This window comes from Nonomuraea basaltis (assembly GCF_005893125.1).
Taxonomy (GTDB): domain Bacteria; phylum Actinomycetota; class Actinomycetes; order Streptosporangiales; family Streptosporangiaceae; genus Nonomuraea; species Nonomuraea basaltis.
This window is the reverse complement of the sequence record NZ_VCJS01000034.1, coordinates 1-54,782: the sequence shown is the minus strand read 5'-3', so window position 1 is coordinate 54,782 and position 54,782 is coordinate 1. Positions and strand designations below refer to the sequence as shown.

At 68.3% G+C, this 54,782-nt stretch carries 58 protein-coding genes and 1 pseudogene (1 of these 59 running past the window's edge); 15 read left to right on the top strand and 44 right to left on the bottom strand.

The genetic code is table 11. The annotated features are described in order from the left end of the window. Positions 1 to 348 carry the final stretch of a MerR family transcriptional regulator gene (locus tag EJK15_RS18445; protein WP_138711680.1) on the top strand. Its footprint begins 378 nt before the window's first position, so 348 of the gene's 726 nt are visible here — the last part of the coding sequence; the start codon falls outside the window, past its left edge; the stop codon is at positions 346 to 348. 213 nt (positions 349 to 561) lie between these two features. After that, entirely contained in the window at positions 562 to 1,539 is a 978-nt protein-coding gene (locus EJK15_RS18440) for an SGNH/GDSL hydrolase family protein (protein ID WP_138711679.1), read from the top strand. Between the two features lie 167 nt (positions 1,540 to 1,706). Here the strand turns inward: EJK15_RS18440 and EJK15_RS18435 are convergent, their stop codons facing one another. Next, entirely contained in the window at positions 1,707 to 2,126 is a 420-nt protein-coding gene (locus EJK15_RS18435; RefSeq protein ID WP_138711678.1) for a helix-turn-helix domain-containing protein, read from the bottom strand. A 167-nt stretch (positions 2,127 to 2,293) separates the two neighbouring features. Here EJK15_RS18435 and EJK15_RS18430 point away from each other — a divergent pair, with 167 nt between their 5' ends. Next, positions 2,294 to 2,896: a hypothetical protein gene (locus EJK15_RS18430; RefSeq protein ID WP_138711677.1), complete on the top strand. Its 603-nt coding sequence runs from the start codon at positions 2,294 to 2,296 to the stop codon at positions 2,894 to 2,896. Between the two features lie 27 nt (positions 2,897 to 2,923). On the opposite strand, the gene EJK15_RS70680 is transcribed toward EJK15_RS18430, so the two are convergent. The 6 genes from EJK15_RS70680 to EJK15_RS18405 all read right to left on the bottom strand — a co-directional run bounded on the left by EJK15_RS70680 (position 2,924) and on the right by EJK15_RS18405 (position 7,894). After that, complete coding sequence (locus EJK15_RS70680) at positions 2,924 to 3,094, bottom strand: hypothetical protein (protein ID WP_171074387.1); 171 nt, start codon at positions 3,092 to 3,094, stop codon at positions 2,924 to 2,926. Between the two features lie 66 nt (positions 3,095 to 3,160). Next, on the bottom strand, positions 3,161 to 4,510 hold the full coding sequence (locus EJK15_RS18425; protein WP_138711709.1) for an FAD-dependent oxidoreductase: 1,350 nt from the start codon (positions 4,508 to 4,510) through the stop codon (positions 3,161 to 3,163). Then, entirely contained in the window at positions 4,510 to 5,457 is a 948-nt protein-coding gene (locus EJK15_RS18420; protein ID WP_138711676.1) for a phosphotriesterase family protein, read from the bottom strand. The genes EJK15_RS18425 and EJK15_RS18420 overlap by 1 nt, the downstream gene beginning before the upstream one ends. A 21-nt stretch (positions 5,458 to 5,478) precedes the next feature. Then, a complete protein-coding gene (locus EJK15_RS18415) occupies positions 5,479 to 6,177 on the bottom strand; it encodes an SDR family NAD(P)-dependent oxidoreductase (RefSeq protein WP_138711675.1) in 699 nt (232 codons plus the stop codon). After that, positions 6,177 to 6,947: a sugar isomerase domain-containing protein gene (locus EJK15_RS18410; protein ID WP_206060939.1), complete on the bottom strand. Its 771-nt coding sequence runs from the start codon at positions 6,945 to 6,947 to the stop codon at positions 6,177 to 6,179. The genes EJK15_RS18415 and EJK15_RS18410 overlap by 1 nt, the downstream gene beginning before the upstream one ends. Then, positions 6,944 to 7,894 carry an ROK family protein gene (locus EJK15_RS18405; protein ID WP_171074394.1) on the bottom strand — a complete coding sequence of 317 codons (951 nt, stop codon included), beginning with the start codon at positions 7,892 to 7,894 and terminating at the stop codon, positions 6,944 to 6,946. Before EJK15_RS18405 ends, EJK15_RS18410 begins: the two co-directional genes overlap by 4 nt. Before the next feature lie 124 nt (positions 7,895 to 8,018). Here EJK15_RS18405 and EJK15_RS18400 point away from each other — a divergent pair, with 124 nt between their 5' ends. Further along, positions 8,019 to 8,702: a GntR family transcriptional regulator gene (locus EJK15_RS18400; RefSeq protein WP_206060938.1), complete on the top strand. Its 684-nt coding sequence runs from the start codon at positions 8,019 to 8,021 to the stop codon at positions 8,700 to 8,702. A 47-nt stretch (positions 8,703 to 8,749) separates the two neighbouring features. Here the strand turns inward: EJK15_RS18400 and EJK15_RS18395 are convergent, their stop codons facing one another. Together EJK15_RS18395 and EJK15_RS18390 are read right to left on the bottom strand one after the other, a co-directional pair. Beyond that, positions 8,750 to 9,823, bottom strand: coding sequence for a Gfo/Idh/MocA family protein (locus tag EJK15_RS18395; RefSeq protein ID WP_138711672.1), 1,074 nt, complete (start codon positions 9,821 to 9,823; stop codon positions 8,750 to 8,752). After that, positions 9,820 to 10,956 carry a Gfo/Idh/MocA family protein gene (locus EJK15_RS18390; protein ID WP_138711671.1) on the bottom strand — a complete coding sequence of 379 codons (1,137 nt, stop codon included), beginning with the start codon at positions 10,954 to 10,956 and terminating at the stop codon, positions 9,820 to 9,822. Before EJK15_RS18390 ends, EJK15_RS18395 begins: the two co-directional genes overlap by 4 nt. A gap of 306 nt (positions 10,957 to 11,262) precedes the next feature. Here EJK15_RS18390 and EJK15_RS18385 point away from each other — a divergent pair, with 306 nt between their 5' ends. Genes EJK15_RS18385 through EJK15_RS18375 form a run of 3 tightly spaced genes read left to right on the top strand, consistent with a single transcriptional unit; the run spans position 11,263 to position 14,482 of the window. Beyond that, complete coding sequence (locus EJK15_RS18385) at positions 11,263 to 12,654, top strand: extracellular solute-binding protein (protein WP_171074393.1); 1,392 nt, start codon at positions 11,263 to 11,265, stop codon at positions 12,652 to 12,654. Further along, entirely contained in the window at positions 12,651 to 13,568 is a 918-nt protein-coding gene (locus tag EJK15_RS18380) for a carbohydrate ABC transporter permease (protein WP_138711669.1), read from the top strand. The genes EJK15_RS18385 and EJK15_RS18380 overlap by 4 nt, the downstream gene beginning before the upstream one ends. Next, a complete protein-coding gene (locus EJK15_RS18375; protein ID WP_206060937.1) occupies positions 13,565 to 14,482 on the top strand; it encodes a carbohydrate ABC transporter permease in 918 nt (305 codons plus the stop codon). The genes EJK15_RS18380 and EJK15_RS18375 overlap by 4 nt, the downstream gene beginning before the upstream one ends. A 39-nt stretch (positions 14,483 to 14,521) precedes the next feature. Here EJK15_RS18375 and msrA read toward each other — a convergent pair whose 3' ends face one another. After that, on the bottom strand, positions 14,522 to 15,184 hold the full coding sequence (msrA, locus tag EJK15_RS18370) for a peptide-methionine (S)-S-oxide reductase MsrA (protein WP_138711668.1): 663 nt from the start codon (positions 15,182 to 15,184) through the stop codon (positions 14,522 to 14,524). Positions 15,185 to 15,306: 122 nt separating this feature from the next. Between msrA and rarD the strand changes: the two genes are divergently transcribed. Continuing rightward, positions 15,307 to 16,230: an EamA family transporter RarD gene (gene rarD, locus EJK15_RS18365; RefSeq protein ID WP_138711667.1), complete on the top strand. Its 924-nt coding sequence runs from the start codon at positions 15,307 to 15,309 to the stop codon at positions 16,228 to 16,230. Here the strand turns inward: rarD and EJK15_RS18360 are convergent. The 17 genes and pseudogenes from EJK15_RS18360 to EJK15_RS18280 all read right to left on the bottom strand — a co-directional run bounded on the left by EJK15_RS18360 (position 16,198) and on the right by EJK15_RS18280 (position 35,013). Continuing rightward, positions 16,198 to 17,187 (bottom strand): polyprenyl synthetase family protein, encoded by a 990-nt coding sequence (locus EJK15_RS18360; protein ID WP_138711666.1) that lies wholly within the window; start codon positions 17,185 to 17,187, stop codon positions 16,198 to 16,200. The two genes, rarD and EJK15_RS18360, sit on opposite strands and share 33 nt — an antisense overlap. Before the next feature lie 12 nt (positions 17,188 to 17,199). Then, complete coding sequence (gene nuoN, locus EJK15_RS18355; RefSeq protein WP_138711665.1) at positions 17,200 to 18,792, bottom strand: NADH-quinone oxidoreductase subunit NuoN; 1,593 nt, start codon at positions 18,790 to 18,792, stop codon at positions 17,200 to 17,202. Next, on the bottom strand, positions 18,789 to 20,348 hold the full coding sequence (locus tag EJK15_RS18350) for an NADH-quinone oxidoreductase subunit M (RefSeq protein WP_171074392.1): 1,560 nt from the start codon (positions 20,346 to 20,348) through the stop codon (positions 18,789 to 18,791). The genes nuoN and EJK15_RS18350 overlap by 4 nt, the downstream gene beginning before the upstream one ends. Further along, positions 20,348 to 22,195 carry an NADH-quinone oxidoreductase subunit L gene (nuoL, locus tag EJK15_RS18345; RefSeq protein ID WP_240777047.1) on the bottom strand — a complete coding sequence of 616 codons (1,848 nt, stop codon included), beginning with the start codon at positions 22,193 to 22,195 and terminating at the stop codon, positions 20,348 to 20,350. Before nuoL ends, EJK15_RS18350 begins: the two co-directional genes overlap by 1 nt. A gap of 73 nt (positions 22,196 to 22,268) precedes the next feature. Continuing rightward, positions 22,269 to 22,565 (bottom strand): NADH-quinone oxidoreductase subunit NuoK, encoded by a 297-nt coding sequence (gene nuoK, locus EJK15_RS18340; RefSeq protein ID WP_020542667.1) that lies wholly within the window; start codon positions 22,563 to 22,565, stop codon positions 22,269 to 22,271. After that, complete coding sequence (locus tag EJK15_RS18335; RefSeq protein ID WP_138711664.1) at positions 22,562 to 23,389, bottom strand: NADH-quinone oxidoreductase subunit J; 828 nt, start codon at positions 23,387 to 23,389, stop codon at positions 22,562 to 22,564. Before EJK15_RS18335 ends, nuoK begins: the two co-directional genes overlap by 4 nt. Further along, positions 23,382 to 23,897 carry an NADH-quinone oxidoreductase subunit NuoI gene (nuoI, locus tag EJK15_RS18330; RefSeq protein ID WP_138711663.1) on the bottom strand — a complete coding sequence of 172 codons (516 nt, stop codon included), beginning with the start codon at positions 23,895 to 23,897 and terminating at the stop codon, positions 23,382 to 23,384. Before nuoI ends, EJK15_RS18335 begins: the two co-directional genes overlap by 8 nt. After that, a complete protein-coding gene (gene nuoH, locus EJK15_RS18325; protein WP_138711662.1) occupies positions 23,884 to 25,182 on the bottom strand; it encodes an NADH-quinone oxidoreductase subunit NuoH in 1,299 nt (432 codons plus the stop codon). The genes nuoI and nuoH overlap by 14 nt, the downstream gene beginning before the upstream one ends. Further along, positions 25,179 to 27,566: an NADH-quinone oxidoreductase subunit G gene (locus tag EJK15_RS18320; RefSeq protein ID WP_138711661.1), complete on the bottom strand. Its 2,388-nt coding sequence runs from the start codon at positions 27,564 to 27,566 to the stop codon at positions 25,179 to 25,181. The genes nuoH and EJK15_RS18320 overlap by 4 nt, the downstream gene beginning before the upstream one ends. Further along, positions 27,563 to 28,852, bottom strand: coding sequence for an NADH-quinone oxidoreductase subunit NuoF (nuoF, locus tag EJK15_RS18315; protein WP_138711660.1), 1,290 nt, complete (start codon positions 28,850 to 28,852; stop codon positions 27,563 to 27,565). The genes EJK15_RS18320 and nuoF overlap by 4 nt, the downstream gene beginning before the upstream one ends. Beyond that, a pseudogene (gene nuoE, locus EJK15_RS18310) lies at positions 28,849 to 29,538 on the bottom strand (NADH-quinone oxidoreductase subunit NuoE); the annotation flags it as partial. The pseudogene nuoE and the gene nuoF, both read right to left, overlap by 4 nt. A gap of 31 nt (positions 29,539 to 29,569) precedes the next feature. Then, positions 29,570 to 30,895 (bottom strand): NADH-quinone oxidoreductase subunit D, encoded by a 1,326-nt coding sequence (locus EJK15_RS18305; protein ID WP_138711658.1) that lies wholly within the window; start codon positions 30,893 to 30,895, stop codon positions 29,570 to 29,572. Continuing rightward, positions 30,892 to 31,596, bottom strand: a complete 705-nt coding sequence (locus tag EJK15_RS18300; protein WP_138711657.1) for an NADH-quinone oxidoreductase subunit C — start codon at positions 31,594 to 31,596, stop codon at positions 30,892 to 30,894. Before EJK15_RS18300 ends, EJK15_RS18305 begins: the two co-directional genes overlap by 4 nt. Continuing rightward, positions 31,593 to 32,144 carry a NuoB/complex I 20 kDa subunit family protein gene (locus EJK15_RS18295; protein WP_138711656.1) on the bottom strand — a complete coding sequence of 184 codons (552 nt, stop codon included), beginning with the start codon at positions 32,142 to 32,144 and terminating at the stop codon, positions 31,593 to 31,595. Before EJK15_RS18295 ends, EJK15_RS18300 begins: the two co-directional genes overlap by 4 nt. Before the next feature lie 4 nt (positions 32,145 to 32,148). Further along, positions 32,149 to 32,544: an NADH-quinone oxidoreductase subunit A gene (locus EJK15_RS18290; RefSeq protein ID WP_138711655.1), complete on the bottom strand. Its 396-nt coding sequence runs from the start codon at positions 32,542 to 32,544 to the stop codon at positions 32,149 to 32,151. A 76-nt stretch (positions 32,545 to 32,620) separates the two neighbouring features. Next, positions 32,621 to 33,859: a geranylgeranyl reductase family protein gene (locus EJK15_RS18285; protein ID WP_138711654.1), complete on the bottom strand. Its 1,239-nt coding sequence runs from the start codon at positions 33,857 to 33,859 to the stop codon at positions 32,621 to 32,623. 437 nt (positions 33,860 to 34,296) lie between these two features. Then, on the bottom strand, positions 34,297 to 35,013 hold the full coding sequence (locus tag EJK15_RS18280; protein WP_138711653.1) for a demethylmenaquinone methyltransferase: 717 nt from the start codon (positions 35,011 to 35,013) through the stop codon (positions 34,297 to 34,299). A 79-nt stretch (positions 35,014 to 35,092) separates the two neighbouring features. On the opposite strand from EJK15_RS18280, the gene EJK15_RS18275 reads away from it, so the two are divergent. Then, the gene (locus EJK15_RS18275) at positions 35,093 to 36,298 is read left to right on the top strand and encodes a hypothetical protein (protein ID WP_138711652.1); all 1,206 of its coding nucleotides are present in this window, start codon (positions 35,093 to 35,095) and stop codon (positions 36,296 to 36,298) included. On the opposite strand, the gene EJK15_RS18270 is transcribed toward EJK15_RS18275, so the two are convergent. Continuing rightward, positions 36,295 to 36,513 carry a DUF4229 domain-containing protein gene (locus EJK15_RS18270; protein WP_138711651.1) on the bottom strand — a complete coding sequence of 73 codons (219 nt, stop codon included), beginning with the start codon at positions 36,511 to 36,513 and terminating at the stop codon, positions 36,295 to 36,297. The two genes, EJK15_RS18275 and EJK15_RS18270, sit on opposite strands and share 4 nt — an antisense overlap. A 257-nt stretch (positions 36,514 to 36,770) precedes the next feature. Between EJK15_RS18270 and EJK15_RS18265 the strand changes: the two genes are divergently transcribed. Next, on the top strand, positions 36,771 to 36,992 hold the full coding sequence (locus tag EJK15_RS18265) for a BldC family transcriptional regulator (RefSeq protein WP_026214226.1): 222 nt from the start codon (positions 36,771 to 36,773) through the stop codon (positions 36,990 to 36,992). Between the two features lie 209 nt (positions 36,993 to 37,201). On the opposite strand, the gene EJK15_RS18260 is transcribed toward EJK15_RS18265, so the two are convergent. Together EJK15_RS18260 and EJK15_RS18255 are read right to left on the bottom strand one after the other, a co-directional pair. Then, entirely contained in the window at positions 37,202 to 37,447 is a 246-nt protein-coding gene (locus EJK15_RS18260; protein WP_138711650.1) for a hypothetical protein, read from the bottom strand. A 10-nt stretch (positions 37,448 to 37,457) separates the two neighbouring features. After that, complete coding sequence (locus EJK15_RS18255; protein WP_138711649.1) at positions 37,458 to 38,576, bottom strand: hypothetical protein; 1,119 nt, start codon at positions 38,574 to 38,576, stop codon at positions 37,458 to 37,460. Between the two features lie 136 nt (positions 38,577 to 38,712). Between EJK15_RS18255 and EJK15_RS18250 the strand changes: the two genes are divergently transcribed. Beyond that, on the top strand, positions 38,713 to 39,000 hold the full coding sequence (locus tag EJK15_RS18250) for a PLDc N-terminal domain-containing protein (RefSeq protein WP_138711648.1): 288 nt from the start codon (positions 38,713 to 38,715) through the stop codon (positions 38,998 to 39,000). 13 nt (positions 39,001 to 39,013) lie between these two features. Here EJK15_RS18250 and ccsA read toward each other — a convergent pair whose 3' ends face one another. The 5 genes from ccsA to EJK15_RS18225 all read right to left on the bottom strand — a co-directional run bounded on the left by ccsA (position 39,014) and on the right by EJK15_RS18225 (position 43,516). Next, on the bottom strand, positions 39,014 to 39,970 hold the full coding sequence (gene ccsA / locus EJK15_RS18245) for a cytochrome c biogenesis protein CcsA (RefSeq protein ID WP_138711647.1): 957 nt from the start codon (positions 39,968 to 39,970) through the stop codon (positions 39,014 to 39,016). Further along, complete coding sequence (gene resB, locus EJK15_RS18240; protein WP_138711646.1) at positions 39,960 to 41,519, bottom strand: cytochrome c biogenesis protein ResB; 1,560 nt, start codon at positions 41,517 to 41,519, stop codon at positions 39,960 to 39,962. The genes ccsA and resB overlap by 11 nt, the downstream gene beginning before the upstream one ends. Continuing rightward, the gene (locus EJK15_RS18235; RefSeq protein WP_138711645.1) at positions 41,519 to 42,241 is read right to left on the bottom strand and encodes a cytochrome c biogenesis CcdA family protein; all 723 of its coding nucleotides are present in this window, start codon (positions 42,239 to 42,241) and stop codon (positions 41,519 to 41,521) included. The genes resB and EJK15_RS18235 overlap by 1 nt, the downstream gene beginning before the upstream one ends. Beyond that, positions 42,234 to 42,800: a TlpA family protein disulfide reductase gene (locus EJK15_RS18230; RefSeq protein ID WP_138711644.1), complete on the bottom strand. Its 567-nt coding sequence runs from the start codon at positions 42,798 to 42,800 to the stop codon at positions 42,234 to 42,236. The genes EJK15_RS18235 and EJK15_RS18230 overlap by 8 nt, the downstream gene beginning before the upstream one ends. A gap of 77 nt (positions 42,801 to 42,877) precedes the next feature. Next, the gene (locus tag EJK15_RS18225) at positions 42,878 to 43,516 is read right to left on the bottom strand and encodes a histidine phosphatase family protein (RefSeq protein ID WP_138711643.1); all 639 of its coding nucleotides are present in this window, start codon (positions 43,514 to 43,516) and stop codon (positions 42,878 to 42,880) included. 100 nt (positions 43,517 to 43,616) lie between these two features. Between EJK15_RS18225 and EJK15_RS18220 the strand changes: the two genes are divergently transcribed. Next, the gene (locus EJK15_RS18220; protein ID WP_171074390.1) at positions 43,617 to 44,474 is read left to right on the top strand and encodes a DMT family transporter; all 858 of its coding nucleotides are present in this window, start codon (positions 43,617 to 43,619) and stop codon (positions 44,472 to 44,474) included. Positions 44,475 to 44,518: 44 nt separating this feature from the next. Here the strand turns inward: EJK15_RS18220 and EJK15_RS18215 are convergent, their stop codons facing one another. Continuing rightward, positions 44,519 to 45,439, bottom strand: coding sequence for a LysR family transcriptional regulator (locus tag EJK15_RS18215; protein ID WP_138711641.1), 921 nt, complete (start codon positions 45,437 to 45,439; stop codon positions 44,519 to 44,521). Positions 45,440 to 45,623: 184 nt separating this feature from the next. On the opposite strand from EJK15_RS18215, the gene EJK15_RS18210 reads away from it, so the two are divergent. Further along, positions 45,624 to 46,010, top strand: coding sequence for a hypothetical protein (locus tag EJK15_RS18210; RefSeq protein WP_138711640.1), 387 nt, complete (start codon positions 45,624 to 45,626; stop codon positions 46,008 to 46,010). Here EJK15_RS18210 and hemL read toward each other — a convergent pair. After that, positions 45,952 to 47,241: a glutamate-1-semialdehyde 2,1-aminomutase gene (gene hemL / locus EJK15_RS18205; protein WP_138711639.1), complete on the bottom strand. Its 1,290-nt coding sequence runs from the start codon at positions 47,239 to 47,241 to the stop codon at positions 45,952 to 45,954. The genes EJK15_RS18210 and hemL overlap by 59 nt on opposite strands. Before the next feature lie 229 nt (positions 47,242 to 47,470). Between hemL and EJK15_RS18200 the strand changes: the two genes are divergently transcribed. Next, complete coding sequence (locus EJK15_RS18200; protein ID WP_206060936.1) at positions 47,471 to 47,839, top strand: PIN domain-containing protein; 369 nt, start codon at positions 47,471 to 47,473, stop codon at positions 47,837 to 47,839. A 1-nt stretch (position 47,840) separates the two neighbouring features. On the opposite strand, the gene EJK15_RS18195 is transcribed toward EJK15_RS18200, so the two are convergent. From EJK15_RS18195 to EJK15_RS18170, 6 genes are all read right to left on the bottom strand, one after another. Continuing rightward, complete coding sequence (locus EJK15_RS18195) at positions 47,841 to 48,470, bottom strand: bifunctional DNA primase/polymerase (RefSeq protein WP_138711638.1); 630 nt, start codon at positions 48,468 to 48,470, stop codon at positions 47,841 to 47,843. A 133-nt stretch (positions 48,471 to 48,603) separates the two neighbouring features. Then, on the bottom strand, positions 48,604 to 49,587 hold the full coding sequence (gene hemB, locus EJK15_RS18190) for a porphobilinogen synthase (protein WP_138711637.1): 984 nt from the start codon (positions 49,585 to 49,587) through the stop codon (positions 48,604 to 48,606). Beyond that, positions 49,587 to 51,131 carry a bifunctional uroporphyrinogen-III C-methyltransferase/uroporphyrinogen-III synthase gene (locus EJK15_RS18185; protein WP_240777039.1) on the bottom strand — a complete coding sequence of 515 codons (1,545 nt, stop codon included), beginning with the start codon at positions 51,129 to 51,131 and terminating at the stop codon, positions 49,587 to 49,589. The genes hemB and EJK15_RS18185 overlap by 1 nt, the downstream gene beginning before the upstream one ends. Next, on the bottom strand, positions 51,128 to 52,042 hold the full coding sequence (hemC, locus tag EJK15_RS18180; protein ID WP_138711636.1) for a hydroxymethylbilane synthase: 915 nt from the start codon (positions 52,040 to 52,042) through the stop codon (positions 51,128 to 51,130). The genes EJK15_RS18185 and hemC overlap by 4 nt, the downstream gene beginning before the upstream one ends. Next, positions 52,039 to 53,295: a glutamyl-tRNA reductase gene (locus EJK15_RS18175; RefSeq protein WP_138711635.1), complete on the bottom strand. Its 1,257-nt coding sequence runs from the start codon at positions 53,293 to 53,295 to the stop codon at positions 52,039 to 52,041. The genes hemC and EJK15_RS18175 overlap by 4 nt, the downstream gene beginning before the upstream one ends. Further along, positions 53,292 to 53,969: a redox-sensing transcriptional repressor Rex gene (locus EJK15_RS18170; protein ID WP_171074389.1), complete on the bottom strand. Its 678-nt coding sequence runs from the start codon at positions 53,967 to 53,969 to the stop codon at positions 53,292 to 53,294. The genes EJK15_RS18175 and EJK15_RS18170 overlap by 4 nt, the downstream gene beginning before the upstream one ends. Positions 53,970 to 54,084: 115 nt before the next feature. On the opposite strand from EJK15_RS18170, the gene EJK15_RS18165 reads away from it, so the two are divergent. Continuing rightward, positions 54,085 to 54,321: a glutaredoxin family protein gene (locus tag EJK15_RS18165; RefSeq protein WP_138711633.1), complete on the top strand. Its 237-nt coding sequence runs from the start codon at positions 54,085 to 54,087 to the stop codon at positions 54,319 to 54,321. Here the strand turns inward: EJK15_RS18165 and EJK15_RS18160 are convergent. Beyond that, a partial coding sequence (locus EJK15_RS18160) for a putative quinol monooxygenase (protein WP_171074388.1) occupies positions 54,311 to 54,782 on the bottom strand: 472 nt, incomplete at its 5' end. The genes EJK15_RS18165 and EJK15_RS18160 overlap by 11 nt on opposite strands.

The window sequence follows — 54,782 nt, the reverse complement described above, 5'->3', positions numbered from 1 at the left end:
CGGATGAGTCTCGATCACCCATCTGAACTGGTCGCTGTCTGCCCGGCACCACCGGCAACCCTGCTGACCTGGCTCAATGGGGAACCGGAGGGAGGATTCGCCGCCGCGGTCACGACCGATCACACCGGCGAGCCACTCACCCTGCCCACTCGTACCGTCGTACGAGCCGTCGTCCCACCCTCGGCAGGGATGATCCGCGCAGGCCAGGAGCTGTTCGGCTGGCTGCACCGCCACCAGCTGAGCATCGCCGGTCCCACAGTGGAAGAACACCTCGTCGACGACGACGGCGCCCACGCCATCGTCCTCGAGGTGTCCGTCCATCCACGCCAGCATGCCCACACCGCTTGACCCCGCTCCCGCTTCCGTCGCCCGAGCCGGGCGGTCGTACCGCCGTTCCGATCTGCGGATGGTCCCTGCCGTTCACAGAGAAAGCACACGAGGAGGCGCCCCCCTTCCAACGCCGCCGAATTCCGCCCAAATGATCAACCAATATCTAAACGGCATTGGTCTGACCTGCGGCGATACGCCGAATTGCGCTCTGCATCTCAAGATATACAAAGCGTGAAACACACTGAGTTCGTCGCATTCCATGTCGCATATCACTACGATGCCGTCATGAAATCATTACTAGCAGCTCTCACCATCAGCACGCTAAGTGTATTACCCGCTACGGCCGCCAACGCCACCGAATCCACAGGGTCGCTGAACATAGTGGCGATGGGTGACTCTTATGGATCCGGCACCGGCGCCGGTAACTACGAACCGGGCACCGAGGCAGGCTGCTTCCGCAGCGCAAACTCCTACTCCTCGGTCATCGTCGACGAACTCCGCCGGCGTGGCAAGCAGGTGAATTTCACGAACGTCACCTGCAGCGGCTCGGCGATCAGAACACTACGGGAATCATTCAAAGGCGAGCCCCCTCAGTTCGACGCGCTTAAGCGCAACACCAACGTGGTGATGCTGAGCATCGGCACCGGCGATATCGACTTCGCCGGATTCGGCGGATTGTGCATCCAGGCGGACTGCTCGGGCGCGCCCGCCACAGCGATCAGAGGTCTGCTACCGGCCATGGGTGAGAGGCTGACGGCTCTCCTGATCGACATCAAGACCCGCAGCCCGCGCGCCAAGATCGTGCTGACCGCGTACGGACAGCAGGTCACACCAGGCGAGAACGCCGAGGGCGTCACACTGGACCCGATCTGCGACAGCCAGGTGTTCAGCGCACAGGAGCGGGTGGAAGGCAACCAGGTCGCGAGAGAGCTCGACGCGACGCTGAGGAACGCCACGAAGGCCGCCAAGGCACGAGGGGTAAACGCCCGTTTCGTCAGCCCCTACGTGAATTCGGTCGATCTCCGGCCCGAGTTCGAGGACCATTCGCTGTGCCAGGCCGAGCCGCCCTTCTACCGAGGATTCGACGCACTCGCTCCGGGCCAGGAGGGCATCGACGCAGTCCTGCACCTCAACCAGCAGGGACAGGCCGCCATGGCCGACCTCATCCAACGTAAGCTCCCCGCCCTAGCCGGCCCAGCGGCGCTCTGAAGGTGGGTCACGGCCGCTGCCTCCCGGATCGGAGGGTATGCGTTGGCCCCGGAAATGCGGGAGCTCCGGGGCCAACGCATACGACGGGTCGTCATTCGCCCGCAGGGCCGATGTATACCGGGCAGGCAACCCCGATGACTCCGAGGCCGCAATAACCGTTCGGCACTTTAAACAGCTACACGTCTCTTAGCATCATCGCGACGCTTGTACTCCTGGAGGTCCTCGCACGTTATTCGCCGGTGCTTACCGATCAAACGGAAGGGGATCTCACCCGCTTCCAGCAGCTTGATCAAATAGGGCCGCGAGACGTTCAGCATGTCCGCCGCCTGCTGTGTCGTCAGCTCAGCGTGGGACGGTATAACCGTGACCCCCCGCCCCTCGGCCGCCTGGGCGAGGATGAAGGCGAGTAGGCTCACGGCTTCGCGAGGCAGGATCAAGGGGTCTTCGCCGCCATGCTCGCCGGCGACCCGGATGCTTGACTGCCCGGGATATCGCATGAGGTAGTCCTTGATCCGGCGCACGGCGCGATCGGCCATCTCGGCGTCGATGACCCCGGGCGGGACTCGCTTGGCCTGGACGTCTGCCATCACAGCACCTCCTCTTCGCAGCATCCGCAACATTCGAAATAAACGCATGCTCTGGCGACATGCGACATGCGACATGCGACAGGCATCCGTATCGGACCGCGCCCGCGGGCGTGTCCGTGCCGAAGAGGACTGCGAACCAAGCCGCTCCCGCCGGCATCAAACTCTTCATGATCAGCGTGACACTCTCCTTGATGCTGGCCCTGTCCCCGGCGACCGTGACCGAGATTCCGAAGAACTTCCTGCTCACCGAACGCGACGCGCGCAGGCACCTGGATCCCCATGAGGCAGACGAACATGGCTACCAGATCAGCGACAAGCTCACCAAGCCGTTGGAGCTGAACCCGTGCGTGCGCCAGCGCGCCGTCGACCGCGACCGGGTGGCAGCCCGCACGATTACGCACTGGACCAGCGCACCTAGCGGCTCCTCCGAACAGCTCGTCATCTACAAGAGCCGCCGCGCCGCCCATTCCGCGCTCACCCGTCTGCGCGCCGAGGTCAAGCGATGCGCGCGCAAGGACGACCCGTCGGCGCCCGAACTCAAGATCCAGTGGCGGACGAGTAAGGCCAAGGCGGGAGACGAGGCCATAGGCATGGGTTATCAGACCTGGCAGGACGGCAGAGTGAACCAGACGATCACCGGTATCGTCGCGCGCAAGGGCAGCGCACTGATGATCTACACGACCGACGAGGGAGCCTACGACCCCGGCCGACTGACCAAAAACGCCAGGAAGATGGCCGCCAAGGTGTGTAAGTTGCCCGGCGTCTGCTAGCCCAGCCGCAGCGCCAGGAAAAGGTCCTTACACGTCCGCCGCTGGCGTGCCCAAGTCGGCGGCCAGGTAGCCGAACGGGGCGCCGGCCTGCAGTTCTTCGGTGAGCATGTCGATGACCTGCTGGGGCTTGGCAGATGGGATGAGGATGTGGGGTGGTACGTTCTGGACCCCTTCGAGCTGGTCGGTCGCGGCCGTCATCCACGGCGAGGCAGCCGAGCCGGGCAGCCGGGAGCGATGGTGTGCTGGTGGATGCGCTCGCGCGTGTCAGATCGATGTTTTCGGGCTGAGCATTGCTCCATCGCGGCAGAGGTGGCGTTGTAGCTCTGCGACGTCGATCTGACGCAGAGGCTTGCGACTGGCGCTGCTCAGCGCCGCGAGCGTCCCCGCAGCTTGTCCCATGGCCATGCATTGGGCGATGGAGCGTGCGCTGGCGTGGGCCTCGTGAGTGGCTGACAGGCAGCGTCCGGCGACGATGACGTTGTTCAGACCGACAGGGAGGAGACAGCGTAGGGGAATGTCGTACACGCCGTTGTCCGGGATGTAGCGCCAGAGGGTGTCGGTGCCGCCGCTGTGGTCTTCGATCGGCGCGCCGCATTGAGCGATGGCGTCATCGAAGCGCTGTGCGCTCAGTACGTCGTCGGCGGTCAGCCGGTAGTCGCCGTGGACCCGGCGAGCTTCGCGTACGCCGATGTGCGAGGACAGTCCGACCAGGCTGGCCTTCTCGTAACCGGGTACGAGGTCCCGCAGGAACCGAACGTATTCCCCGACCTGCCGCCGTCCGTCCATTTCGGCGCGGGTCAGCTGGCGGACATCGGTCGGGTCGACGCCCACCACCCGTGTCATGTTGGCGAGTGAAACACCGTCGACCGGGGTCCGGTGGATGCTGCCCTCCTGCCGAGGCAGCTCGTAGTCACCATGGCTCGCAGCCTGAGCCATCAGCTCGAACAGTTCTTGTTTCGGGAACGACCGGGCGCGGTCGGTGTCGACGTTGGCGACCCGGAACGTCGTGGTCAGCGCTTGAACGGGTTCCCCGGTCTCCGCTCCGTCGTAGCCGGCGCCGGCGTGGGCGCAGATATCCGCATCGCCGGTGCAGTCGACGACCACGCTCGCAGAGGCCCTGAGCAGGCCGTTCCTGGTGGCCAGCAGTACATCGGTGACGTCGCCTCCTTCGGCGTCGACGATGACGTCGATCGCCATGGTGTGGAACAGGACGTCAGCGCCGCTGCCGGCGACGAGTTCGTCCCACACCATGGTCAGCACTTCGGGGGAATACGTGACACCTCCTCCTGCGCCGTATGTGTTCGGCCGGATGAAGGCGGCGTCACGCATCGTAAGCGCATCGACGACCTCTTGGGCGATTCCTCCGACGACCTTCGCGTTCGGGCCTGGGGTGTAGAAGCCATAGAACGTGTCCAGGACGCTGGTTCCGATGCCGCCGAGGGATCCGTGGCGCTCGACCAGGAGCACGCGAGCGCCTGAGCGAGCGGCGGCGATCGCGGCGACACAGCCCGCTGATCCGCCACCGGCCACGAGCACGTCGACGGTGGCTACCTGCGGGACCTGACCGAGCACCGGCGTGATCGCGGTGGCGAGGCGAAATGAACTCGGGGGCATCAAGAAATATCCTTTATGGCGAGGAATCGGGCAGGGTTGGTGCGAGTGATCTGGTTGACCGGTTGATCGCCGATGCGGCGGCGCAGCCGGGGCAAGAAGTCGCGGCCGAGTACGTCCATCCCCGGCCCGCCTCCATAGGCACGCAGCATCGTGCTGCGGCCGACATCGGTTCCCAGCATCAGTCGTTCGGAGTGCCCGCCGTCGAGGAGCCGCTCGATGAGCGCCATGAGGTCGGAGTCGGGCCGGTATTTGATCCTGCCGACCGTGTCGTAGAGCAGGTACGCGCCGCGTTGGGCGAGCTCGCGATGCAGGTCCAGGTCGGCGTTGCGGTCCATGTGCGCAAGTGCGACCCGGTCGGGGCTCAGCCCGCCGGCTTCGGCCATGTCGAGCATGTCGTGGGCGAGCGTTCCGATCTCGCAGTGCACGGCCACGCTGACCCCGGCCAACCGTGCCGCTTCGATGCCGGCTTCGATCCGGCGGCGTTCACCGGAGGTGATCCGCTGATAGGAGGCGCCGATCTTTATCAGTCCGGCACGCACCGTTGTCGGCAGCGGTGCCGGCCCGCGCCAGTCCCGGTCGTCGATGCCGGTACGCAGGTCGGTGAGCAGAACATCCAGCAGGACGTCCGTGCTTTCGCGGTGGACCCAGTGATCGGCGGTGTAGTGGGCGTCGCGGTGATAGCCGGTGGCCAGCACGACCTGGACGCCGGAGCGTCGCGAGATCTCGGCCAGGTGAGTGGGCCGGCGTCCGAGCCCCACCGTGGTCAAGTCGACTACGGTGTCGATGCCGCTGCCGGCGACGAGGCTCAGCTCAGCACACATCTTGTCCGGGTCGTCGAAGTGTTCCCCGGGCAAGGCCGGGCTGGACAGGAACACGTGCTCGTGGGCGTCGACGACGCCCAAGCTGTCCGCCTCGACCGGCCCGCGGACCGTCTGGACGAGAGACACTCCACTGCTCCGTTCGTCGCGCTAGCGTAGGGTCCAGCCGCCGTCGGCGGGGAGGACGGCGCCGGTCATGGTGCGGGCCGCGTCCGACAGCAGCCAGAGGATCGCGGCGGCGACTTCGGCGGGTTCCAGCGCCCGGCGGCTCAGGGGCTGTAGCGCCGCCATCGAGCGGGTGATATCCGGGTCTCCCAGAGCGCGCTGCGCCATGGGTGTGTTCACCAGCCCTGGCGCGACGATGTTGATGCGCACACCGGAGCGGGCCGCCTCGTAGGCCGCCGAGCGGACGAGGGGCACCAGGGCTCCTTTCGCACTCGCGTAGGCGACCGTGAGGAAGTCGTCCGCGAGGGTCGTGGCAAGCGCCGAGCCCACGACGACGATGGACCCCCCGCCGCCTCGGGCCAGCTCCGGAATCCCTGCTCGCAGCAGCCGGAAGACCGACTCGTGGTTGACCCGGTGCACCTCGGTCCAGGCTTGATCGGTGCAGTCGGTTATCGGACCGTCTCCCAGGCCGCGCCCGCTCATGCCGATGGCGTGCACTATTCCATCCAGGCCGCCGAGGCGCTCGCTGGCTTGCCTGACGGCGGACTCTGCTCCGCCGGGCCTGGTCACGTCGACGTCGTCGCGGTCGACACCGTAGGCGGCACATCCTTCAGCTGCCAGCGCTTCCATCACCGAGGCGCCGATGCCGCCACGGGCGCCGGCGACGAGGACGCGCCCGGACATCAAAGTGCCTTCTTGCGCAGGACGGCGGCGGCGCGGGCCGCGTGATCGAGGTACGCGTCCTCGAACATCGCCGTCGACCGTTCGGAGCCGACGAGCTGGCCGCTGGTCAGCACGGCCGGCATGCGCCCTGCGGCCACCAGCAGTTCGGCGGTGCGGACCTTGATGTTGTTGACAATGGCGACGGCGGCCAGAGTGCTTCCCGGGCCTACCGGAGTATCCAGCCCCGGGATCTCACAAAGAGCGTCGCCGACAGGGGTACAAAGGTCGATCACGACGTCGGCGTGATCGACGAGCTTGGTTCCTGACGAATGCCGCGCCTCTGCGGCGTTGGTCGCGGCCAAGGAGGTGACCGCGATGACCGGCAGGCCGGCTTTCCGGGCGCCGATGGCCATTTCGATCGGCACGGCGTTGAGCCCGGTCGCGCTAAAAATGATCATGCCGTCTTGGGGTCGTAGCTGGAAGTTCGCGAGGATGACGTCGGCGAGACCTTCCATACGCTCGATGAACATCGCCTGGCGTTGGCCGTTGGCACCGACGACCTGAGTGTGAAAGGTCATCGACAGCTCGGCCAGCGGGCTGAAGCCCGGGTAGGACCCGTAGCGGGGGAAGAGCTCTTCAATCGGGATACGGGAGTGTCCGGTACCGAAGGCGTGGACCAGCCCGCCGCCACCGATCGAACGGGCGGCGATCTGGCTGGCCTGCTCGATCGGGTCCTGCTGGGTGCTGTCCAGTGCGTCCAGAATGCGGCGAGCCTGATCAGTCCATCTCACGTGTACTCCAAGAGGGTTGATTGATCGTCCTGGGCGCCGAGAGCGGCACCTATTGCGGCGGAATGGTCGGTGAAGTGGGCGAGCCGGATGAGTGACGGCCCGATGAGCGGCGCCACTGTCTCCAGTCGCCGTCTGACGACATCGACGAGGCCGGGATAGCGGTGCGCGAGCCCGCCGCCGAGGACGACGTTGGATATCCCCAGCAGAGCGCACGCGTTGGCGACGCCGGCTGCCAGCGCGGCGCTCGCGTGGCTGACGATCGCCGTCGCCTCCCGATCATCGTCGACCACCGCGGCGAAGATGGCGGCGGGAGTGAGCCGCGCCAAGTCGCCGCCGCTGCGACGTTCGAGAAGGGGGGCGGCGCCAGCCCTGACGGCGGCGCGAGCGGCTGTCACCAATGCGGCGCCGCCGCTGACGGCGTCGACGCAGCCGCGGCCGCCGCAGCCGCACAGTGGCCCGTCGGGTACCACGCTGACGTGTCCGACTTCGCCGACGCGGCCCGCGACGCCGCCGAGCAGTCTTCCGCCGAGCACGACGGCGCCGCCCACCCCGGTTCCGATGGCCACGAAGACCGCGTCAGCGAGATCGGTCGCGGCGCCGAGGCGCAACTCGGCGAGAGCGAATGCCCGGGCGTCGTTGAGCACAGCGACGTGGTGTCCGGTGGCCCTGGTCAGGACGGCGCCCAACGGAAAGTCACGCCACTGTCCCGGCAGATTGGGCACGATGCCGGTCCGGCCGGTAGCGGCATCGACATGGCCGGGAACGGTGATCCCGACCCCCCTGACATCGCCTGCCTGTTCGTTGATCAGCTCGGCGACCTGATCGACGACGGAATGCTCACCATCGCGCGCCGTGGGCATCGAGCCGGATGCGACCACCTCACGACCGTTCAGGATCGTCCATTTGATGTTCGTGCCGCCGACATCGACACCCAGCCAGCACGCCACCTCGGGCGCGCCCGCCAGCGTCCGATCTTGGTTATCTAGCCCTCTAGACATGGAGTAACCTAGCTTCGTAGTTGCTGCGACGAGAAGGGAGCCGGCTGTGGCTGCCGCTCGCACACCGCGTTACGTGGTGATCGAGGAGTATCTCCGCAAGCTCATCGCCGCTGGTCAACCTGGTGATCAGCTGCCCAGCGACAGCGAGCTGTGTGAGCGCTTCAACGTCAGCCGGATGACCGCGCGTCAGGCTGTGCTGCGTCTGGTCAATGCGGGAGCCATCTATCGCGTGCCGGGCAGCGGTAGCTTCATCGCCGATCATCACATCCATCGCGGGATGAACCGACTGCGGTCGTTCACCGAGGACATGCGATCCCGCGGACGAGTGCCCAGTTCGCGGGTGCTTAATGCTGGACTCAGAGCCGGCTCGGCAGATGAGCTGCGCGCGTTGCATCTCGCCGCGGCTGATCGTGTCGTCGCCGTGACGCGGGTGCGTCTGGCCGACGGGATCCCCTTGGCCTTGGAGCGTGCCATCCTGCCTCCTGGTAGTGCGCCGATCTTGCAGGCGGACCTAGCGACGTCGTCGATGCATGAACTCGTGCGGGAGCTGGGGCGTGAGCCGACGCTGGCTCGCGGTTCGCTGACGGCGGCGACCGCGTCCCCGCTTGAGGCCGAACTGCTGGCGGTCAAGGTGGGGGCCGGGCTGCTGGTCGAACGTCGCACGATTTTCGATCAGCAGGGAGCACCGATGGAATACACCGAGACCTCCTACGTCGGCGAGCGTTACCTGTTCGATGTCGTCCTCGAGCGCGGCTGACGCACCGGCGCCAGGGCGTCGGCACATCAGCGCGGGGCAGGCCGGCTTCATCGCGGAAGCGCGTCGACGTCACGGGGATCGACCCGCAACCCGGTACGCGATGACTCGATCGCGGCGTAACACAGCGCCAGTCCCGGCAATGAAGCCCGGCCCTCTATGCCCGGCCGCCGCCCGTCCTCGATCGCGCGGAGCATCTCGCCCATCGTTCCGCGCATCCCGTTGGCGAACCAGTCGCCTTCAACGGTCACCGGGTGAGTGCCGCGTGCGTCAGTGAGAACGACGTCCGGGCCGCCGAGCGATTGCCCTGTGTGGGTGAGCACACCAGTTGTTCCTTCGACCCGGTAGCTGCCGGATTCAGCCCACCTGCTGGAGCCGCGGAATACGAGGCTGACCTGCGCGTCGTCGAAATCGATGAGGACCTGGGCCTGTGTCGGGACCGGGATGACCTGTCCATGGCGCGTGCCGCAGTTCGCCATGACGCTCCGGGCCTCACCATGCTCCCCGAAAAGGTTGGCGATGAGGTCGAACCAGTGGATACCGAAGTCGTAGAGGATCAAGTCCTCCATCTTGGAGAAGCGTGGATCGCTCTCCACGATCCGATCATGCGGCCAGTAGACGGCGAAGTCGGCAGAGGTCAGTGTGCCGATCTGACCGGCCGCGACGGCATGGCGAAGATAGGAGAAATGAGGCGCCCAGCGCCCATTCTGATTGACCGCGAGCGTGCGGCCGACTTCATCGGCGATGGCGCACAGCCGCCGCCCTTCGGCCAGCGAGCGCACGAACGGCTTCTGGCTGAGGACATGCTTGCCGGCGCGCAGCGCGGCCTCGACGATCGGCGGGCGCACATCGACGTGGGTGGCGATGTCGACCACCTCGAGTTCTGGCATGGCGAGCATCTCGTGGTAATCGGTGATGACACGAGCGACCGGAAAGAACTCCGCCTGCCGCTCGTACGCACGCTCGGCGATCAGATCGCACAGCACGAGCACGTCGTAGCCGGCCTCTCGATAGGCGGCGAGGTGCAGAGCGCTGATACCTCCGCAGCCGATCAACCCGATGCCCGGCCGGTAGTGCCGCGGCTCCTGCGGTAGATACCGCACCGTTCTGTCGTCGGCAGTCATCGGCCGGTCCCGACCGTAAGCGGCTGAGCAGCGGCGACGTCCGCGAGCGAGACCGGTCTGCGCAGGCGTGCGCTCAAGATGGCCGCATCGACAATCTGCTGTCCCGCCCGGGAGATGCCCCAGGAACTCGGTCCGGCGACCGGTACGTCGCGCTCCAGCGAATCGATGAGCAGTCCGAGGTGATCCCGTTCGGCCGCCGGCAGCACGTCCACGGCGACCGGGGCGCCTTCCGGCCGGGCGGCGGTGTGCAGGGTGATGGTCTCGGCGTAATCCCAGCTCGTGATGACTCCCTCAGAACCGATGACGGTGAATCCACAACGCGGCGCGGACTGGATGGTCCACGGATCGGTGAAAGTACCCCACCGGGTCTGGAACGTGGACAGGCCGCCGGGGTAGGCCGCGGTGACGACCGACTGCTCGTCCACCTCCAATCCGGGCGGGAGGTAGGTCACCGCCGTCACCTCGCTCGGCAGTTCCCCGTCGCGGAACCAGGTGCCCAGCGTGACGCCGTACCCGAGGTAGTCCAGTAGTGAACCGCCGCCCGCGGCTCGCTGATACCACCATGACGCGTTCTTGGTGGCGACGTCTTCGCCCGTCGCGACCTCGCGCTTGTCGTGTGCGTGTTTGAGGGGCCCACGGTTGCCGTCGTAGTAGTGGATCTCGACGACCTCCCCGATGGCTCCCTCGCCGACCAGCCGCTTGGTCGTGCGATGGGGCGGATACCACGCCAGCGGCCAGTTGACCGTCAGCGTGCGTCCGGTGTCGCGCATGGCGGCGATCATGCGATCGGCATCGGCCAGCGAGGATGCGAAGGGCTTCTCGACGACCACATGCACCCGATGGGAAGCCAGGTACTCGGCCCAGCGCACATGGTCGGCGGTCGTCGAGCACACGATGACGATCTGCGGCGATGCGCGCTGAAGCATCTCGTCGACGTCGGTGTAGAGCAGGGTCTCAGGCAGGCCCAGGTGTGCGAGCACGCTTCTGCCACGGCTTGGCCGGTCATCCCACGCGCCTACCAGCTCCACGCTGGGGTGTTCGGCGGCGAGGCGCAGCTGATCGCCGGCATGCATGTGATCGAAGCCGAGCACCGCGACCCGCCAGACGCCCGACCCGTTCGTCCCTTCCGGCATGTATTCGACCTCCGCGAGCAGCCATCTATACAGGTCGTTATGTAAGCAGACGCCTGTGTGCCGGTCAAGGTCGCCGGTCGGCCAGCCGGCTGGCGCCCGTGAACGTACTCCGCGGCTGACGCACGACCCACGGCTCGCTGACGTAGCTGGTCAGTCCCCGGCAAAGAGGTTCGTTAATGCCGCCTGGCCACCCGGGGCGCTCATGGAAGATCGTGTTAATTCTGGGTATCGGAACACTAGCCATCTATACCGATGTCGGCCTATCGTCTCGCTACATCGACGCAGACCTTCCACTGGAGGACCCAGATGAACGACACGGTGCGTCATGGCGCGATCCCAGCCGGCATCGACCGCCGGCACTTCCTACGCTTCGGTGTGATGGGTCTTGGAGGGGCTGCGCTCCTGGCGGCCTGCGGCGAGGGCAAAGGCATCGGCGGCGGCATCGGCGCAAGCAGCGGCACCGCGTCGGCCGCAGGGCTGCCGGCCGCTCCAGCCGCGCACAACGCCGCCACCGCCAAGAAATACGCCGGTACGACGGTCGCCACCGACATCCCCGGCTTCGGTACGGAGATGTCCACCACTCAGCAACTGGCGAAGCAGTTCGAGGCCGAGACCGGAATCAAGATCAAGACCGTTCCGCTTCCGAAGAGCACGTCCGACGCGTACGCCGCGGACCAGCGTCTGCTCGCCGCCAATCAGGCCAGTCCCGACGTCCTGCTGGTGGACCTCATCTATCCGCCCGCGCTGGCCCAGTACCTCCTTGACCTCAAAGATCATCTCACCGAGGCCGAGATCGCGCTGAGCTACCCCAACCTCATCGCCGTCAACACGATCGACTCCCGCCTCGTGGCCTACCCGTGGTACGGCGGGTTCGGGCGCCTCTACTACCGGACCGATCTGCTGGAGAAGTACGGATTCTCCAAGCCGCCGGCCACCTGGCCCGAGCTCACCTCCATGGCGACCAAGATCCAGGCCGGTGAGCAGAAGGCCAACAAGGCATTCGCCGGCTACGTCTTCCAGGGCAACGCCTACGAAGGCTTGACCTGCAACGCTCTGGAATGGGTAGCCTCCTACAACGGCGGCACGTTCATCGACGGACCCACCGTGTCGGTCGACAACCCGAAAGCGATCGCCGCTCTGAAGCTGGCCCAGAGCTGGGTCGGCAAGATCTCTCCGACAGGCGTCACCACATTCACCGAGGACGAGACGCACAGCGCGTTCGGTGCAGGCAACGCGGCCTTCATGCGCAACTGGGAGTACGCCGAAGACCTGCAGAAGGGGTCGAACGTCGCCGGGAAGTTCGCGGTCGCGCCGTTGCCCGCGGGCACCGGGCCCGGCGCCACGACCGCCGCGGCCGCCGGCGGATGGGCGGTCGCCATCAACAAGAACAGCCAGAACGCGGAGGCCGCCGTGGAGTGGCTGCGCTACCTGACCAGCCCCGAGGCGCAGGCCTATCGAGCCATCAATTCCGCCGATGTCCCCGCCCAGCCGGCCGTCGCCGCCATGGCGGAGGTACAGGCCGCGCTGCCGGCTCTGAAGCAGAAGGTCGTCCCGTTCGCGCGTCCGACCCAGGTCGGCGCCCAGTACAACGAGGCATCAACGATCATTTTCCAGGCGGTGAACGCGATGCTTCGCGGTTCGGACGTGGAGTCGGGAGTGAAGAAGATGGCCGGCGATCTGCGGGAACTGATCGGATGACGGCTCCGCGACGCTCCGGCCGCGCTCGTCACTCGAGCGCCGGCCTCGCCGCGCAACAGGCTCGGCTCGCCTGGATCCTGCTGGCTCCCAGCCTGGCCGTGGCGGCTGTGGTGGCGTTGTACCCGGCCATCACCACGATCTACCGCAGCTTCACCAACGACACCTTCGGCGGCACCTCCAGTTGGATCGGCCTGGGTAACTACACGACCCTGCTGGAGGACGCGGCCTTCTGGTCCTCGGTCTGGATCACGATCGAGTTCTCGGTGATCACGGTCGCGGTCGAGGTCGTGCTGGGAATGATTCTCGCGCTGACGTTGCACAGCGTCTTCATCGGTCGTGGAATCATGCGGGCACTGTTGCTGGTTCCGTTCGCGATCATCAATGTGATCTCGGCGAGCATCTGGAAGTTGATGTTCAACCAGAGCTACGGCGTCTTCAACGATTTGCTCGTCGACAAGTTGCACCTGGCCAGTGAGCCGTTCGACTTCTTCGGCACCCGTACGGCCGCGCTGCTGTCGGTCTCGGCGATCGACATATGGAAGACGACGCCGTTCATGGCGCTCCTGCTGCTGGCCGGGCTGCAATCCATTTCGCGCGACACTCAGGAGGCCGCGCAGGTGGATGGAGCGGGACCGGTCCGGCGGTTCTTCTCCATCACGCTGCCGCAGCTTCGGCCCGCACTGCTGGTCGCACTGGTCTTCCGCAGTCTGGACGCACTGCGCGTGTTCGACGTGTTCTACGTGCTCTTCGGCGCACGAGCAGACACCACCACGATGTCGATCTACATCGAGCAGAACATCGTCGACTTCGGCAAGGCAGGCTACGGCTCGGCGATCAGCGTCGCCGCCATGCTGCTCATCGCCGTCTTCATCACGATGTACGTGGGCCTGAACGCGAGGATGAACAACAAGTGACCAACACCCTGATCCCACAGATCCCGACCATGAGGAAGCAGACGAGGCACCGGGTCCGGCTCTGGCATGGGCGAACACCTGCCGCTTGGGTACGGCGAGTGCTGTTGTACCTGCTCGTCCTCGCGATCGCGGTCTTCCTGCTCTTCCCCGTCTACTGGGCCGCGAAGACAGCTCTTTCACCAGATCGGGAGATCTACGCGACCCCTGCGGCCTACGTGCCGCAGGAATTCACGATTCAGCATTTCAACAACGCCCTCAGCGACCCGCGCTTCATGCAGAGCATCATCAACTCGGTGATCGTCGGCGTGTCCGTCACGGTGATCTCCATTTTTCTGGGCGCGTTCGCGGCCTACGCTCTGGGCCGGTTCCGCTTCCGCGGTCGCAGCATGATGCGCTACATCATCTTGGCGATGTCGATGTTCCCCAACATCGCCATCCTCGGCTCGCTGTACAAGATGCTGACGGCCACGAACCTGTACAACACACTGCCCGCGCTGATCATCACCTATCTGATCTTCATCCTGCCCTTCACCGTGTGGACCTTGGCCAGTTTTTTCCAGCAACTGCCCCACGAACTCGAAGAAGCCGCATACATCGACGGCGCATCCCCGATGCAGACCTTCTGGCGCATCATGATGCCGTTGGCCGCTCCCGGCCTGGCGGCCACGTCGATCCTCGCCATCATCGCGGCATGGAACGAGTACCTGTTCGCGCTCTCCTTCGTGTCGGACAGCAGCAACTGGACCGTGCCGGTCGTGATCTCCAACATCGGCGCGCAGTCCAGCGCGTACACGATCCCCTGGGGCGATGAGATGGCGGCATCCCTGATCGTCATGGTCCCGGTGATCGCGCTCGTGCTACTCCTGCAACGGCGAATCGTCGCCGGCCTCACCGCCGGGTCGGTGAAAGAATGACTCGACGGATGCTCAGCAACCGGCGGGGAGGGTGCAGGTCTACGCCTCGCCGGAGGTCAGGCCGACCGGACAGGCCACGCCCGTCCCGCCGATCCCGCAGTAGCCGTTAATGTTGCGGTGAAGATACTGCTGGTGATACTCCTCGGCGAAGTAGAACGGACCTGCCTCCGCCATCTCCGTGGAGATCTCGCCGTATCCGGCCGTCTTCAGCACCCGCTGGTACGCGTCCCGCGACGCCTCCGCCGCCTTCTGCTGCTCCGCCGAGTGGTAGTAGATCGCCGACCGATACTGCGTCCCCACGTCGTTCCCCTGCCGCATCCCCTGCGTGGGGTTGTGGGCCTCCCAGAAGACCCGCAGCAGCTCCTCGTACGACACCTTCGCCGGGTCGAAGACGACCCGCACGACCTCCGCGTGCCCCGTCAGCCCGCTGCAGACCTCTTCGTACGTCGGGTTGGTGGTGTATCCGCCCTGATACCCGACCGCCGTCGTGACGACCCCGGGCGTCTGCCAGAACTTGCGCTCGGCCCCCCAGAAGCAGCCCAGGCCGAAGTCGGCGACCTCCAGTCCGGAGGGGTACGGCGGGGCGAGCGGGGCGTCGAGGACCGCGTGACGGGCCGGCACGGGCATGGTCTCCGTGCGACCCGGGAGAGCGTCCTCAGGTCGGACCATCGATGTCTTGTTGCCGCCGAACAGCCAGCCCATAGCACTACCTCCATAGGTCTCTTCCCAGGGTACATAGACCGCAACGCTTAAGTAGGTCTACACATTTCCATGCAGAGAAGGAGATTTGTGGTTAAAGGTGGTAATGGGCGAAGATAGGCCACATGCCTGACTCTCGGCGTGGCGTGTTGTACGGGATCGCCGCCTACACAATGTGGGGGCTGTTCCCCCTCTACTGGCCGCTGCTCAAACCCTCCGGAGCCGTCGAGATCCTCGCCCACCGGATGGTGTGGTCGCTGGTCGCCGTCGTCGCCGCCCTCGCCGTGCGCAGGCACTGGTCCTGGTTCCGGGAGCTGGCCAGGCAACCCAGGAAGCTGGCACTGCTGACGGTCGCCGCCATCGTCGTCACGCTCAACTGGGGCACCTACATCTACGCGGTCAACACGGGGCACATCGTGGAGAGCGCGCTGGGGTACTTCATCAATCCGCTGGTCAGCGTGCTGTTCGGCGTGGTGCTGCTGCGCGAGCGGCTGCGCCCGCTGCAATGGGCGGCCGTCGGGGCCGGGGCGGTCGCGGTGCTCGTGCTGACGCTCGACTACGGGCGGCTGCCGTGGATCGCGCTGACGCTGGCGGTGAGCTTCGGAGTGTACGGGCTGGTCAAGAAGCGGGCCAACGTGGCGGCGACCGAGAGTCTCGCCGTGGAGACGCTGGTGCTGCTCCTCCCCGCGCTGGGATATCTGATCTTCCTGCAGGCGAGCGGGGAGTCGACCTTCCCGAACCACGGGGTCGGGCATGCCATGTTGCTCGTCGGGGCCGGCATCATCACTGCCGTGCCGCTGATCTGCTTCGGGGCGGCCGCGATCCGGGTGCCGCTGAGCACGATGGGGCTGCTGCAGTACATCGCGCCGGTCCTGCAGTTCGCGTGCGGCGTGCTGATCGCCAAGGAGACCATGCCGTCCAGCCGGTGGATGGGGTTCGCGATCGTCTGGCTGGCCTTGGCGATCTTCACGTACGACAGCTTCCGGACGGCCCGCAAAGCCGCCCGGGTCAGGAAATCAGCCGGAACGCTCGACCACGTAGTCACATAGCGCCAAAAATGCGGTCCTGGCGGGGATGTCGGGCAGACCGGAAATGTCGGCACGGGCCCGGTCCACCCACGCCTTCAGCTCCGCCCGCGCCCTGGCCATCGCCGGGTGCGCACGCAGCAGGGTCAGCGCCTCGTCCACGTCCTCCTCGGCCACCGGGCCCGACAGCAGCGACGTCAGGCGAGGCGAATCGCCGGCCGCGAGGGCGTACAGGACCGGGAGGGTCTTGACGCCCTCGCGCAGGTCCGTGCCCGGGGTCTTGCCCGACTGGATGCCGGTGGAGGCCACGTCGAGCAGGTCGTCCCCGAGCTGAAAGGCCACCCCGATGGCCTCGCACGCGCGGCTGAGCCGCTCCTCGACGTCCGCCGGAGCGCCCGACAGCAGCGCGCCGAAGCGGCCGGACGCGGCGATCAGAGAGCCCGTCTTGTCGGCCAGGACGCTGAGGTAGTGGGCGATCGGGTCCTCGTCGTCGCGCGGACCGACGGTCTCGCGGATCTGGCCCTGGACGAGGCGGGAGAACGTCTGCGCCTGGATGCGGATCAGGTCCGGACCGAGGTCGGCCAGGATGTCGGAGGCCTGGGCGAACAGGTAGTCGCCGGTGAGGATGGCCACGGTGTTGTCCCACCGGGCGTTCGCGGACGGGGAGCCCCGGCGTACCGGGGCCTCGTCCATGACGTCGTCGTGGTAGAGCGAGCCCAGGTGGGTCAGCTCGATGACCACCGCGCCGGGCACCACACCCGGCGCGGACGGGTCGCCGAACTGGGCGGCCAGCAGCACCATCAGCGTACGGAACCGCTTGCCGCCGGCCTCGATGAGGTGCTTGGACGCCTCCGTGACGAAGGCGTCCTCGCTCTCCACCGACGAGCGCAGGAGCTTCTCCACCGCAGCCAGACCGGTGGCCACGTCCTGCGCCAACCGCTCGTCCTCAATGGGAAGGTCAACCACGGGAGGCGCAGACATAGAGAGATCCCCTTATCTAATGAACAGGCCGCTGGCAGCGTCTCTGGCAACACCGAGCATGGAGTCCGGATAGAGCCCCACCCCTACGGTAACCAGCAGCGAAACTGCGATGACGGCCACGGTCCCCATACTGGGCACCGCGATCGCCGGGCCGTCGGCCGCGGGCTCGCTGAAGAACATCAGCACGATCACGCGTACGTAGAAGAACGCCGCGATCGCGGAGGCCACCACGCCCACGACGACCAGGCCGGCCATCCAGCCGCCCATCGAGTCGCCGGGCTGCGTGCCGCTGCTGACCGCGGCCACGAAAATCGCGTACTTGCCGAAGAAGCCGCTCGTCAGCGGGATGCCGGCGAAGGCCAGCAGGAAGAAGGCGAACACGCCGGCCAGCACCGGGGCACGCTTGCCGAGCCCGGCCCAGCGCGACAGGTGCCCCGCCTCGCCGCCCGGGTCGCGGATCAGCGTGACCACCGCGAACGCGCCGACCGTGGTGACGCTGTAGACCGCCAGGTAAAACAGGATCGCCTTCAGTGAGTCGGCGTTCTGCGGGGCGGAGCCGAACGTGGCCATCACGCCGACGAGCAGGAAGCCCGCGTGCGCGATGGACGAGTAGGCGAGCATCCGCTTGATCTCGGTCTGCGTGATCGCCAGGACCGAACCGACGATCATGGTCAGCGCGGCCACGCCCCAGATGATCGGCCGCCAGTTCCAGTCGAGGTTGCCGAGCCCCACCCAGAACACCCGCAGCACCGCACCGATTGCCGCGACGAGCGTGCCCGAGGCCATGAGCGCGGTGATGGGCGTCGGAGCGCCCTGGTAGACGTCCGGCTTCCAGGCCTGGAACGGCGCCGCGCCGATCTTGAACAGCAGGCCCACGCCGAGCATCGAGAACCCGATCATCAGCAGCGGGTCGAGCCCGGAGCCCGCAGACATGGCCTGGTTGATGCCGGGGAGCGAGACGGTGCCCGCGTACCCGTAGACCATCGCGGTGCCGTACAGGAAGAACGCCGAGGAGAACGCGCCCAGCAGGAAGTACTTCATGGACGCCTCCTGCGACAGCAGGCGGCGCCGGCGGGCCAGGCCGCACAGCAGGTAGAGCGGCAGCGACATGACCTCGAGGGCGACGAACATCATCAGCAGGTCGTGCGAGGCCGGGAACAGCAGCATGCCGCCGACCGCGAACAGCACCAGCGGGTACACCTCGGTGTGCCCGGCGCCGCCGCTCACGCTCTCGGCCTCCTCCTCGTCGGCGCTGCCCGGCACGGCCGCGGCGGAGGCGACGAAGTGGCCCTCATCGTTGATCAGCAGCACGCAGACGAACGACAGGACGAGGATGACGCCCCAGAGGAACAGCGAGGGCCCGTCCACCGCGATCGCGCCCATGGCGGAGGGCGTGGTGGGCACCTGGCCGCGCAGCACCTGCAGCAGGACCAGCGCGAACGCGCCGAACAGGCTCAGCAGGGTGAGCGGTACGTGGATCGGCTTGCGCAGGTAGCGCGGCGCGAACGCCTCGACGAGCACGCCGATGATGGCCGCGCCGAACACCACCAGCAGCGGCGCCAGCGTGCCGTACTCGATCGTCGGCGCTTCAATGACGGGGTTCACTGACCTGTCCCCTTCTCAGCGATGGTGGAGGTCGGCACATCTACGTTGGCCACCGTCTCTTTCACGGACGGGTTGATCACGTCGAGCAGCGGCTTGGGGAAGAAGCCGAACCCGATGATCAGGGCGACCAGCGGAGCCAGCACCCAGACCTCGCGGGCGTTCAGGTCCTTGAACGCCTTGACCGGCTCGGCGGTCGGCCCGTTCATGGCCCGCTGCACCATCCACAGGATGTAGACGGCGGCGAGGACCACGGCCACCGCGGCGATCACCGCGGGCACCGTCAAGGCTCCTACGCCGTGCGCGGGGCTCTGGTACGTCCCGATCATGACCATGAACTCGCTCACGAACGACGACAGCCCGGGCAGCGAGAGCCCGGCCAGACCGGCGACCAGGAAGAAGCCCGCCAGCACCGGCGCGACCTTCTGCACGCCCCCGTAGTCCCCGATGAACGGCGAGCCGCGCCTGGCGATGAGGAACCCCGCGGCCAGGAACAGCGCGCCGGTGGCGAAGCCGTGGTTGACCATGTAGAGCGCCGCGCCGGACTGCGCGACCTCCGACATGGCGAACACGCCGAGCACGATGAAGCCGAAGTGCGAGATCGACGTGTACGCGATGAGCCGCTTCATGTCGGTCTGCCCGATGGCCACGATGGCGCCGTAGATGATGCTGATGACCGCCAGTACGACGATCGGCATCGTGAACGCCTTGGCCGCGTCCGGGAACAGCTCCAGGCAGAAGCGCAGCATGCCGAACGTGCCGACCTTGTCCAGCACACCCACCAGCAGCACCGCGGCCCCGGCCGGAGCCTGCGCGGCCGCGTCGGGCAGCCAGGTGTGCACCGGCCACAGCGGCGCCTTGATCGCGAAGGCGATGAAGAACCCGCCGAACAGCCACTTCTGCATGTTCGGGTCCTGGATGGCCCCGATCAGCTCGGGGAACATGAACGTCTGCTTGTTCGCGACCACGTACAGCCCGATGACCGCGACCAGCATGAGCAGGCCGCCGAACAGCGAGTACAGCAGGAACTTGACGGCCGCGTAGGACCGCTGGGCGCCGCCGTACGACCCGATCATGAAGTACATCGGGATCAGCATGGCTTCGAAGAAGACGTAGAAGAGGAAGATGTCGGTCGCCGCGAAGACGCCGATCATCATCGTCTCGAGCACGAGCAGCAGCGAGAAGTACGTCTTCACCGACCGCTTGGGCGTGATCAGCGTGCCGTCGGCGCTCTTGACCCCGTCGGCGTCGTTCCAGGAGGCCAGCACCACGATCGGCACCAGCACCACCGACAGCGCGATCAGCACGAGCGCCACGCCGTCGACGCCGACCCCGAACTTCACGCCGAAGCTCGGGATCCAGTCGGGATCGGCCTTGAACTGGAAGCGCTCGCCCGTCGGGTTGAACCCGGCGGCCATGACGCCCGTGAGCACCAGCACCAGCAGCGAGACCGCGAGCGTGACCTGCTTGGCCAGCTTGTCGCTGCCCTTGGGAAGCAGGGCCACCACGATGGCGCCCACCACGGGCACCGCCATGAGTATCGGAAGCCAGGGTGACATCAGATGGTCCCAACGAGGAGCAGGGCGCCGGTCAGCAGGGCGGCACCGATCAGGATGGACAACGCGTACGTTCTGGCGAAGCCCGTCTGGATCCGCCGGAGGCGCCCGGAGCTGCCGCCGATCCCCGCGGCCAGGCCGTTGACGAGCCCGTCGACGCCGCGGTTGTCGAAGAACACCGCGATGCGGGTCAGCCACTGGCCGGGGCGCATGAAGAGCGACTCGTTGAGCGCGTCGCCGTACAGGTCGCGGCGGGCGAACGTGGTGACGAACGAGCCGCGCGGCTGCACGGCCGGCACCTCGGCGCGGCCGTACTTCATCCAGGCGAAGGCCGCGCCCACGGCGACGAGCGCCAGGGTGGCCAGACCAGGAGTGCTGGTGAACACGAAGGTCGGAGCCTCCACCTCGCCGCCCACGGCGGGCCGCAGGAAGCGGTAGAGCGTGCCGCCCAGGACGAGGTAGCCACCGAGGAAGATCGCGCCGACCGACAGGATCATCAGCGGCACGGTCATGACGAGCGGGGACTCGTGCGGGTGCGCGTTGTCGGCCCAGCGCTTCTGGCCGAAGAAGGTCATGAAGACCATCCGCGACATGTAGAAGCCGGTGATGCCGGCGCCGAGCACGGCCAGCCAGCCCAGGACGGGCTGGTGGTGCACCGCGGTCTCGATGATGCCGTCCTTGGTGAAGTAGCCGGACAGCAGCGGGAAACCGATGATCGCCAGGTAGCCGATGAAGAACGTGACGAAGGTCAGCGGCATGAACTTGCGCAGCCCGCCGTACTTCCTCATGTCCACTTCGTCGTTCATGCCGTGCATGACCGAGCCGGCACCGAGGAACAGGTCGGCCTTGAAGAAGCCGTGCGTGATCAGGTGGCCGATCGCGAAGGCGTATCCCGCCGGGCCGAGGCCCGCACCGAGCATCATGTAGCCGATCTGCGACATCGTCGAACCGGCCAGGCCCTTCTTGATGTCGTCCTTCGCACAACCGATGATCGCACCGGCGAGCAGCGTGGCCGCCCCGACGATGGCCACGGCGAGCGCGGCGCCCGAGCCCTCGGGGAAGAAGAACGCCCCGGAGCGGACCACCAGATAGACGCCGGCGGTCACCATGGTCGCGGCGTGGATCAGGGCCGACACGGGGGTCGGGCCCTCCATGGCGTCCAGGAGCCAGGACTGCAGCGGCAGCTGCGCCGACTTACCGCAGGCGCCGAGGAGCAGCAGCAGGCCGATGGCCAGCGTGGTGCCGTTCTCCCCACTGGCGGTGATCGGGTCCAGGTCCTTGAAGGCGAGCGAGCCGAACGAGGTCCAGATGACGAACATACCGACCAGCAGACCGAAGTCGCCGACGCGGTTGACCACGAACGCCTTCTTGGCCGCGACCGCCGCCGACGGCTTGAACTGCCAGAACCCGATCAGCAGGTAGGAGGCCAGGCCGACGCCCTCCCAGCCGATGAACAGGCCCACGTAGTTGTCGGCCAGCACCAGCAGGAGCATCGCGGCCACGAACAGGTTCAGGTAGGCGAAGAACCTGCGCCGGTGCTCGTCGTGCGACATGTAGCCGATCGAGTAGATGTGGATCAGCGACCCGACACCGGTGATCAGCAGCGCGAAGCTGATCGACAGCGGGTCGATCAGCAGCCCCATGTCGATCTTCATGTTGGGGATGAACTCGTACAGGTGCACTGCCCTGCGACGCTCCGCCTCCCCCAACCCTATGAGCTCGAAGAACGCCAGCACCGCCACGACGAACGAGGCGAGGGACATGGCCACGCCCAGCAGATGGCCCCAGCGGTTCGTGAACCGGTTGAACACCAGCAGGATGAACGCTCCCAGCAACGGGAAGGCGATCATCAGCCAGGCGATACCGATCACGCCGCCGGTGTGCTGGGTGATCTGAGCGATTTCAGACTCCACCAGTCACCTCTTAGTACTTCAGCAGGTTGGCGTCGTCGACCGACGCTGACCTGCGGGTTCGGAAGATCGTCACGATGATGGCCAGGCCTACCACGACCTCGGCCGCGGCCACCACCATCACGAAGAACGCGATGATCTGGCCTTCCAGGTTGCCGACCTGCCTGGAGAAGGTGACGAACGCGAGGTTGCAGGCGTTGAGCATGAGCTCCACGCACATGAACACCACGATCGCGTTGCGCCTGATCAGCACGCCCATCGCGCCGATGGCGAACAGCAGGCCGGACAGGACGAGGTAGTGCGTCGTCATTTGGTCACCTCGTTGGTGGTCTGCTCGACGTCGCTCGCCTCTTCGGCCTGCGGCTCGATGTCCCGCTCCTCGGCGTCCTCCTCGGCCGTGTGCCTGATGGCCTCGGCGAGCTTGGGATCCTCGGGCAGGTGGTCGTGCTCGACGTCGTAGCGCGCGATGTAGCGGTTGACCGAGGACTCCGCGACCGACCCGTCCGGCAGCAGCGCCGGCATGTCGATGGCGTTGTTCCTGGCGTACGTGCCGGGGCCCGGCAGTGGCGACGGCCGGCCGCTGAGGAACCTGGCGCGGGACAGGTCCTTCTGCGTGGGCTTGTCCGTGAGCCGCTCACGGTGCGCCAGCACCATGGCGGCCAGCGCCGCGGTGATCAGCAGCGCCGAGGTGATCTCGAACGCGAACACGTACTTGGTGAACAGCAGCAGCGCGATCGAGCGGATGTAGCCGCCCGATGCCGTGGCCTGCGCCAGCCCGGCCTCGGGGGCGAAGACCACGTTGCCGACGGCCAGGACGATCAGCGCGGCGAACGCGAGACCGGCCAGCACGGCCCAGACGCGCTGGCCCCTCAGCGTCTCGACGAAGGAGTCCGACGAGTCGACGCCCACCAGCATGAGCACGAACAGGAACAGCATCATGATCGCGCCGGTGTAGACGATGATCTGCACCGCGGCCAGGAAGGGCGCGTCCTGCACGGCGTACAGGACCGCGAGGCAGAGCATCACCGTGCCGAGCATCAGCGCGGAGTACACGGCCTTCCTGTTGAAGACCATGCCGAGCGCGGCGCCGACGGACACGACGGCGAGCACCCAGAACGTGATGGTCTCACCCATTGGTCCGCCCCAACCGGTAGTAGTCCTCTTCGGTCTCACCGAGCCGCATGGGGTGTGGCGGCTGCTCCATGCCCTGGGTCAGCGGCGCGAGCAGCATCTCCTTGGTGAAGATGAGGCTCTCGCGGCTGCTGTCGGCGAGCTCGTACTCGTTGGTCATGGTGAGCGCGCGGGTCGGGCAGGCCTCGATGCACAGGCCGCACAGGATGCACCGCAGATAGTTGATCTGGTAAGTGCGCCCGTAACGCTCGCCCGGAGAGAAGCGCTCCTCTTCGGTGTTGTCCGCGCCCTCCACGTAGATCGCGTCGGCCGGACACGCCCAGGCGCACAGCTCGCACCCTACGCACTTCTCCAGCCCGTCCGGCCAGCGGTTGAGCTGGTGACGCCCGTGGAAGCGAGGGGCCGTCGGCCTCTTCTCCTCCGGGTAGTTCGTCGTGACGGGCTTCTTGAACATCGTGTGGAAGGTGACCCCGAAGCCCTTGACGGGGTTCAGCCAATCAGTTAGTCCCACTGGGAATCTCCTTGTGCTGCACCCCGTGGTAGTGCGGCAGATCGAGCGGCGGCACCGGGAAGCCACCCGCCTCCGGCTCGTTGGACAGTTCCTCGAACTCGGCTTCGACCTGGGCCTTCCTGGCTTCCTTGCGCCGCTGGTTGACGGTGTCGAACCGCATCCAGACGGCCAGCGCGCCGACCACGATGACCACGCCGAGCGCGACCCCGAGCATCCGGTTGCCCTCGTTGATCACCACGTTGCGCACGGCGGCGACCAGCAGGATCCACCCCAGGTTGACCGGGATCAGCACCTTCCAGCCCAGGGACATGAGCTGGTCGTAGCGCACGCGGGGCAGCGAGGCGCGCACCCAAATGATGAAGCAGAAGGTCAGCACGAACTTGATGAAGAACCACAGCACCGGCACCCAGCCCGTGTGAGCCCACTCCCACGACATCGGGAGCGGCGCCCGCCAGCCGCCGAAGAACAGCGTGACGGCGATGCCGGAGGCGGTGAAGGTGTGCAGATATTCGCCCATCATGATCAGGGCGAACTTCAGCGACGAGGAGTATTCGGTCTGGAAGCCGCCGACCAACTCACCCTCGCCCTCGGGCAGGTCGAACGGGATGCGGGCGGCCTCGCCGAACATGCAGATCGCGTAGATCACGAACGACGGGGCCAGCAGCACCACGAACCAGGTCTCCGCCTGCGCCCCGACGATCTCCGACGTGGACAGCGTCCCGGCGAAGATGAAGACCGCCACGAACGACAGGCCCATGGCGATCTCGTACGACACCACCTGGGCCGCCGACCGCAGACCGCCGAGCAGCGCGTACGGCGAACGCGACGACCACCCGGCCAGCACCACGCCGTAGACCGAAACCGCGCCCATGGCCAGCACGAACAGCACCGCCACCGGCAGGTCGACCAGCTGCAGCGGCGTCTCGTGGCCGAACAGGTTGACCATCGGCCCGAACGGCACGATCGAGAAGGCCAGGAACGCCGGCACCACCATGATGACCGGCGCCATCAGGTAGAGCACCTTGTCCACGGTCCGCGGGAAGAGATCCTCCTTCAGCCCCATCTTCAGGCCGTCGGCCACGGACTGCAGCAGGCCGAACTTGCCGGCCCGGTTCGGGCCGTACCGGTTCTGCATCCTGGAGATGAGCTTGCGCTCAAACCAGACGCCGAACAGCACGCCCAGCATCAGGAAGACGAAGAGCATCACGGCCTTGATGATGGTGATCCACAGCGGGTCCTTGCCGAAGTTGGCCAGGGTGGGATCGGCCGCGAGAACGTGAATCATGAGGCGCTCCCGATGGTGACGATGTCGCCGGCCACCGCGCGCAGGTCACGCGTGACCGAGCAGCCGCCGGAGTTCGCCGGCACCCAGACCACCCGGTCCGGCAGGTCGGCGACGCGCACGGGCAGCGTGACGGTGTCGGCTCCTGGGCCGCCCACGACCAGCTTGTCGCCGTCGGCGACGCCGAGCTCGGCCGCCGTGCCCTCGGAGACGAGCGCTTCGGCGGGGCGGGCGGTGCCCGCGAGGTACGGCTCGCCGTCCTGCAACCTGCCCTCGTCGAGCAGCAGGTGCCAGGTCGCCAGCAGGGCCTCGCCGGCCGCCGGGGCGACCTGGGCGCGGGTGGCGGTGTGCGGGGCGGTGACGCGGCTGCCGCGCCAGGCGCCCAGGCCGGACAACTCGCGCCGGGCGGCCTTGGCGTCCGGCAGGCCCAGGTGCACGTCCATCCGGTCGGCGAGGCTGCCGATCACGGCCAGGTCGCTCTGCAGCCCCGGCACCTTGAGCGGCGCCTCGAACGAGCGTCCGCGGCCCTCCCAGTTGACGAACGTGCCGCCCTTCTCCTGGACGGCTGCGACCGGCAGGACCACGTCGGCGCGGTCGGTGACGGCGCTGGCGCGGATCTCCAGGCTGACGATGAACGGCGTGTTCTCGAGCGCGTCGAGCGCCGCCGCCGGGTCGGGCAGGTCGTACGGGTCGACGCCGGCCACGACCAGCGCGTCCAGGCCGCCGTCGCGGGCGGCCCGCAGGATGCCCGCGGTGTCGCGGCCCGGCGTGCCGGGCAGCGAGGCCACGTTCCACGCCCTGGCGACCTCGGCCCTGGCGGTCTCGTCGTCCACCGGGCGGCCGATCGGCAGCAGGTTGGGCAGCGCCCCGGCCTCGACCGCGCCGCGCTCGCCCGCCCTGCGCGGGATCCAGGCCAGCTTGGCGTCGGAGGCGGCGGCGAGGCGTACGAGCGCGGACAGCGCGCCCGGCACGGTGGCCAGCCGCTCGCCGGCCAGCACGACCGTGCCCTCGGCCAGCGTGCCGACCAGCTCGCCGATCGCGTCGGCCTCGGCGCCCGGCGCGGTGCGGATGAGCGTGCCGCCCATCTTGGCCAGGCCAGGAGAGGCGAACGGGGCGATCGAGGAGACCTTGAGCCTCTTCTTCATCCACGCCTTGCGCAGGCGCAGGAAGACGATCGGCGACTCTTCCTCAGGCTCGAACCCGACGAGCAGCACGTGCGGGGCGTTCTCGAGGTCGGCGTAGCTGATCTCGATGCCCTTGCCGGCCACCGAGTGGGCCAGGAACTGCGCCTCCTCGGCGGAGTGCGGCCTGGCGCGGAAGTCGATGTCGTTGGTCCCGAGTGCGAGCCTGGCGAACTTGGCGTACGCGTAGGCGTCCTCGACCGTGGCCCGGCCGCCGACCAGCACGCCGCTCTTGCCGCGAGCCTTGGCCAGCCCTTCGGCGGCGACCATGAGCGCCTCCGGCCACGAGGCGGGCACCAGCACGCCCTCCTCGTTGCGGACCAGCGGCGTCTTGAGCCGGTCGGGCTGCGTGGCGTAGCTGAACGCCCAGCGGCCCTTGTCGCAGTTCCACTCCTCGTTGACCTGGGGGTCGTTGCCCGCCAGGCGGCGGGTGACCCGGCCGCGCCGGTGGTCGGTGCGCTGGGCGCAGCCGGAGGCGCAGTGCTCGCACGCGCTCGGCGTGGACACCAGGTCGAAGGGGCGGGCCCGGAACCGGTAGGCGGCGCCGGTCAGCGCGCCGACCGGGCAGATCTGCACCGTGTTGCCGGAGAAGTAGGAGTTGAACGGCTGGCCGTCGGCCGTGCGCACCTGCTCCTTGGCCCCGCGCTCGAAGAACTCGATGAGCGGGTCGCCGGCGATCTGGTCGGAGAAGCGGATGCAGCGCGCGCACTGCACGCAGCGCTCGCGGTCGAGCAGCACCTGCGTGGACAGCGGCAGCGGCTTGGGGAAGGTCCGCTTCTGCTCCTGGAACCTGGACTCGCCCTGGCCGTTGGACATGGCCTGGTTCTGCAGGGGGCACTCGCCGCCCTTGTCGCAGACCGGGCAGTCCAGCGGGTGGTTCATCAGCAGGAACTCCATCGCCGCCCGCTGCGCCTTCTCGGCGACCGGCGACGTGAGCTGGGTCTGCACGACCATGCCTTCGGCGACATCGATCGCGCACGACGGCTGCGGCTTGGGGAAGCCGCGGCCGTTGCCCGCGTCGGGGATGTCGACCAGGCACTGGCGGCAGTTGGCCGCCGGGTCCAGCAGCGGGTGGTCGCAGAACCTGGGGATCTGGATGCCCAGCAGCTCGGCGGCCCTGATGATCAGAGTGCCCTTGGGGACACTGACCTGGAACCCGTCGATGGTCAGGGTCACCAGGTTCGTTTCTGTCTCTACGACGGTCACTGCTCACCCCAGAGAGTGGACTTCTTCGGGTCGAACGGGCAGCCGCCGATCTCGAAGTGCTTGAGGTACTCCTCGCGGAAGTACTTCACCGAGGAGTGGATCGGGCTGGTCGCGCCGTCGCCGAGGGCGCAGAACGAGCGGCCGAGGATGTTGTCCGCGATGTCGGTGATCGTGGTCAGGTCGTCCTCGGTGCCCTGGCCCTTCTCCAGGCGCTTGAGCACCTGCTTGAGCCAGTAGGTGCCCTCGCGGCACGGCGTGCACTTGCCGCACGACTCGTGGGCGTAGAACTCCGTCCAGCGCAGCACCGTGCGGACCACGCAGGTGGTCTCGTCGAAGATCTGCAGCGCGCGGGTGCCGAGCATGGAGCCCTTCGCGCCGACCGCCTCGAAGTCGAGCGGCACGTCGAGGTGCTCGTCGGTGAAGATCGGCGTGGAGGAGCCGCCCGGGGTCCAGAACTTGATCTGGTGCCCCTCACGGATGCCGCCGGCCATGTCGAGCAGCTCGTTCAGGGTGATGCCGAGCGGCGCTTCGTACTGGCCCGGCCGGGTGACGTGGCCGCTGAGCGAGAAGATGCCGAAGCCCTTGGACTTCTCGGTGCCCATCCCGGCGAACCAGTCGGCCCCGTTGGCGATGATCGAGGGAACACTGGCGATCGACTCGACGTTGTTCACGACAGTAGGCGAGGCGTAGAGGCCCGCCACGGCCGGGAACGGGGGCTTGAGCCGCGGTTGACCTCTGAAGCCTTCCAGCGAGTCGAGCAGCGCCGTCTCCTCGCCGCAGATGTACGCGCCCGCGCCGCTGTGCACCACCAGCTCCAGGTCGTAACCGGAGCCGAAGATGTCACTGCCGAGAAAGCCCTTTTCGTACGCCTCCCGCACGGCCGCGTGCAGCCGCCGGATCACGTGCAGGACCTCGCCGCGCACGTAGATGAAGGCGTGGTTGGCCCGGATCGCGTAGGACGTGATGATGATGCCCTCGACCAGCGCGTGCGGGTTGGCCATCATGAGCGGGATGTCCTTGCAGGTGCCCGGCTCCGACTCGTCGGCGTTGACGACGAGGTAATGCGGCTTGCCGTCGCCCTGGGGGATGAAGCCCCACTTCATGCCGGTCGGGAAGCCGGCGCCGCCGCGGCCGCGCAGGCCCGAGTCCTTGACGGCCTGGATGACGGCGTCGGGCTCCATGCCCAGCGCCTTCTTGGCCGCCTTGTACTCGCCGTAGGCGTCGAGGGTGAAGGAGTTGGCCTGGTCCCAGTTCGCGGTCAGGACCGGGGTCAGAGTGGTAGTCATGCCTCTGGGGCCTTCCATCCTTTGGCCTTGGCGACCTTCAGGCCCTCGAGCGAGGGGCCGGCGGCCGGTGGGCCCTCGCCCGCCAGGTCGTCGGGCAGGCCCGCGAGCACGCGCGAGGCCTCCTTGAAGGTGCACAGCTTCTTCGGTCCGCGCGTGGGCCGCACGTCCTTGCCGTCACGCAGGTCGTCGACGAGTTGCTTGGCCGACTCGGGCGTCTGGTTGTCGAAGAACTCCCAGTTGACCATCATGACCGGCGCGAAGTCGCAGGCCGCGTTGCACTCCAGGCGCTCCAGCGAGACCTTGCCGTCCGGGGTCGCCTCGTCGTGACCGACGCCGGCGTGCTCCGTCAGCTCCTCCCAGATCTCGTCGCCGCCCATGACCGCGCACAGCGCGTTGATGCACACGCCGACGTGGTAATCGCCGACCGGCTTGCGCTTGTACATGGTGTAGAAGGTCGACACGCCGACGACCTCGGCCTTGCTGAGGCCGAGCATCTCGGCGCAGAACTCCTGCCCGTCGTCGGTGACGTACCCGTCTTCGGACTGCACGAGGTGGAGCAGCGGCAGCAGAGCGGACCGCGCTTTGGGGTAGCGGCCGATGATCTCCTTGGCGTCTCGTTCAAGACGCTCACGGACTTCCGGTGAGTAAGTCATGAGTGCGCCTCCGGCGCCCTCATGACTTGCGTGCTGTGTTTAATTGTTCGCTCGCAAAGCTCGCTCACCTGTCCACACCTCCCATGACGGGGTCGATAGATGCCACCGCGGCGATCACGTCGGCGATCTGGCCGCCCTCCGCCATCGCGGGGAAGCTCTGCAGGTTGCAGAAGGACGGCTCGCGGAAGTGCACGCGGTAGGGCCGGGTGCCGCCGTCGCTGACCACGTGCGCGCCGAGCTCGCCCCTGGGCGACTCGATGGCGGCGTACGCCTGCCCGGCCGGCACCCTGAAGCCCTCGGTCACCAGCTTGAAGTGGTGGATGAGGGCCTCCATCGAGGTGCCCATGATGTGCGCGATGTGGTCGGGCGAGTTGCCGAACCCGTCGGGGCCGAGCGCGAGCTGCGCGGGCCAGCCGATCTTCTTGTCCTCGATCATCACCGGGTCGCCCTTGAGCGGACCGGCGATGCGGTCCAGAGCCTGCTCGACGATCTTGAGGGACTCCTCCATCTCGTTCATGCGCACGAGGTAACGCGAGTAGACGTCGCAGCCGCGCTCGGTGGGGACGTCGAACTCGTAGGTCTCGTAGCCGCAGTAGGGCTGCGACTTGCGCAGGTCCCACGGCAGCCCGGCGGCGCGCAGGATGGGGCCGGTGACGCCGAGCGCCATGCAGCCGGTGAGGTCGAGGTAGGCCACGTCGCGGGTGCGGCGCACGTAGACCGGGTTGGCGTCGAGGAGCTTGCGGATGTCCTTGATCCGCTTGGTCATCTCCTTGAGGAACTCGCCGACCTTGTCGACCGTGCCCGCGGGCAGGTCCACGCTCACGCCGCCGGGGCGGACGTAGGCGTGGTTCATGCGCAGGCCGGTGATGTACTCGAACAGGTCCATGACCAGCTCGCGGTCGCGGTAGCCGAACAGGAACGGCGTGGTCGCGCCCAGCTCCATGCCGAACGTGCCCATGGCCACCAGGTGCGAGGCGATGCGGTTGAGCTCCATCATCATCACGCGGATGGCCTGTGCCCGCTCGGGGATGCGGTCGGTGACGCCGAGCAGCTTCTCCACGCCCAGGCAGTAGGCGGTCTCGTTGAAGATCGGCGCGAGGTAGTCCATGCGGGTCACGAACGTGGTCCCCTGGGTCCACGTCCGGTATTCCATGTTCTTCTCGATGCCGGTGTGCAGGTAGCCGATGACGCCGCGCGCCTCGGTCACCGACTCGCCGTCGAGGGTCAGGACCAGGCGGAGCACGCCGTGCGTGGACGGGTGCTGCGGGCCCATGTTGACGACCAGGCGCTCCTCTTCGGAGTCGCGGACCCCGGTGACGACCTCGTCCCAGTCCGCGCCGCCGACCGAGTAGACCTTGCCCTCGGTCGCCTCGTCATAAGCAGTGCTCACGCGTAGGACCTCCTCTGGTCCGGCGAGGGGATGGTGGCCCCGCGGTATTCGACGGGGATGCCGCCGAGCGGATAGTCCTTGCGCTGCGGATGGCCGTCCCAGTCGTCCGGCATCATGATCCGGGTCAGCGCGGGATGGCCGTCGAAGACGATTCCGAAGAAGTCGTACGTCTCCCGCTCGTGCCAGTCGTGACCAGGGTAAACGCTGACCGTGGATGGAATGTGCGGGTCGGCGTCGGGTGCGCTCACCTCCAGGCGCACGCGCCTGTTGTGGGTGATCGAGCACAGGTGGTAGACGGCGCGCAGCTCCTCGCCCGCCAGGTGCGGGTAGTGGACCCCGGACACGCCGAGCGACAGCTCGAAGCGCAGGGCCGCGTCGTCGCGCAGCTTCTGGCACACCTCGACCAGGCGCTCCCGCTTGACGTGCAGGGTCAGCTCGCCGCGGTCCACGACCACGCGCTCGATGGCGTCGTCGAGGCCCAGGCCGTCGACGATCTCGTCGAAGTAGCTTCCGTACGGACGGGGCGTCGAGAGCTGCGGCGCCCGGCGTACGACGAGGCCGCCGTAGCCGGAGGTGTCGCCGGTGTCCTGGGCACCGAACATGCCCCGCCTGGCGACGGGCGACTCGGGAATCGCGGGAACCGGGACCTCGGGGGTCTCGCCGCTCTCCGGGCTCCCGGGGAGATGGTCGGGCGAGGTCACTTCGCGGCCTCCTGGTCGATCAGCGGAAGCGTGCGCAGCGCCTGCAGTTCGAGCTCCTCGATCTGCTTGGCGCGGTGCGCGCCGAACTTCATGTTCTGGATCTTGTCGTGTAGCTTCACGATGGAGTCGATGAGCATCTCGGGCCGCGGCGGGCAGCCCGGCAGGTAGATGTCGACGGGCACGACATGGTCGACGCCCTGCACGATCGCGTAGTTGTTGAACATGCCGCCGCTCGAGGCGCACACGCCCATGGCGATGACCCACTTGGGCTCGGCCATCTGGTCGTAGATCTGGCGCAGCACGGGGGCCATCTTCTGCGAGACGCGCCCAGCGACGATCATCAGGTCGGCCTGGCGAGGAGACGCCGAAGCGCGCTCCATACCGAAGCGCGCCAGGTCGTAGTGGGGGCCGCCGGTGGCCATCAGCTCAATGGCGCAACACGCGAGCCCGAACGTGGCCGGCCATACGGAATTCTTGCGTGCCCACCCCGCGGCCGCTTCGACCGTGCTGAGGATGAACCCGCTGGGGAGTTTTTCTTCAAGTCCCATTTTTTCAGTCCCAGTCCAGACCCTTGCGGCGCCACACGTACGCGTAGGCGACGAGCACGGTGACGATGAACAGCAGCATCTCCACCAGAGCGAACAGCCCCAGGCCGGAGGCGAGCACCTGACCCGCGTCGTTCGTCTGCGGCGCGAACGAGACCGCCCACGGATAAAGGAAGATGATCTCGATGTCGAACACGATGAAGAGCATCGCGGTGACCATGTATTTGAGCGGGAACCGTCCACCACCGACGGGCTGGGGCGTCGGCTCGATGCCGCATTCGTAGGCGTCAAGCTTTGCGCGGTTCCAGCGTTTGGGGCCGGTGAAGGGAGCGATGGCGACCGAGAAGATCGCGAAGCCCCCCGCGAGAACGGCGAGCACCAGGATGGGCACGTAAAGGTCCATCGCTACGCCTCCTCTGGAGTCGCCGCGCGCGCGGGCGCGCAGCCTGATCTGTGAGTGTGCCTGGTGAGTCTGAGATTCATGCTGGTGGGGCGACCTTTGAGAGTGCGTTGATGATCCTGTCCGACGCATCGCCTCGCCGGTCGGTGAGATTACCAAGGAGTTTGAGCGCAAAGCGCATCAACCTCGGGTGAGGAAGCCCGTGCCTGGTCCCGAAGGTCATCACACCCGGCTTCCCAATTGCCTGAACGAACAACCTCCCGAGCGTGAAATATCCGCCGTAGGCGTCCTTCAGTGTTTGGGGATAGGTCCGCAGGGTCCGCTCGCGCTGCGCGGGAGTGGCGCCCTTGAGGGCCTTCGCGATGACTTCCGCGGCGATCTCGCCGGTCTCCATGGCGTAGGCGATGCCCTCGCCGTTGAACGGGTTGATCGACCCGCCCGAGTCGCCCACGAGCACCAGGCCGCGCGTATAGTGCGGCTGCCGGTTGAAGGCCATCGGGAGCGCGGCGCCGCGGATCGGGGCCGTCATGTTCTCCTCGGTGAAGCCCCACTCGGCCGGCATCGACCTGCACCAGCGCCTCAGCAGGTCGCGGTAGTCGATGTTCTTGAACTGGGCGCTGGTGTTGAGCAGCCCGAGTCCCACGTTGGAGGTGCCGTCGCCGACGCCGAACACCCAGCCGTAGCCGGGCAGCAGCGTGTCGCCGTCCCACAGCTCCAGCCACGTCTCCAGGTAGTCGTCGTCGTGGCGCGGGCTCTCGAAGTAGGTCCGCACGGCCACGCCCATCGGCCGGTCCTCCCGCTTGTGCAGGCCCATGCCCAGGGCCAGGCGGGTGCTGTTGCCGTCGGCGGCCACGACCACCCGGCTGCGGTATTCGGCGCCGTCCTTGGTCGTCACCCCGACGATGTGGCCGCTGCGGTCGTCGAGCACGGGCCCGGTGACGGTGACGCCCTCCATGAGGCGCACGCCGTTCTTGACCGCGTTGGCCGCGACGATCTGGTCGAAGTCCTGGCGGGTGCGGACGAGCCCGAAATCGGGGAACCGCTCGAGCTGCGGCCAGTCGAGCTCGAACCTGAGGCCGCCGCCGACGACGCGCAGGCCCTTGTTCCTGACCCAGCCGGGGGCGTCGATGTCGACGCGCATGTTCTGCAGCTGCTTGACCGCCCGCGGGGTCAGGCCGTCGCCGCAGACCTTCTCGCGGGGGAACCTGGTCTTCTCCAGGAGCAGCACGTCTAGCCCGGCCTGTGCGAGGTAGAAAGCGGCTGCGGACCCGGCGGGACCGGCGCCGACGACGATGACGTCGGCGTCAACTGTGCTCATGATCGCGCCCGCTTCGCCACTCGTCGGCTCCGACGTCGCTCTCTCGCGGCGAGCTCCTGCGCTTGCACGGTGGCTGGTGGCACGGTCACTGGACCTGTCCTGTCCTACACACGCGAAGGCCTTGGGGTGTGGCGCCTTCGTTCCTTTGTGAACCCCTTCACAAACTTGTCGGCCCGCAGTCTACTGCTTTTCCTGTACATAGTGGCAGTCGGGGTGCTGTTCTGTGATCCAAGGGGACGGCGTGTCGCCAGGGGCCTCGCAGGCATGATCGTCACGCTAGCAGCGGGCTCCCGGCGCCCAGGGGCCCGCGAGCGAGGCGATGCAGTCCCGTGATGCTTTCTCGTCGAGCGCATCCCGGCACCTGCACACCATCAGGCCCGCGTCCTCGCGCAGCCGCCTCCGCCCGGCGGAAATCGTATCCGGGCCGCCTATCGAGCTCAGGCGGGCTTGAACCCCCTGTGCATGGCGACGATCCCCATCGTGAGGTTGCGCCAGGCCACCCGTTCCCAGCCGGCGTCCTGGATGATCCGGGCCAGCGTCGGCTGGTCGGGCCAGTCCCTGATCGACTCGGCCAGGTATTCGTACGAGTCGTCGTTGGACCCGAAGAGCCTGGCCATCTTCGGCAGCAGCCGCATCAGGTATTCGCGGTAGACCAGATCGAACGGCCCGAAGGTCACGTGCGAGAACTCCAGGATCACCAGCCGCCCGCCCGGCCTCGTCACCCGCAGCATCTCGCGCAGCGCCTGCGACGTGTCGTGGACATTGCGCAGCGCCACCGAGATCGTCACCGCGTCGAAGGCGTCGTCGGCGAACGGCAGCCGCAACGCGTCCCCCGCGATGAACGGCACCCCCTGCCCGTTCAGCGCGTTGCCGCCGTGCCGCCGCACGCCGGTGCGCAGCATGCCGAGCGAGAAGTCGGAGGCGATCGCGCGGGCGCCGAACCTGGTGAAGGCGTCAGTGGACGTGCCGGTGCCGGCCCCCAGGTCAAGAACGATCTCCCCTGGTCCCGCGTCCACGGCGGCGGCCACCGCCTTGCGCCAGAGCCTGACCTGCCCGAGGGAGATCACATCGTTGACCAGGTCGTAGCGCCGGGCGGTGCGATCGAACATCGCGGCGACCTCGTCCGGCTGCTTGTCCAACTGAGCACGCGTCATGCCTGAAAGCTTATTGGCTATCAGGACAATCAACGGAAAGTAGTCACGGCGCTACCCAACGTCTGCTAGTTGTTGGGGAATGCTTGCCCGTGTCGCCCTTGCGGCGATCATCGCCTCGGCCCCCGTCGCGCACGCCCACGTCGTGTCGGCCGACCCGATCGACAGCACCCCCCACGTCCTCGACGGCATCGTCAACGCCATCGCCGTCGTCGGCCGCACCGTCGTCGTCGGTGGCTCGTTCAGCGAGGTGACCGACGCCGCCCGCACCGTCGTCCACGCCCGCGACAACCTGTTCGCCTACGATCTGCCGACCGGCCGGATCCTGCCCGGCTTCGCGCCGGTCGTGTCCGGTCCCGTCCACGGGCTGGCCGCCGGCGAACGCGGCACCGTCTATGTCGGCGGCGAGTTCCACGGCGTCAACAACACGTCCTCCCGGGCGCTGGCCCGGCTCCGGCTCTCCGACGGCGCACTGGTGCCCGGCTTCGCGCCGCGCATCAGGGGCGGCACGGTGACCGCGCTGGCCAGGCAGGGTGGCAAGCTCTACGTCGGCGGCGACTTCATCGGCCCGCGCGAGGCACTGGCCAGACTCGACGCGGCCACGGGCGTCGCCGACCCGGGCTTCGGCATCACGCCGGGAGCGCCGTTGACGTCCGGGGTCAAGATCTATTCGCTGGCCGTGGCGCGCGGGCGGCTCGCGGTGGACGGCACGTTCACCACGCTCGACGGCCATTCCAGACCTCAGCTCGGGCTGATCGACATCAGCGGCCCCGTGGCCCGCGTCGCGCCGTGGCGGACCGAAGCGTACGCGCGCAAATGCGCCTCCGCGTTTCCCTCGTACGTTCGCGGCCTTGACTTCTCACCTGACGGTCGCTATTTCGCGGTTGTCACCACGGGCGGCGCCAGAGGCGGAATGTGCGACACGGCCGCCAGATTCGAGACGTACGCCAGAGGCTCCGACATCAGACCCACCTGGGTCAACGCCACAGGAGGCGACTCGCTCTACGCGGTCGCGGTGACGGAGGCGGCGATCTACGTCGGCGGGCATCAGCGCTGGCTGGACAATCCGCGGGGCCGCGACTCGGCCGGGCCGGGAGCGGTGTCACGGCCGGGCATCGCGGCCATTCATCCGCGTACCGGAAAGGCTCTCAGCTGGAATCCCACGCGGGAGCGCGGCATCGGCGTGAAGGTGTTTTCAGCGCATCCCGGTGGACTACTTGTCGGTAGCGACACAACGAGACTCGGACGGGAGTACCATGCCCGGATTGGCATGTTCCCTCTGCCCTAGTCGTCTTGCGGCTTCGGCCGGTCGACCTTGTCGCTGATACGTGCGCTCATGGCGTCGCGCTGCTTGGACAGCAGCACGTAGCTGGCCAGTCCGCTGATCACGAATGAAGCCACGATCAACGGCAGCGGGCTTTGCAGGCCAAGCAGGTAGAGCACACCGAGGGTCACGAGAAACAGGCCGATCCGCGACGCGGTGTAAACGAGAACAGGACGCACGGGTTCGAGGTTACTCGGACCTGCGGAGGGCTCGCTCTTCGCATCGGACGCGAGCACTGATACTGTTCCCAGTTAGGGAGTTTCGTAAAGAAACACCCACGAGAGCCCCAAAGAGGCTCTATCATATAACAATCGGGCAGTCAGCTGATAACAACCCGTGATCTTTGTAGAAAACCACGGATAAATCAGGCTTCGCTCGACACACTGGTTACCTGTCCGCCCGCTGGCAGGAAGCGGGATGCGAGGGGGAGAGATTGGTGGAGAGTAGCAGCGAGCGTCTGCTGACCCCTGGAGAGGTTGCCGCCCTCTTCCGGGTAGACCCAAAGACGGTTACGCGCTGGGCTGCGGCAGGCCGCATCAGCAGTATCCGCACCCCCGGAGGGCACCGGCGCTTCCGCGAGTCGGAAGTGCACGCCCTTCTCCGAGGCGAGGACGTTCTTACGGCCGACCGGCCGGCAGGTGAGTCCCCGCGCGTCTGACGTTCCGCGCAGACGGTGATCCTGCGATCTTGGCAGGGTCACCGCCGGCGGAACCCACTGTTCGCGTGCTTCCCGGCCACACTTCCGAACGGCAAGCACGGGGCGGCGCCAACCGCCGACCGTGGCTGGCGCCTGTCCGATCTCCCCACCAGGAGCGTTCTTCCCGAACGCGCTCGATCAGGCGCCTTCCTCCTGCTCCGCCCCCTTGATCAGGCGCCTTCCTCCTGCTCGGCCTTGAAGGCCAGGAACTCGCGCTCCAGGTCGTCGTTCTCCTCTTCCCAGCGCCGGCGGCGCAGCGCCGCCTCTTCCTCCGTCAGCGACTCGGCCAGCCACTGCTCGTAACCGGGCTCGCCGGGCTGCACTTCCACGTACGCGTTGCCGATCAGACGCCCGTCTTCGCTGGTCAGGCTCTGCGGTACGCGCAAGGTCCCGTCCGCGAGCCGGATGACGTACATGGCCGATCACCTAGATTCCGTAGCGCCGGTTGAAGAACAGCATGACGTTGAGCGCCATCCGCGTGTCACCCCCGAGCATGTCGACGAGCGCTGGACGCTGGCGGGCCGCGATGGCGGCGAAGGCGTCGGCGAAGAACTCCTTGCGGCCGAGCCCGCCGCCCTGACGGTGGAAGGTCGAGGCCAGGATAGGCCGGGCCTGGTCGTAGAGGTGCATGAACTCTGGCGAGTCGGATACCCAGTCGCCGTACGCCGAGTCGATGTCGTCGATGGCATGGCCGACCTCGTGCATCATCACGTCGGGGGTGGGCGAGGGGCGGTCGCCCACGACGATCTTGCGGTCTCCGTACGCGCCGGCGCAGATGTCCCACGTGGCGCGGCCGGACGGCAGCGGGGCGCCGCGTAAGTAGCCCATGTCGTCGAGTTCCGGGACGCCTCCGGGGCCGACGTAGATGCCCTCGAGGCCGGCCGCGAGCTTCTCCTTCAGCCGGTCGGGCAGCCGGGCCAGGCTCTCGACGGCGCGTACGACGTCGTGCGGCGGCGGGCCCTGCCTGGCGTCCCACTGGCGGTGCAGGATCGTCTCCAGCTTCCCGCAGTGGCGCAGGCCGTCGCCCATGGACGGCACGTCGGGCCGGTTCGGCTGCGCCCGCGGGGGCTGGTCGGTGAGCTCGAAGTCGTACCAGGTGTAGCGGGGACGCTCCACCACGGCGGCGGGCAGCCGCTCGCGGCGCTCTCGCACCGTGAAGCCGTCCCAGCTCGTCTCAGGAGAGCCGGACGGCACCCGCTCCCGGTCATCGGGCCATCCCGGCCCGTCGCCACCCGGCCACCCCCGGTCGTCGCCACGGGGCCGCCTCCGCTCGCCACCCCACGGCCAGGCCCCGCGCTCGGGTTCCTCGTCGGCGCCCGGCCAGGGCAGCCGCTCCATCCGCTCGGCGCGCCGCTCAGCGCCCGGCCAGCGGCGCCGCTTCGCGCCGTTGAGCCCCTTACCCTCGGCGCCGCCGTCCGGGGCCTCCTCGTGCTTCTCGCGGACGCTGGACCAGAACGAACGCTCCGCGCCCCGCGAGAAGAGATACGACCCCCGCCGCCACCAGTGGCCGCGACGATGTCGGCCCTTGTCATGAGAAAAGGCCATCGCACCTCTCAACGCCCATGGTGCCCCGTGGGCTCCGCCGCATCGGGTTCTACCGTACGACGCGGATCTTCCCTTAGTCACCCGAAATGGGACAACAGGAAGCACGATCACGTCGCAGATGGCTTACAGTTCGGGCATGGCAGGTGTTCTGATCGGCCTGGCGCTGCTGGCCTTCTGGCTCTTTTCACTGTTCGACGTGGTCACCACCCCCGAAGACGAGGTTAGGAACGTACCAAAGGCCCTTTGGGTCCTGGTCGTCGTGCTCATCCCCTTGGTCGGTGGCCTGGTCTGGATGGCGCGCGGCCGCCCGCGGGCGCCGCGGCAGGCATGGCCGGTTCCCCCCGGCCCTGGTGTGCCGAAGGGTCCCGACGACGATCCCGACTTCCTGCGCGACCTCGACCGTCGCATGCGGGGTGACGACTGACGAGCCGGACCGGCTACACGTCGGCGTAGCTGTGCAGGCCGCTGATGAAGATGTTGACGCCGATCAGGTTGAACAGCAGGCAGGCGAACGCCACGAGCTGCACGGTCGTCGCGGCCCTGCCCCGCCATCCGGCCGTCACCCTGGCGTGCAGGTAGGCGGCGTAGGCCACCCAGGTGATGAACGACCAGACCTCCTTGGGGTCCCAGCCCCAGTAGCGGCCCCAGGCCCGGTCCGCCCACAATGCGCCCGCGATCACCGCGAACGTCCACAGCGGGAACGCGAACACGATCGCCCGGTGCGCCACCCGCTCCAGGTCCTCGCGGGCCGGCAGGCGGGAGAGCCCGTCGCCGCGGATCAGGTAGAGGACGCCGGCGACGCCCGCCAGCGTCAGCAGGCCGCTGGCGATGATCGCGGCGGTGACGTGGATGGCGATCCAGTACGAGTTCAGAGCGGGCACGACGGGACCCGCGGCCGTGTAGAAGACCTTGACGGCCAGCCCGAGCCCGAGCGCTGCGGTCACCATGACGAACCCGCCGAGGAAGCGGACGTTGTGGCGGAGCTGGGTGCCGAGGAACGCGGACACGGCGGCGAAGCAGATGGCCACCACGAACTCGTACATGTTGCCCCACGGCCACCGGTCCACGGCCAGGCCGCGGGTGACGATGGCGGTCAGGTTGGCGGCCCAGCCGAGCCCGGCGAGCGCGAGCGCCACCGTCCCTGCCATGGCCGCCCCGCGCGACGGCGCGCCGGCCTCCTCGGCATCGGGCGGCCCGGCCACGCCGGAGGCGTCGGAGGCTTCCGCGCCACCCGCCGCTCCCACCGCGACCGGCTGCTTGACGGCGACCGCCTTGCCGCGGCGGAAGCGGCCGAAGGCCAGCTCCATCGCGAAGCCGACCATGGCGAACACGTAGAGCAGGACCGCGGCGACCACGAAAAGGTCGCTCAGCTCGGCGAGTTGCTCAGCGGGCATCCTTTTCTCCAGCTGCTAGAACCTTGACGATGTCGGCGAACTCCTCGGCGAAGCCCGCCGCGGAGCCTTCGGTGCGGGTCAGGCCGCCCACGTCGACCGTGCCCTCCTTGATCCGCACGAAGACCCGGCGGCGCCGGATCATGAGCGAGAGCGCGATCGACACGACGGCCGTGGCGGCGGCCACCAGGGCAGGCACGCGCCCCGGGTCGTAGGCCGTCTGGAGTGTCATCCATTCCTTGACGCCCAGGAACTCCAGCTTGCCCGCCCCCTCGGGCAGGTCGACCGACTGGCCGGCCGCGAGCGGCTTGGGCACGTTCGTGCCCATGACGAGCGGCGTGAGCTTCTTCATGGCCTCGGGCGGCGCGAGCTCGTAGACCGACTGCGGCCTGCCCGAGCGCAGGCCCAGGTCGCCGGAGAAGGCCCCGATGAGCTGCACCTCGGGATTGAGCTTCCCGGGGAAGGCCGAGACGTAGGTGCCGTCGGTCAGCGGCACGCTGGTGGGCAGGAAGCGCAGCAGGAACCCCAGCTGCGCCGGCTGCGCGTCCGGCGCCTTGAGCACGCATCCCGAGCTCATCGTGGGCTTGTCCTCGATGAGGCACGGCACGGCGCCCTCGAAGGCCACCTGCCCCTGGCCGTCGGTGACCCTGAAGACGGGGGCGTAGCCGTTGCCGATCAGGTAGGTCTGCGTGCCGTTGACCTCGAGCGGCGTGTTGACCTTGAGCTCGAAGTCGCGGGCGGGCGCCTCTGGCGAGTCGTTGACCTTCAGGTAGGCCGAGTAGTCGAGCGCCTGACCCCGCTTGTCGCCCGTGACCTGGTAGGAGACCTTGAAGTCGGTCAGCTGGAGCGAGAACGGCTCCAGCGACTCGGCGGACACCTGGCTGCCCGGGATGTAGCGGTCGTAGGCGGCCACCGTGTTGGCGAACCCCTCACCCTCCACGACCAGGACGTTGCCGCGGTAGCCGAACAGCGAGCCGGCGCCGATCGCGAGCAGGATGCCGAGCAGGGCGATGTGGAAGAACAGGTTGCCGGTCTCGCGCAGGTAGCCCTTCTCCGCGGAGACCCAGCCGTCCCCGGTCACGACGCGGAAGCGCTGCTTCCGAAGCCGCCGCGCGGCCGTTTCGACCCCCAGGTCGCCCTCGAACGAAGTGAAGTGGGGCAAGCGGGACAGGTTCTTCGGCGCGGCGGGCGGCTTGCGGCGCAGCTCGCGCAGGTAGGTCGCGGCACGCGGGATGACGCAGCCGATCAGCGAGGCGAACAGCAGCAGGTAGACCGCCGCGAACCAGGTCGAGGTGAACACCTCGAAGAGCTGGAACCGGTCGTACCACTCGGCCAGGGTGGGGCTCTGCTCGTAGAGCCGCGCCACCTTGTCGGGCTCGACGCCGCGCTGCGGCACCAGCGAGCCGGGCACCGAGCCGAGCGCGAGCAGGAACAGCAGGATCAGCGCCGTCTTCATCGAGGTGAGCGTGCGCCACCCCCACCGCAGCCACGCCACGAGCCCGAATGCGCCCTGCTTGGGCGCCTGCTCCCTCTCCAGCTCCTGAACGCTCATCAGATCACCGGCTCGAACGCGCCGATCAGTCCCTGCATGCCCGCGATCATCTCTCCCCAGAGACCGCTCACCAGCAGCACCCCGACGGCCACCATCATGCCGCCGCCGATCCTGGTGATCAGGCGCGAGTGCTTGCGGATGGCCTGGAACGTACGCAGAGCCTTGCTGTACGCCAGCGCCGCGCCCACGAACGGCAGCCCGAGACCCAGCGCGTACGCGACGGCGAGGAGTGCCCCGCGGGCGGCGCTGCCCTCGTTGAGCCCGAGCGCCAGCACGACGGCCAGTGTGGGACCGATGCACGGCGTCCACCCCAGCCCGAACACCACCCCGAGCAGCGGCGCCCCGGCCAGCCCCGCGGCCGGCAGCCGGTGGATGCGCACGTCGCGCATCAGCCCGGGCACCACGCCCAGGAACGCCAGCCCGAGCAGGATCGTCAGCACCCCGAGCACCCGCGTGATGATCTCGGCGTTGCCCAGCATCACCGACCCGAGCCCGCCGAACAGCGCCCCGCTGAGCACGAACACCACGCCGAACCCGGCCACGAACAGCACCGTCCCGAGCACCAGCCGTCCCCGCTTGGGGTCGGCGCTCATGCCGGTCACGTAGGACAGGTAGCCGGGCACCAGCGGCAGCACGCACGGCGACAGGAACGACACGACCCCGGCCAGCACCGCGATCGGCACGGCCAGCAGCAGCGACCCGGAGGCCACGACGTCATTCATCGCGCACCTTGGTCACCGTGTCCATCAGGTCGGTGTATTTCACCGCGCCCAGCGCCCTGGCCGCGATCCTGCCCTGCTTGTCGATGATCAGCGTGGACGGGATGGCCGCGGGCGGCACCGTGCCCTGGAAGGCCAGCGCCACCTTGCCCGGCTGGTCGAAGATGTGCGGGTAGCCGGTCTTCTCGGTGCGCTCGAACGCCAGCGCGTCGGCCTGGCGGTCCTTGAAGTCGACCCCGAGGAACTCCACGCCGCTGCCCTTGGTCTTGGCCGCGACCTCCTTGAGCACCGGCGCCTCCGCCCGGCACGGGCCGCACCACGATGCCCAGAAGTTGAGCACCACGACCTTGCCCTTGTGCGCGGCGAGCGAGGCGCTGCCCCCGTCGAGAGTCGGCCCCTGGATCGCGGGCGCGGCCTCGCGCTCGTCCGCGGCGAACACCTGCATCTTCCCGTCACCCGCGACGAACCGGGTGTCGCCGGCCTGCGGCTGGCCGCTCTGGTTGCCGGCGCAGCCCGCGACCAGCAGGGCCAGGAGAACGAGGAAGACGGACTTGGCGCGCACGGAGGAAGATCTCCTTGTACTACAACCGGTAGAGCTTGCAACTCTACCGGCGGGGTCGTACGCCCCGGACATCGGGTTCAGGCGCCGGGGATGGAGGGCCCCGTGTCCAGCGAGCCGGCCGGCTCGCTGTAGCCGATGCTGATCAGGCGGTCCCCATCGAACGTGAGCGTGGTGAGGCTGGCCAGTGCGCACTGCCTGCGCCGGGGGTCGTGCCACAGCCTGCGGCCCTCGGCCGCCATCCTGATCGCCCAGATCGGGAGCTGGTGGCTGACGAGCACCGTCTCGTGCCCGCGCGCCGCGGCCCTGGCTTCGTCGATCATCGACTTCATCCGCTGGACGATGGCCGGATACGGCTCGCCCCAGGACGGGCGCATCGGGTTCCAGAAATAGCGGTAGTTGCGCCAGTCGCGGAACACCGCCATCCCCTGCCCCACCGAGCGGCCCTCCAGGAGGTTGCCCGCCTCGATCAGCCGGACGTCCTGCTGGACCTCCAGGCCCAGCTTGTCGGCGATGGGGGCCGAAGTCTCCAGCGCGCGTTCGAGCGGGGAGCTGTAGAGCGCGACGATGTCACGGCCGCCGACCGCCTTGGCGACCGTGTCGGCCATGAGCTGGCCTGTCTCCGACAGGTGGTAGCCGGGCAACCGGCCGTAGAGGACGCCTCTGGGGTTGTGCACCTCACCGTGGCGCAACAGGTGGACGACGGTGGTTTCAGCCATGGTGCGCACAGCCTATCCGCTCGGCCGGGCCGCGCGGTCAAGGCCCGCGTTCACCGCGAATTCACGCGAAGGTAGGGTCGGCTCCGGAAGGAGCCGCCGAGTGAGTCCCTGGGCCCTCGTCCTCGTCCTCGTCGCCGCCGTCGCCCACGCCACGTGGAACCTGCTGAGCAAGCGGGCCTCCCAAGCCGACGGCCTGGTCTTCGTCTGGCTCGTCGCCGTCGCCGCCGCGGTCGTGTGGAGCCCGCTGTTCGCCGGGTTCCTGCTGGTCACCGGTGCCCGGCTGACCTGGAGGGACCTCGCCGTGATCGGCGGCAGCACGGCCATCCACCTTTGCTACTTCGTGCTGCTCCAGCGCGGGTACGGCGCGGGCGACCTGTCGGTGGTCTACCCGGTCGCGCGCGGCACGGGGCCGATGCTGGCGAGCCTGGTCGCCGTGCTGTTCCTGGGCGAGCGCCCGTCCGCGGCGGGCGTGGCGGGGATCGCGCTGGTGGGGGTGGGCGTGTTGCTGCTGAGCGGGAACGCCGCCCGCGGCGATCTCAGCGGGGTGCTGGCGGGGCTGGTCGTGGGGCTGTTCATCGCGGGCTACACGGTCTGGGACTCGCGGGTGGTGAGCGCGTTCGCGGTGGCCCCGTTGATGCTCAACTACCTCGGCGAGGTCGGGCGCGCCCTCGTGCTCACGCCGTTCGTGCTCGGCGCGCGGCGGCGGCTGATCTTACCGGTGTGGCGGCAGCACCGGTTCGGGATCCTGGGGGCCGCCGTGCTGGCCTTCGTGTCGTACCTGCTGGTGCTGTACGCGTTCACGATGGCGCCGGTGAGCGTGGTGGCGCCGGCCCGGGAGATCAGCGTGCTGATCGCGGTCGTGCTCGGCGGGCGCCTGCTGGCCGAGGGCGACCTGCCGCGCCGGCTGCTGGCCGCAGGAGTGATCCTCGGCGGCGTCGTGGCCATCGCGCTCAGCTGATCGCACGGCGTTCATCGCGCTGACCGCACGGCGATCCGTCGCCCTCAGCTGACCGCCCAGGCGTTCTCCTGCTCCCTGCTCGCCTCGGCGAGGGCCTCGACCAGGGCTCTGATCGCGGGCCGGCGGGCCGCGTCCGACCGCCACACGGCGTAGATCCGGCGCGACTGCCGTGGCCTGATCGGCACGAGCCGCACGCCGTCGGGCACGCAGTCCCGGCCGAGCCGCGGCACGATCGCACAGCCCAGGCCGCCCGCCACCAGGGCGAGCTGCGTCGGGTATTCGTCGGCCATGCACGCGATCACCGGCTCCAGCGAGGCGTTGCGCAGCGTGAACACCAGCCAGTCGCTGCACACGGTGCCGGGCGAGGAGCTGATCCACCGCTCGCCGTGCAGCTGGGCCAGCTCCACCTCCCTGGCCTCGGCCAGTGGATGGCCGGCGGGCAACGCCACGTCGGCGATGTCGTCGAGCAGCGTGGCCCTGGACAGCCCGTCGGGCATGGCCATGGGCCTGTTGAGCCAGTCCTGGATCACGCCCAGGTCCAGCTCGCCCCTGGCCACGTCGCGCACCACCCGCTCAGGCTCGCGCTCGTTGAGCTGGACCCACAGGTCGGGGTGGCGGGTCCGGAGCGAGCTCAGCGCCTTCGGCATGATCCCGCGGACGGCGGTGGGGAAGGCGGCGATGTTCAGCCGGCCGACGACCTCGCCGCGCAGCGCCTCGAAGTCCGCCTCGGCGGTCTCGACCAGGGCGAGGATGCGCTCGGCGTGCTCGGCAAGCAGCCCGGCGGCGTCCGTCAGCCGGACGCCGCGGCCGTTGCGCTCCACGAGCCTGGCGCCGGTTTCCCGCTCCAGCTTGGCGATCTGCTGGGACACGGCCGACGGGGTGACCATGAGCGCGTCGGCCGCCGCTCCCACCGACCCGTAGACGTGAACTGCGTGAAGAGCCTTGAGCCGGTTCAAGTCCAACATGTAAGCCAGCCTAAAGGGTTTAGCGTAGAAAGTCTCGCTTGTGCTTGAATGTGTAGCAGATGAAAATAGATGCATGAGAATCATTAACACGAAGAAGCAGCAGCCGAGCACCACCTCGTACCTGAAGGTGCTGGCCGAGCAGGCTCGCGACCAGCGCATCCGTTACCAGAAGCCCACTCGCTGAGTGCGGCCCCGCCACCTCCCCCTCGCCGTCGGCCTCGCGGCCGCGCTCATGGTCGCGCCCGCTTCGCCACTCCTCGGTCTGGCCGTCGCCTTCGGCGGCCTCGCCCTGGTCGCGTACGATTTCGGGGTGTCCGGCCCGATCGGGGCCTTCACCCTCTGCGTGGCGGCCGCGGCCGCCTGGGGTCTGGGCAACGTGGTCCAGCGCCGGGCGTTCATCTCCACGCTGGGCGGGTTCGGCGTCTGGGGATGGCTGCTGCGCCGCTACGACGCTTCGATCGTGGCGCCGTACACGCCGTGTCTTAGAGCACCGCGTCTTAGAGCACCGCGTCTCAAAGCACGGCGGCGGCGGCCTTCGCCGCGGCCGGCAGCGCCTCCGCGACCTGGTTGAGCGCCTGGTCGTCGTGCGCGGCCGACAGGAACCACGCCTCGTACGCCGACGGCGGCAGATAGACGCCCTGGTCCAGCATCGCGTGGAAGAACGCGGTGAACGCTGCGGTGTTCTGTGTCTTGGCCTCGGCGAAGTTCGTCACCTCGGCGTCCGTGAAGAAGATCGAGAACAGGCTGCCCGCCCGCTGGAGCCGGTGCGGCACCCCGGCCGCGGCCAGCGCCTCGGAGGCGGCCTTGCCGACTGTGAGCGCGGCGCCGTCCACCCGCTCGTACGCGGCGGCGTCCAGGGCCCGCAGCGTGGCCAGCCCGGCCGCGCACGCCAGCGGGTTACCCGACAACGTGCCCGCCTGGTAGACCGGCCCCTCGGGCGCCAGATAGGCCATGACGTCCGCCCGCCCGCCGAATGCGGCCGCCGGCAGCCCGCCGCCCATGACCTTCCCGAACGTCATCAGGTCGGCATCCACCGGGTCCAGCCCGTACCATCCGGCGGCCGAGACCCGGAACCCCGTCAGCACCTCATCGACGATCAGCAGCGCCCCGTTGGCCGTGCACAGCTCGCGCAGGCGCGCGTTGAAACCCTCACGTGGCGGGACGACACCCATGTTCGCGGGGCAGGCCTCGGTGATCACGCATGCGACGTCCGCCGCTGCGAACGCCTCCTCGACGGCCTCGATCGAGTTGTACGGCAGCACGATCGTGTCCGCCGCAGACGCCCCGGTCACACCCGGCGTGTCGGGCAGCCCGAACGTCACCACCCCGGACCCGGCCGAGGCCAGCAGCGCGTCCACGTGCCCGTGGTAGCACCCGGCGAACTTGATCACCTTCGACCGCCCGGTGAATCCGCGCGCCAGCCGCACCGCGCTCATGGTCGCCTCGGTGCCCGAGCTGACCAGCCGTACCTTCTCGACCGGCGCCACCCTGGCCACGATCTCCTCGGCCAGCTCGACCTCGCCCTGGGTGGCGGTGCCGTAGGAGAAGCCGCTGGCGATCGCCCCCGACACGGCCTCGACGACCGCGGGGTGCCGGTGCCCGAGGATCATCGGCCCCCAGGAGCAGACCAGATCCACGTAGCGGTTGCCGTCCACATCGGTGATGTAGGGCCCCTGACCTGAGGCCATGAAACGCGGCGTGCCACCGACGGCGCCGAACGCGCGCACCGGAGAGTTGACGCCCCCGGGCACGATCTCGCGGGCGCGGGCGAACAGGTCCTCGGAGTTCTGTGTACGGCTCACCTGATCCAGGTTAGCCGGGACGGCGGCCAGCCTTCAGAGTGGTCAACCTCGCTCTCCGGGAATACGTCGCACGGGTCAAACGGATCGAGGCACTGGAGAAGCTCGCCGCACGCGCGCGACGCGGTGAGTTCGACGAGACCTCGGCGGCACGCCAGGCAGCGAGAACGGCCTGGAAAGAGGCCATCAGCTGATGTCCTATCTCATCGACACGTCCGCGCTGTAGCACCTCTTGCGGAACGCCGATGCGCTTGAGACATGGGGCGACCGGATCACCACACAGCCGCTGCGGATCTGCGAGCCCACAAGAACGGAATTCCTCTATTCGGCCACGGGCCCTGCCCACAGGGACGAATTGGAGAACGAGCTCGATACTCTCTGTGAACTCGCACCCGTGCCTAAGACGGCCTGGCGATGGGTGGAGAACGCACAGTACAAGCTGACACAGACGGGACAACATCATTCCGCTGGAGTCATCGACCTGCTTTTGTGCGCCACCGCTGTGCACCACGGGCTCACTGTGCTCCACGTTGACGACGACTTCGCCACTGTCGCCAAGGTCATGAGCGAGGTGGATCAGCGCGACATCCGCCGGTTCTGACTCAGTCGGCGAGCCACTCCAGGATGCGTAGCGGGTCGGGCAGCGGCAGCCCGTCCGGGGGCCGCAGCCACGAGATGGGCTGCCCGGAGGGCAGGACCGAGGGCGGCGCGAGTACGTAGCTGTCGCGGCAGTGCCACCGCAGCCCCGGCGTGTCCTCAATGGCCGCCGGGTCGCAGTCCAGGTGGCACGACCACCACTCGTCCTCGTCCTCCGGATTGCCGCGCGTGGCCACGTAAAACAAAACCCGGTCGCCTTTGGCGGCGACCGGGCCAGGATGTGCTCCCGCGGCGTCGATCCGGGTGAGGGCCGACAGGCCGACGGCGAGCGGTACGTCGAAGACGTCGAACACGCGTCCGGTGGGCAGAATCACACCGGCCTCGGGCTCGGCCTGCCACCACCGGGTGAGCAGCGCTGGGTCCGTCGTGGCCTGCAGGTGCCAGGCCGGAGAGAGCGGATGGGCGCCGGGGTCAGGACAGCCGAGCCGGTCACAGGAGCACGCGCGCGGACCGTTCCGCAGCGGGTAGGCCCCGGGCACGACCGGCCATCCCATGGCGGCGTATTCGAGCACTGAGGCGATGCGCGTCGGCCGTGACCGTTTTCTGGTACGCCGAGCCAGTGGTACCCCCACCATTTGGTGTCTCCCGTCGATTCCCGCGCCTGAGGAGGTCCCGGCTCCGGGCGGGCGATCGCACACGCGGGACACACCAGCACTTGTTATCGCACTCTAACGCACAGGCCACAGGAGTTGACGGGAAACCCCATGGTTAGAGCCGACGTGCCACCTCGGTGGCCCAGTACGTCAAGATCATGTCGGCCCCGGCACGCTTGATCCCGACCAGCGATTCCATGATCATCCGCTCGCGGTCCACCCAGCCGTTCGCCGCGGCGGCCTCGATCATCGCGTACTCGCCGCTCACCTGATAGGCGGCCACCGGCACGTCCACCTCGGCCCGGAACCGGGCGATGATGTCGAGGTAGGCCAGCGCCGGCTTGACCATGACCGCGTCGGCGCCCTCGGCGAGGTCGAGCCGGACTTCGCGCAGCGCCTCCTCCAGCGGCCCGGCCGGATCCTGCTGATGGGTGCTGCGGTCGCCGAACTGCGGCGCGCACTCGGCGGCGTCGCGGAACGGCCCGAAGAAGGCGGAGGCGTATTTGGCGGAATAGGCCAGAATCGGGATATTTCCGTAACCGGCCCCATCCAAAGCCGCCCGGATCGCTCCGACCTGGCCGTCCATCATCCCGCTCGGCGCCACCATCTGCGACCCGGCCTCGGCCTGGGCCACCGCGATGGAGGCGTACCGCTCCAGCGTGGCGTCGTTGTCCACGTCGCCCGACGAGGTGAGGATCCCGCAGTGCCCGTTGTCGGTGAACTCGTCGAGGCACGTGTCGGCCATCACCACGATGGCGTCGCCGACCTCGGCGTTCACGTCGCGCAGCGCCACCTGCAGGATGCCGTCGGGGTCGTCGGCGGCCGAGCCGCGGGCGTCCTTGACGGCGGGGATGCCGAACAGAATGAGCCCGCCCACGCCGGCCTCCGCCGCCTCGTGCGCGGCCTTGCGCAGCGAGTCGCGGGAGTGCTGCACCACGCCCGGCATGGAGACGACCGGCTGCGGCTCGGCGATGCCCTCCTTGACGAACACGGGCAGGACCAGGTCGGCTGGGTGCAGCCGGGTGCCCGCCACCATCCGCCGCAGTGCGGGGCTGCGGCGGAGCCGACGCGGCCGGGCGACGGGGAATCGCGCACTCATCAGAGTCTCCTTCTCCTTGCGCCCCGGCGGTTCTGCGAGGGCCTGCGCGGGGTGTCACCCGCGGCCACGGCCGCCTGGCGCTGCTTGGCACCGTACTCGGCCAGCGCGGCGGCCAAAGCGGATGCGGATGGTTTGTCGGCCATGACGTCGACCCGGAGCCCGAACTCCTCCGCGGTCTTGGCCGTCTGCGGCCCGATGACCGCGATCACGGTGACGTTGTGCGGCTTGCCCGCGATGCCCACCAGGTTGCGCACGGTGGACGACGAGGTGAAGAGCACGGCGTCGAACCCGCCGCCCTTGATCGCCTCGCGAATGGGCGCGGGCGGCGGCGCGGCCCGCACGGTCCGGTACGCGGTGACGTCGTCGCACTCCCAGCCCAGCTCGGTGAGCCCGGCCACCAGCGTGTCGGTCGAGATGTCGGCCCGCGGCAGCAGCACCCGGTTGATCGGGTCGAGCATCGAGTCGTAGGGCGGCCACTCGGCCACCAGCCCCTCGGAGGACTGCTCGCCCGAGGGCAGCAGGTCGGGCTTGACCCCGAACTCGACCAGGGCCCGCGCGGTCGCCTCGCCCACGGCCGCCACCTTGAGCCCGGCGAAGGCCCGCGCGTCGAGGCCGTACTCCTCGAACTTCTCGCGCACGGCCTTGACCGCGTTCGCGCTGGTGAAGGCCACCCACTCGTAGCGGCCCGTGACCAGGCCCTTGATCGCGCGGTCCATCTGCTGCGGCGTGCGGGGCGGCTCGACCGAGATGGTCGGCACCTCCTCCGGCACCGCGCCGTAGGCGATGAGCTGCTCGGACAGCCTGCGCGACTGCTCCTTGGTACGGGGCACCAGCACCCGCCACCCGAACAGCGGCTTGGTCTCGAACCACGACAGCTTGTCGCGCAACCCCACGGCCTCGCCGACCACGATCAGCGCGGGCTCGGCGAACCCGGCGTGCTTGAGGTCGGCCTGAAGCCTGCCGAGCGAGGACACGACGGTGTACTGCTCGGTCGTGGTGCCGCCGCTGCTGACCGCGACGGGCGTGGTGTCGGGCTTGCCCCCGGCGACGAGGGCCTTGCCGATGGTCACGGCGTCGCCGATGCCGTTGTAGATCACCAGCGTGCCCTTGCAGGCGGCGTGGGACGCCCAGTCCTGCTCCTGCGCGGCGTCGACGACCCTGAACTCGGGCACAGCCGTGGCCGCCGGAATGCCCGCGTAGGTGAGCACGGCGGTCGCGGGCGGCACGCCGGGCACGATCTCGAAGTCCACCTCCGCCGCGGCGCAGGCCGCGACCTCCTCGGTGATCGAGGAGAACAGCATGGGGTCGCCCGCGCACAGGCGCACCACGACCTGCCCGCCCATGGCGCGCTTGACGACATCGCCCTCGGCGACCTGGACGCCGTCGCGGCAGTGACGCAGCAGCGGGCGGTGCGCTTCCTCGCCGAGCACCACGGCGTCAGCCTTGGCGAGCAGCTCGGCGGCGCGGAGCGTCAGCAGGTTGGGGTCACCAGGACCCGCGCCCACGAACGCGACGAAACCGGAGGTTGGACTATCGGAGCTCAATGGGAATGCTCCCCCATCAATCTGTCGGCTCCTTCGGCGATCATCTCGGCCGCTAGGAGGCGGCCCAGGTTGGCTGCCTCCGAAGGAGAGCCGGCGGCGGACTTGCGGACCGCCTCGCGGCCGTCGATGGCGACGACCACGGCGGTCAAGTTCAGAGTGTGCCCGTCATCGGCCGCGAAAGCACCCACTGGGGCGGAACAGCCGGCCTCGAGAGCGTTCAGCAGGGCGCGCTCCGCGGTCACCGCGGAGCGGGTGGACGGGTCGTCGAGCACGCCGAGCAACTCGATCAGGTCGGGGCGGTCGGAGCGGCACTCGACGGCCAGCGCGCCCTGGCCGGGCGCGGGCAGCAGCTCCTCGATCTCGAAGATCTGCGCGATGTCCGCGCTGCGGCCGATCCTGGTCAGGCCGGCCGAGGCCAGCACGACCGCGTCCAGCTCGCCGGAGGCGACCTTGCCGATGCGCGTGTCGGCGTTGCCGCGGATCGGGACGTACTCCAGGTCGGGGCGGAGCGCGCTGAGCATCGCGATCCGGCGCGGCGAGCCGGTGCCGACCCTGGCGCCGGGCGCGAGGTCGGCGAACTTGTGCGCGCCGACCAGCGCGTCGCGGTGGTCGTGCCGGGCCGGGATCGCGGCCAGCGTGAAGCGCGGATCCTGCTTGGTCGGCAGGTCCTTCAGCGAGTGCACGGCGAAGTCGATCTCGTCTTCGAGCAGCTTGTCGCGCAGCGCGCTGACGAACACGCCCGTGCCGCCGAGCTGGGCGAGGTGAGCCTTGGTGACGTCGCCGAACGTGGTGACGCCGACGAGCTCCACCGCGCGCCCGGTGCGCTCGGTGTAGGCGTCGGCCACCATCTGGGACTGTGTGGTCGCCATCAGGCTGCGGCGTGTTCCCAGCCGCAGAGTCCCCGGCGTCACAGCTCCACCTCTCTCACGGCCTCGGGCACCTTCGGATCCAGATTGAACAGCTCACGCAGCGCCTCCGCATAATGATCGCCTCCTGGGCAGGTGGCGAGCTGCTTGACACGCACGGTCGGCTCGTGGAGCAGCTTGTCGACGACCCGCTGCACGGTCATGGCGACCTCGTCCCTTGCCCGCTCGTCGAGTTCGGGCACTCGCATCAGGAGGCGGCCGAGCTCGGACTCGACCACGTCGGCCGCCTTGCTACGCAACGCGACCACGGTCGGGGTGACCTTGGCGGCCCGCTCGGCATCGAGGTAGGCCCGTAGCTCCTCCGCGACGAGGGCGCGTACGGACTGGACCGCGTCGCCCTCCCGGGAGCCGATGCCGGACTCCTGAATCGTCTCCAGGTCGACCAGCCGGATGCCGGGCACATGGCGCACGGCAGGGTCGATGTCGTGCGGCAGCGCCAGGTCCAGCAGGAACGCTGCTCTGCTCAGCATATCCGGCGTGATGATGTGGCGGCCCGCACCCGTGCAGGTGATCACGATGTCGGCCTCGGCCAGCTCGCGCGCCACGGCGGAGAACTCCACCGCCCGCCCGCCGACGTTCTCGGCCAGCCGGGCGCCGCGCTCGTACGTGCGGTTGGCCACCACGATGTCGGTGACGCCCGCGCGGGCCAGCGTGACGGCGGCCAGCGAGCTCATGGAGCCCGCGCCGACCACCAGCGCCCGCTGCCCGGCCAGGTCGCCCGCCAGCGCGAGCCCGGCCGAGACCAGCGACGCGCCGGCCTGGTCGATGCCGGTGTCGTGGTGCGCCCGCTTGCCGACCCGCAGCGCCTGCTGGACCAGCTCGTTGAGGGTGGCGCCGACGGTGCCGTGGCGCTGTGCCAGCTTGAGCGCCTGGCGGACCTGGCCGAGGATCTGGCCCTCGCCGACGACCATGGAGTCGAGGCCGCACACCACGGAGAACAGGTGCTCGACCGCCTGCTCCTCGTAGTGCACGTAGAAGTGCGGCGTCAGCTCCTCGACCGGGACGCCCGAGTGGACGCCCAGCAGGCGGCTGACGGCGGTGACGGCGGCGTGGAAGCGGTCGACCGTGACGTAGACCTCGACCCGGTTGCAGGTCGAGACCACCATGGCCTCTGCGACGCAGGGGTCCTGCTGCACGTCGTGCAGGAGTTTGACGAGCGCGTCACCCGTCATCGAGACGCGCTCAAGCAGGGCCACCGGAGAGGTCCGGTGACTGAGTCCGATAGACAGAACACTCATTGACTGTCCACCGCCATGAGTGGCCCCCCAGCCTTGCGTTGCTCGTGGAACGCGAGAATCTGCAGTTCGATTGATAGGTCGACTTTACGGACATCGACGCCATCCGGCACGGAAAGCACAACTGGGGCGAAGTTCAGGATGCTGGTGACGCCTACGGCGATCACGCGATCGCAGACTTCCTGCGCCGCCTCCGCCGGTGTCGCCAGCACCACGATCGAGACTCCACGCCGCTGGATCACGGCTTCCAGTTCATCGATGTGCTCCACATTCAACCCCGCGATGGTGTCGCCCACGACTTCGGGGTCGGCGTCGACGAGCGCCGCCACCCGGAAGCCCCTGGAGACGAAACCGCCGTAGTTGGCCAGCGCGCGGCCGAGGTTGCCGACTCCGACGATCGCCACCGCCCAGTCTTGTGTCAGCCCGAGCTCGCGGGAGATCTGGTAGACGAGGTACTCCACGTCATAGCCTACGCCGCGGGTGCCGTACGAGCCGAGATGTGACAGATCCTTGCGGAGCTTGGCGGAGTTGACGCCGGCGGCCACGGCCAGGTCCTCGGAGCTGACGGTCGGGGTGCCCCGCTCGGCCATCCCGTGCAGCGCCCGCAGGTACAACGGAAGCCTGGCGACCGTCGCCTCGGGAATGCCGCGGTCACGGGGGTGGGACGGGCTCTTCACGTGCCGGAGCTCCAGGGGACGGGCGGCTTGGGGACCGCGGGGACGGAATAGAACCGTCTTTCAGGTTAATCCCTTTGTGAACCGATGCACAAAGTCACGGCGGTACGGTTGCTGTATGCATCGCATCACCTTGCTCGGCAAGCCCGGCTGTCACTTGTGTGACGACGCGCGCGAGGTCATCGCCAGGGTGGCGGGCGAGCTCGGCGTGCCCTGGGAGGAGATCAGCATCGAATCCTCCGAAGAGCTCAAGGAGAAGTACTGGGAGATGATCCCGGTGACGCTGATCGACGGCGTGCAGCACGACTTCTGGCGGGTGGACGAGAGCCGGCTGCGCGCGGCCCTCAGAACATAGCCGTCGGCAGGGGCACCACCTTCGCGGCGTTGACGTTCAGCTCGATGACGTTGGTGGCCAGCACCATGGACTGCCGCTCGTTGACGAACCTCTCGACGTGCGGCTGGCGCTGGTGGTCGCGGTAGGCCACCTCGTCACGGTAGAGCTCGTAGACGATGCGCTGCAGGGGCGCCGACTTGACGGCGTGGCAGGCGTACACGAGCGTGTCGGGCTCGCCGCCGCGCACGGCCTCGACGGTGGCCTCGGCCAGCCGGTCGAACGCGTCGCCGGCGCCGTCCATGATCGTGAAGACGGTGAGCAGGCCGTAGATGTTCGGCGAGGGCTTGCTGGAGGCGGGCTGCTGCTGGGGCTGGGCCTGCGGGGGCGAGAACAGGTCGGCGCCCGAGTAGAGCATCCCCGTGGCCGGCCCGGCCGGCGGCGGAGCGGGCGGCATCGCGTAGTCGGAGCGCTGGGGCGGGGCC

Bases quoted from the DNA above. Each gene is read 5' to 3' on its own strand.
- msrA (WP_138711668.1), bottom strand. From the start codon at position 15,184: ATGGGCTGGCTGTTCGGCGGCAACAAGACATCGATGGTCCGACCTGAG.
- EJK15_RS18250 (WP_138711648.1), top strand. From the start codon at position 38,713: ATGGCAGGTGTTCTGATCGGCCTGGCGCTGCTGGCCTTCTGGCTCTTT.
- resB (WP_138711646.1), bottom strand. From the start codon at position 41,519: ATGAGCGTTCAGGAGCTGGAGAGGGAGCAGGCGCCCAAGCAGGGCGCA.
- EJK15_RS18215 (WP_138711641.1), bottom strand. From the start codon at position 45,439: ATGTTGGACTTGAACCGGCTCAAGGCTCTTCACGCAGTTCACGTCTAC.
- nuoL (WP_240777047.1), bottom strand. From the start codon at position 22,195: ATGATCGCCTTCCCGTTGCTGGGAGCGTTCATCCTGCTGGTGTTCAAC.
- ccsA (WP_138711647.1), bottom strand. From the start codon at position 39,970: ATGCCCGCTGAGCAACTCGCCGAGCTGAGCGACCTTTTCGTGGTCGCC.
- EJK15_RS18295 (WP_138711656.1), bottom strand. From the start codon at position 32,144: ATGGGACTTGAAGAAAAACTCCCCAGCGGGTTCATCCTCAGCACGGTC.
- EJK15_RS18435 (WP_138711678.1), bottom strand. From the start codon at position 2,126: ATGGCAGACGTCCAGGCCAAGCGAGTCCCGCCCGGGGTCATCGACGCC.
- EJK15_RS18285 (WP_138711654.1), bottom strand. From the start codon at position 33,859: ATGAGCACAGTTGACGCCGACGTCATCGTCGTCGGCGCCGGTCCCGCC.
- EJK15_RS18290 (WP_138711655.1), bottom strand. From the start codon at position 32,544: ATGGACCTTTACGTGCCCATCCTGGTGCTCGCCGTTCTCGCGGGGGGC.
- EJK15_RS18255 (WP_138711649.1), bottom strand. From the start codon at position 38,576: ATGGCCTTTTCTCATGACAAGGGCCGACATCGTCGCGGCCACTGGTGG.
- nuoK (WP_020542667.1), bottom strand. From the start codon at position 22,565: ATGACGACGCACTACCTCGTCCTGTCCGGCCTGCTGTTCGCCATCGGC.
- EJK15_RS70680 (WP_171074387.1), bottom strand. From the start codon at position 3,094: ATGACGGCCGCGACCGACCAGCTCGAAGGGGTCCAGAACGTACCACCC.
- EJK15_RS18415 (WP_138711675.1), bottom strand. From the start codon at position 6,177: ATGTCCGGGCGCGTCCTCGTCGCCGGCGCCCGTGGCGGCATCGGCGCC.
- hemB (WP_138711637.1), bottom strand. From the start codon at position 49,587: ATGAGTGCGCGATTCCCCGTCGCCCGGCCGCGTCGGCTCCGCCGCAGC.
- EJK15_RS18385 (WP_171074393.1), top strand. From the start codon at position 11,263: ATGAACGACACGGTGCGTCATGGCGCGATCCCAGCCGGCATCGACCGC.
- EJK15_RS18195 (WP_138711638.1), bottom strand. From the start codon at position 48,470: ATGGTGGGGGTACCACTGGCTCGGCGTACCAGAAAACGGTCACGGCCG.
- EJK15_RS18360 (WP_138711666.1), bottom strand. From the start codon at position 17,187: ATGTCTGCGCCTCCCGTGGTTGACCTTCCCATTGAGGACGAGCGGTTG.
- rarD (WP_138711667.1), top strand. From the start codon at position 15,307: ATGCCTGACTCTCGGCGTGGCGTGTTGTACGGGATCGCCGCCTACACA.
- EJK15_RS18165 (WP_138711633.1), top strand. From the start codon at position 54,085: ATGCATCGCATCACCTTGCTCGGCAAGCCCGGCTGTCACTTGTGTGAC.
- EJK15_RS18335 (WP_138711664.1), bottom strand. From the start codon at position 23,389: ATGGGTGAGACCATCACGTTCTGGGTGCTCGCCGTCGTGTCCGTCGGC.
- EJK15_RS18425 (WP_138711709.1), bottom strand. From the start codon at position 4,510: ATGCCCCCGAGTTCATTTCGCCTCGCCACCGCGATCACGCCGGTGCTC.
- EJK15_RS18225 (WP_138711643.1), bottom strand. From the start codon at position 43,516: ATGGCTGAAACCACCGTCGTCCACCTGTTGCGCCACGGTGAGGTGCAC.
- EJK15_RS18395 (WP_138711672.1), bottom strand. From the start codon at position 9,823: ATGACTGCCGACGACAGAACGGTGCGGTATCTACCGCAGGAGCCGCGG.
- EJK15_RS18380 (WP_138711669.1), top strand. From the start codon at position 12,651: ATGACGGCTCCGCGACGCTCCGGCCGCGCTCGTCACTCGAGCGCCGGC.
- EJK15_RS18175 (WP_138711635.1), bottom strand. From the start codon at position 53,295: ATGAGTGTTCTGTCTATCGGACTCAGTCACCGGACCTCTCCGGTGGCC.
- EJK15_RS18260 (WP_138711650.1), bottom strand. From the start codon at position 37,447: ATGTACGTCATCCGGCTCGCGGACGGGACCTTGCGCGTACCGCAGAGC.
- EJK15_RS18235 (WP_138711645.1), bottom strand. From the start codon at position 42,241: ATGAATGACGTCGTGGCCTCCGGGTCGCTGCTGCTGGCCGTGCCGATC.
- EJK15_RS18275 (WP_138711652.1), top strand. From the start codon at position 35,093: ATGCTTGCCCGTGTCGCCCTTGCGGCGATCATCGCCTCGGCCCCCGTC.
- nuoH (WP_138711662.1), bottom strand. From the start codon at position 25,182: ATGATTCACGTTCTCGCGGCCGATCCCACCCTGGCCAACTTCGGCAAG.
- nuoF (WP_138711660.1), bottom strand. From the start codon at position 28,852: ATGACTACCACTCTGACCCCGGTCCTGACCGCGAACTGGGACCAGGCC.
- EJK15_RS18280 (WP_138711653.1), bottom strand. From the start codon at position 35,013: ATGACGCGTGCTCAGTTGGACAAGCAGCCGGACGAGGTCGCCGCGATG.
- EJK15_RS18430 (WP_138711677.1), top strand. From the start codon at position 2,294: ATGATCAGCGTGACACTCTCCTTGATGCTGGCCCTGTCCCCGGCGACC.
- EJK15_RS18350 (WP_171074392.1), bottom strand. From the start codon at position 20,348: ATGTCACCCTGGCTTCCGATACTCATGGCGGTGCCCGTGGTGGGCGCC.
- EJK15_RS18390 (WP_138711671.1), bottom strand. From the start codon at position 10,956: ATGCCGGAAGGGACGAACGGGTCGGGCGTCTGGCGGGTCGCGGTGCTC.